This window comes from Rhodoferax sp. TH121, assembly GCF_002251855.1.
GTDB lineage: Bacteria > Pseudomonadota > Gammaproteobacteria > Burkholderiales > Burkholderiaceae_C > Allorhodoferax.
Window position 1 is genome coordinate 1 of record NZ_NOXW01000013.1, and the last position, 55,823, is coordinate 55,823.

The 55,823-nt window shown below is 63.0% G+C and carries 54 protein-coding genes (1 of these 54 running past the window's edge); 23 read left to right on the forward strand and 31 right to left on the reverse strand.

Features of this window, described 5'->3' with window-relative positions; genetic code table 11:
* The 7 genes from CHU94_RS00815 to CHU94_RS00845 all read right to left on the reverse strand — a co-directional run.
* Positions 1–255: tripartite tricarboxylate transporter TctB family protein (locus CHU94_RS00815; protein ID WP_141211348.1), on the reverse strand; the 255-nt coding region annotated here is incomplete at its 3' end.
* A 70-nt stretch (positions 256–325) separates the two neighbouring features.
* Positions 326–2,116, reverse strand: a complete 1,791-nt coding sequence (locus CHU94_RS00820; RefSeq protein WP_094475770.1) for a GspE/PulE family protein — start codon at positions 2,114–2,116, stop codon at positions 326–328.
* Positions 2,113–2,871, reverse strand: a complete 759-nt coding sequence (locus CHU94_RS00825; protein WP_094475772.1) for a spermidine synthase — start codon at positions 2,869–2,871, stop codon at positions 2,113–2,115. The genes CHU94_RS00820 and CHU94_RS00825 overlap by 4 nt, the downstream gene beginning before the upstream one ends.
* A gap of 6 nt (positions 2,872–2,877) precedes the next feature.
* Positions 2,878–3,723 carry a TatD family hydrolase gene (locus CHU94_RS00830; RefSeq protein ID WP_094475774.1) on the reverse strand — a complete coding sequence of 282 codons (846 nt, stop codon included), beginning with the start codon at positions 3,721–3,723 and terminating at the stop codon, positions 2,878–2,880.
* Positions 3,724–3,743: 20 nt separating this feature from the next.
* Positions 3,744–4,940 carry an ABC transporter substrate-binding protein gene (locus CHU94_RS00835; protein ID WP_094475776.1) on the reverse strand — a complete coding sequence of 399 codons (1,197 nt, stop codon included), beginning with the start codon at positions 4,938–4,940 and terminating at the stop codon, positions 3,744–3,746.
* A 129-nt stretch (positions 4,941–5,069) separates the two neighbouring features.
* The gene (lolD, locus tag CHU94_RS00840) at positions 5,070–5,771 is read right to left on the reverse strand and encodes a lipoprotein-releasing ABC transporter ATP-binding protein LolD (RefSeq protein WP_255033721.1); all 702 of its coding nucleotides are present in this window, start codon (positions 5,769–5,771) and stop codon (positions 5,070–5,072) included.
* Positions 5,772–5,829: 58 nt separating this feature from the next.
* On the reverse strand, positions 5,830–7,086 hold the full coding sequence (locus CHU94_RS00845) for a lipoprotein-releasing ABC transporter permease subunit (protein ID WP_094475780.1): 1,257 nt from the start codon (positions 7,084–7,086) through the stop codon (positions 5,830–5,832).
* Positions 7,087–7,145: 59 nt separating this feature from the next.
* On the opposite strand from CHU94_RS00845, the gene CHU94_RS00850 reads away from it, so the two are divergent.
* Entirely contained in the window at positions 7,146–8,093 is a 948-nt protein-coding gene (locus CHU94_RS00850; RefSeq protein ID WP_094475782.1) for a hypothetical protein, read from the forward strand.
* Positions 8,090–9,799, forward strand: a complete 1,710-nt coding sequence (recJ, locus tag CHU94_RS00855) for a single-stranded-DNA-specific exonuclease RecJ (protein WP_094475784.1) — start codon at positions 8,090–8,092, stop codon at positions 9,797–9,799. Before CHU94_RS00850 ends, recJ begins: the two co-directional genes overlap by 4 nt.
* Positions 9,800–9,855: 56 nt before the next feature.
* On the opposite strand, the gene CHU94_RS00860 is transcribed toward recJ, so the two are convergent.
* Both CHU94_RS00860 and CHU94_RS00865 read right to left on the reverse strand, forming a co-directional pair.
* Complete coding sequence (locus tag CHU94_RS00860) at positions 9,856–10,158, reverse strand: hypothetical protein (protein WP_094475786.1); 303 nt, start codon at positions 10,156–10,158, stop codon at positions 9,856–9,858.
* Between the two features lie 3 nt (positions 10,159–10,161).
* Positions 10,162–10,575: an ABC transporter substrate-binding protein gene (locus tag CHU94_RS00865; protein WP_176451886.1), complete on the reverse strand. Its 414-nt coding sequence runs from the start codon at positions 10,573–10,575 to the stop codon at positions 10,162–10,164.
* Between the two features lie 341 nt (positions 10,576–10,916).
* On the opposite strand from CHU94_RS00865, the gene CHU94_RS00870 reads away from it, so the two are divergent.
* The 3 genes from CHU94_RS00870 to CHU94_RS00880 all read left to right on the forward strand — a co-directional run bounded on the left by CHU94_RS00870 (position 10,917) and on the right by CHU94_RS00880 (position 13,491).
* Positions 10,917–11,654, forward strand: a complete 738-nt coding sequence (locus CHU94_RS00870; protein ID WP_176451887.1) for an NUDIX hydrolase family protein — start codon at positions 10,917–10,919, stop codon at positions 11,652–11,654.
* A complete protein-coding gene (locus CHU94_RS00875; protein ID WP_094475790.1) occupies positions 11,651–12,670 on the forward strand; it encodes a transporter in 1,020 nt (339 codons plus the stop codon). The genes CHU94_RS00870 and CHU94_RS00875 overlap by 4 nt, the downstream gene beginning before the upstream one ends.
* A gap of 68 nt (positions 12,671–12,738) precedes the next feature.
* Positions 12,739–13,491, forward strand: a complete 753-nt coding sequence (locus tag CHU94_RS00880; RefSeq protein ID WP_094475792.1) for an SDR family NAD(P)-dependent oxidoreductase — start codon at positions 12,739–12,741, stop codon at positions 13,489–13,491.
* A 412-nt stretch (positions 13,492–13,903) separates the two neighbouring features.
* On the opposite strand, the gene ppk2 is transcribed toward CHU94_RS00880, so the two are convergent.
* A complete protein-coding gene (gene ppk2, locus CHU94_RS00885) occupies positions 13,904–14,770 on the reverse strand; it encodes a polyphosphate kinase 2 (protein ID WP_094475899.1) in 867 nt (288 codons plus the stop codon).
* 177 nt (positions 14,771–14,947) lie between these two features.
* On the opposite strand from ppk2, the gene bktB reads away from it, so the two are divergent.
* A complete protein-coding gene (gene bktB, locus CHU94_RS00890; RefSeq protein ID WP_094475794.1) occupies positions 14,948–16,135 on the forward strand; it encodes a beta-ketothiolase BktB in 1,188 nt (395 codons plus the stop codon).
* Between the two features lie 21 nt (positions 16,136–16,156).
* Here bktB and CHU94_RS00895 read toward each other — a convergent pair whose 3' ends face one another.
* Positions 16,157–17,194 carry a GGDEF domain-containing protein gene (locus CHU94_RS00895; protein WP_094475796.1) on the reverse strand — a complete coding sequence of 346 codons (1,038 nt, stop codon included), beginning with the start codon at positions 17,192–17,194 and terminating at the stop codon, positions 16,157–16,159.
* A gap of 221 nt (positions 17,195–17,415) precedes the next feature.
* Here CHU94_RS00895 and CHU94_RS00900 point away from each other — a divergent pair, with 221 nt between their 5' ends.
* On the forward strand, positions 17,416–18,567 hold the full coding sequence (locus tag CHU94_RS00900; protein ID WP_255033722.1) for a nitronate monooxygenase family protein: 1,152 nt from the start codon (positions 17,416–17,418) through the stop codon (positions 18,565–18,567).
* A gap of 88 nt (positions 18,568–18,655) precedes the next feature.
* Here CHU94_RS00900 and CHU94_RS00905 read toward each other — a convergent pair whose 3' ends face one another.
* Both CHU94_RS00905 and CHU94_RS00910 read right to left on the reverse strand, forming a co-directional pair.
* A complete protein-coding gene (locus tag CHU94_RS00905; protein ID WP_217901275.1) occupies positions 18,656–20,290 on the reverse strand; it encodes a diguanylate cyclase in 1,635 nt (544 codons plus the stop codon).
* A 17-nt stretch (positions 20,291–20,307) separates the two neighbouring features.
* The gene (locus tag CHU94_RS00910; protein ID WP_094475801.1) at positions 20,308–21,054 is read right to left on the reverse strand and encodes a 2OG-Fe dioxygenase family protein; all 747 of its coding nucleotides are present in this window, start codon (positions 21,052–21,054) and stop codon (positions 20,308–20,310) included.
* A gap of 165 nt (positions 21,055–21,219) precedes the next feature.
* Here CHU94_RS00910 and CHU94_RS00915 point away from each other — a divergent pair, with 165 nt between their 5' ends.
* From CHU94_RS00915 to CHU94_RS19620, 4 genes are all read left to right on the forward strand, one after another.
* Complete coding sequence (locus CHU94_RS00915; RefSeq protein ID WP_094475803.1) at positions 21,220–21,723, forward strand: hemerythrin domain-containing protein; 504 nt, start codon at positions 21,220–21,222, stop codon at positions 21,721–21,723.
* Between the two features lie 13 nt (positions 21,724–21,736).
* Positions 21,737–22,351: a YitT family protein gene (locus CHU94_RS00920; RefSeq protein WP_094475805.1), complete on the forward strand. Its 615-nt coding sequence runs from the start codon at positions 21,737–21,739 to the stop codon at positions 22,349–22,351.
* Positions 22,352–22,479: 128 nt separating this feature from the next.
* Positions 22,480–23,520 carry an NADP-dependent oxidoreductase gene (locus CHU94_RS00925; RefSeq protein WP_094475807.1) on the forward strand — a complete coding sequence of 347 codons (1,041 nt, stop codon included), beginning with the start codon at positions 22,480–22,482 and terminating at the stop codon, positions 23,518–23,520.
* Between the two features lie 130 nt (positions 23,521–23,650).
* Positions 23,651–24,169: a type II secretion system protein gene (locus CHU94_RS19620; protein WP_094475809.1), complete on the forward strand. Its 519-nt coding sequence runs from the start codon at positions 23,651–23,653 to the stop codon at positions 24,167–24,169.
* Positions 24,170–24,189: 20 nt separating this feature from the next.
* Here CHU94_RS19620 and CHU94_RS00935 read toward each other — a convergent pair whose 3' ends face one another.
* Genes CHU94_RS00935 through CHU94_RS00945 form a run of 3 tightly spaced genes read right to left on the reverse strand, consistent with a single transcriptional unit; the run spans position 24,190 to position 27,328 of the window.
* On the reverse strand, positions 24,190–25,392 hold the full coding sequence (locus CHU94_RS00935; protein ID WP_094475811.1) for a serine hydrolase: 1,203 nt from the start codon (positions 25,390–25,392) through the stop codon (positions 24,190–24,192).
* Positions 25,389–26,432 (reverse strand): methionine synthase, encoded by a 1,044-nt coding sequence (locus CHU94_RS00940; protein ID WP_094475813.1) that lies wholly within the window; start codon positions 26,430–26,432, stop codon positions 25,389–25,391. The genes CHU94_RS00935 and CHU94_RS00940 overlap by 4 nt, the downstream gene beginning before the upstream one ends.
* 32 nt (positions 26,433–26,464) lie before the next feature.
* Positions 26,465–27,328 (reverse strand): ion transporter, encoded by an 864-nt coding sequence (locus CHU94_RS00945; RefSeq protein ID WP_094475903.1) that lies wholly within the window; start codon positions 27,326–27,328, stop codon positions 26,465–26,467.
* A gap of 298 nt (positions 27,329–27,626) precedes the next feature.
* Between CHU94_RS00945 and CHU94_RS00950 the strand changes: the two genes are divergently transcribed.
* From CHU94_RS00950 to CHU94_RS00970, 5 genes are all read left to right on the forward strand, one after another.
* Entirely contained in the window at positions 27,627–28,661 is a 1,035-nt protein-coding gene (locus CHU94_RS00950; protein WP_094475815.1) for an amino acid ABC transporter substrate-binding protein, read from the forward strand.
* Between the two features lie 117 nt (positions 28,662–28,778).
* Positions 28,779–29,954 (forward strand): amino acid ABC transporter permease, encoded by a 1,176-nt coding sequence (locus CHU94_RS00955; protein ID WP_094475817.1) that lies wholly within the window; start codon positions 28,779–28,781, stop codon positions 29,952–29,954.
* A gap of 9 nt (positions 29,955–29,963) precedes the next feature.
* On the forward strand, positions 29,964–31,067 hold the full coding sequence (locus CHU94_RS00960; RefSeq protein WP_094475819.1) for an amino acid ABC transporter permease: 1,104 nt from the start codon (positions 29,964–29,966) through the stop codon (positions 31,065–31,067).
* Between the two features lie 9 nt (positions 31,068–31,076).
* Entirely contained in the window at positions 31,077–31,820 is a 744-nt protein-coding gene (locus CHU94_RS00965) for an amino acid ABC transporter ATP-binding protein (protein ID WP_094475821.1), read from the forward strand.
* A 6-nt stretch (positions 31,821–31,826) separates the two neighbouring features.
* Positions 31,827–32,114, forward strand: a complete 288-nt coding sequence (locus CHU94_RS00970) for a hypothetical protein (protein WP_094475823.1) — start codon at positions 31,827–31,829, stop codon at positions 32,112–32,114.
* A 3-nt stretch (positions 32,115–32,117) separates the two neighbouring features.
* Here the strand turns inward: CHU94_RS00970 and CHU94_RS00975 are convergent, their stop codons facing one another.
* Both CHU94_RS00975 and CHU94_RS00980 read right to left on the reverse strand, forming a co-directional pair.
* On the reverse strand, positions 32,118–33,572 hold the full coding sequence (locus CHU94_RS00975; RefSeq protein WP_094475825.1) for an NAD(P)/FAD-dependent oxidoreductase: 1,455 nt from the start codon (positions 33,570–33,572) through the stop codon (positions 32,118–32,120).
* A gap of 8 nt (positions 33,573–33,580) precedes the next feature.
* A complete protein-coding gene (locus CHU94_RS00980; RefSeq protein WP_255033714.1) occupies positions 33,581–34,288 on the reverse strand; it encodes a M14 family murein peptide amidase A in 708 nt (235 codons plus the stop codon).
* Between the two features lie 219 nt (positions 34,289–34,507).
* On the opposite strand from CHU94_RS00980, the gene CHU94_RS00985 reads away from it, so the two are divergent.
* The gene (locus CHU94_RS00985; RefSeq protein ID WP_094475827.1) at positions 34,508–35,026 is read left to right on the forward strand and encodes a flavin reductase family protein; all 519 of its coding nucleotides are present in this window, start codon (positions 34,508–34,510) and stop codon (positions 35,024–35,026) included.
* 9 nt (positions 35,027–35,035) lie between these two features.
* Positions 35,036–36,382 (forward strand): TAXI family TRAP transporter solute-binding subunit, encoded by a 1,347-nt coding sequence (locus CHU94_RS00990; RefSeq protein ID WP_255033715.1) that lies wholly within the window; start codon positions 35,036–35,038, stop codon positions 36,380–36,382.
* Here the strand turns inward: CHU94_RS00990 and CHU94_RS00995 are convergent.
* From CHU94_RS00995 to CHU94_RS01005, 3 genes are all read right to left on the reverse strand, one after another.
* A complete protein-coding gene (locus tag CHU94_RS00995) occupies positions 36,372–38,714 on the reverse strand; it encodes a DUF1631 family protein (protein WP_094475829.1) in 2,343 nt (780 codons plus the stop codon). The two genes, CHU94_RS00990 and CHU94_RS00995, sit on opposite strands and share 11 nt — an antisense overlap.
* 37 nt (positions 38,715–38,751) lie before the next feature.
* Positions 38,752–40,413, reverse strand: coding sequence for an energy-dependent translational throttle protein EttA (gene ettA / locus CHU94_RS01000; RefSeq protein WP_094475831.1), 1,662 nt, complete (start codon positions 40,411–40,413; stop codon positions 38,752–38,754).
* Positions 40,414–40,489: 76 nt separating this feature from the next.
* Positions 40,490–42,709: a DUF1631 family protein gene (locus CHU94_RS01005; protein WP_176451888.1), complete on the reverse strand. Its 2,220-nt coding sequence runs from the start codon at positions 42,707–42,709 to the stop codon at positions 40,490–40,492.
* A 293-nt stretch (positions 42,710–43,002) separates the two neighbouring features.
* Between CHU94_RS01005 and CHU94_RS01010 the strand changes: the two genes are divergently transcribed.
* Both CHU94_RS01010 and CHU94_RS01015 read left to right on the forward strand, forming a co-directional pair.
* Entirely contained in the window at positions 43,003–44,754 is a 1,752-nt protein-coding gene (locus CHU94_RS01010) for a DEAD/DEAH box helicase (protein WP_094475835.1), read from the forward strand.
* Entirely contained in the window at positions 44,717–45,337 is a 621-nt protein-coding gene (locus CHU94_RS01015; RefSeq protein WP_255033716.1) for a nucleoside-diphosphate sugar epimerase, read from the forward strand. Before CHU94_RS01010 ends, CHU94_RS01015 begins: the two co-directional genes overlap by 38 nt.
* Before the next feature lie 6 nt (positions 45,338–45,343).
* Here the strand turns inward: CHU94_RS01015 and CHU94_RS01020 are convergent, their stop codons facing one another.
* On the reverse strand, positions 45,344–45,724 hold the full coding sequence (locus CHU94_RS01020) for a hypothetical protein (protein ID WP_094475909.1): 381 nt from the start codon (positions 45,722–45,724) through the stop codon (positions 45,344–45,346).
* 174 nt (positions 45,725–45,898) lie between these two features.
* Here CHU94_RS01020 and gloA point away from each other — a divergent pair, with 174 nt between their 5' ends.
* Positions 45,899–46,312: a lactoylglutathione lyase gene (gene gloA, locus CHU94_RS01025; RefSeq protein WP_094475839.1), complete on the forward strand. Its 414-nt coding sequence runs from the start codon at positions 45,899–45,901 to the stop codon at positions 46,310–46,312.
* A 66-nt stretch (positions 46,313–46,378) separates the two neighbouring features.
* Here gloA and CHU94_RS01030 read toward each other — a convergent pair whose 3' ends face one another.
* Entirely contained in the window at positions 46,379–47,347 is a 969-nt protein-coding gene (locus CHU94_RS01030) for a YafY family protein (RefSeq protein WP_094475911.1), read from the reverse strand.
* 90 nt (positions 47,348–47,437) lie between these two features.
* On the opposite strand from CHU94_RS01030, the gene CHU94_RS01035 reads away from it, so the two are divergent.
* Positions 47,438–48,064 carry a LysE family translocator gene (locus CHU94_RS01035; protein WP_094475913.1) on the forward strand — a complete coding sequence of 209 codons (627 nt, stop codon included), beginning with the start codon at positions 47,438–47,440 and terminating at the stop codon, positions 48,062–48,064.
* A gap of 14 nt (positions 48,065–48,078) precedes the next feature.
* On the opposite strand, the gene CHU94_RS01040 is transcribed toward CHU94_RS01035, so the two are convergent.
* From CHU94_RS01040 to CHU94_RS01070, 7 genes are all read right to left on the reverse strand, one after another.
* Positions 48,079–48,516 carry an SRPBCC domain-containing protein gene (locus CHU94_RS01040; protein ID WP_094475841.1) on the reverse strand — a complete coding sequence of 146 codons (438 nt, stop codon included), beginning with the start codon at positions 48,514–48,516 and terminating at the stop codon, positions 48,079–48,081.
* A 10-nt stretch (positions 48,517–48,526) separates the two neighbouring features.
* Positions 48,527–49,006 (reverse strand): VOC family protein, encoded by a 480-nt coding sequence (locus CHU94_RS01045; RefSeq protein ID WP_094475843.1) that lies wholly within the window; start codon positions 49,004–49,006, stop codon positions 48,527–48,529.
* A 31-nt stretch (positions 49,007–49,037) separates the two neighbouring features.
* The gene (locus tag CHU94_RS01050; RefSeq protein ID WP_094475845.1) at positions 49,038–49,688 is read right to left on the reverse strand and encodes a dihydrofolate reductase family protein; all 651 of its coding nucleotides are present in this window, start codon (positions 49,686–49,688) and stop codon (positions 49,038–49,040) included.
* 99 nt (positions 49,689–49,787) lie between these two features.
* The gene (locus tag CHU94_RS01055) at positions 49,788–50,213 is read right to left on the reverse strand and encodes a hypothetical protein (protein WP_141211349.1); all 426 of its coding nucleotides are present in this window, start codon (positions 50,211–50,213) and stop codon (positions 49,788–49,790) included.
* Positions 50,214–50,446: 233 nt separating this feature from the next.
* The gene (gene eda / locus CHU94_RS01060; RefSeq protein ID WP_094475849.1) at positions 50,447–51,088 is read right to left on the reverse strand and encodes a bifunctional 4-hydroxy-2-oxoglutarate aldolase/2-dehydro-3-deoxy-phosphogluconate aldolase; all 642 of its coding nucleotides are present in this window, start codon (positions 51,086–51,088) and stop codon (positions 50,447–50,449) included.
* Between the two features lie 37 nt (positions 51,089–51,125).
* A complete protein-coding gene (gene edd, locus CHU94_RS01065; protein ID WP_094475851.1) occupies positions 51,126–52,994 on the reverse strand; it encodes a phosphogluconate dehydratase in 1,869 nt (622 codons plus the stop codon).
* 251 nt (positions 52,995–53,245) lie between these two features.
* Entirely contained in the window at positions 53,246–53,797 is a 552-nt protein-coding gene (locus tag CHU94_RS01070; protein ID WP_094475853.1) for an NTP transferase domain-containing protein, read from the reverse strand.
* An 83-nt stretch (positions 53,798–53,880) separates the two neighbouring features.
* On the opposite strand from CHU94_RS01070, the gene pdxH reads away from it, so the two are divergent.
* On the forward strand, positions 53,881–54,519 hold the full coding sequence (gene pdxH / locus CHU94_RS01075) for a pyridoxamine 5'-phosphate oxidase (protein WP_094475855.1): 639 nt from the start codon (positions 53,881–53,883) through the stop codon (positions 54,517–54,519).
* A gap of 405 nt (positions 54,520–54,924) precedes the next feature.
* On the opposite strand, the gene CHU94_RS01080 is transcribed toward pdxH, so the two are convergent.
* A protein-coding gene (locus CHU94_RS01080; protein WP_094475915.1) for an AEC family transporter crosses the window boundary here: on the reverse strand, positions 54,925–55,823 show its 3' portion. Its footprint extends 52 nt past the window's final position; only the last 899 of its 951 coding nucleotides appear in the window; the start codon falls outside the window, past its right edge — the gene reads right to left on this strand; it ends in the stop codon at positions 54,925–54,927.

Below are 55,823 nucleotides of genomic sequence, written 5' to 3' on the forward strand. Positions count from 1 at the left end.
CAGGATGATGAAGAACAGGGGCTTCCAGGCGATCTTGCCGACCTTGTCGCCGTCAGCGGTTTCCACCACCAGGGCTTTGAAGGTGATGATGCTGCCCAGGAAGGCCAGCAGCACGCCCAGGGCCAGTGGGAAGTACCCAGGACCCATGCGGGCTCCGTCTCCCAGTGTGTAGCCCGTCGCGCCCCAGGCAAAGGCTACGCCTACGCCCATGAACATCAGTCCTGAGAAAAAATCTTTTTGGCTTTTTATGTTCACTGTCTGTCTCCTGCTATCAAACGGTCACGCATTCTGCCTGCATTTTTAGGGGCTTTGTTTTCGGCCTGGCTCATCCGTGCAGCGGGGGCGTTGAGGTCAGCACCTCTTCCATGACGGTCTGGCCCTCGGCCACCCGCAAGGCACCTGCCAGTCGCAGCGGGCGCATGCCGTCGGTCACAGCCTGGCGGCGCAATGCATCGATGCTGGGGTCGGCACTGACACGCGACTTGAAACCTTCGGTGACCACCAAGAGCTCATACAAGCCCATGCGCCCCATAAAACCAGTCATGCGGCAGTCCACACAGCCCACCGGCTTGAAAGGTTTGTAGCCACCATTGATCTGCCAGGGCTTCACCATCTCACTCAGGGCTTCACGGCTGGCCTCGTCGTCACGCACCTTGCATTGTTTGCACAAAGTGCGCACCAGGCGCTGCGCCAACACGCCCAACAGGGTGGCATTGATCAGATACGGTGGAATGCCCAACTCCATTAGGCGTGTCACTGCAGACGGGGCGTCGTTGGTGTGCAGGGTGGAGAACACCAAATGGCCGGTGAGCGCCGCCTGCACCGCCATCTCGGCGGTCTCCAGATCGCGAATTTCACCGACCATGATGATGTCCGGGTCCTGCCGCATGAGGGCACGCAGCCCCTGCGGAAAGCCGAAGTCCAGCTGCGGCTGCACCTGGGTCTGGTTGAAGGACGGCTCAATCATTTCGATCGGGTCTTCCACCGTGCTCACGTTCACCTCTTCGGTAGCCACCCGTTTGAGCGTGGAGTACAGCGTGGTGGTCTTGCCCGAACCCGTAGGCCCGGTCACCAAAATGATGCCGTGGGGCCGCAGCACCAGCTGCTCCCAGCGCGTGGCGTCGTGGCTGCTGAAGCCCAAGGCATCCAGGTCTTTGACCGCGTTGTCGGGGTCAAAAATACGCATCACCATCTTCTCGCCAAACGCAGTGGGCAAGGTGGAAATACGCATTTCAATTTCATCACCACGCGGGTTGCGCGTCTTGATGCGGCCGTCTTGCGGGCGGCGCTTTTCGATCACGTCCATACGACCCAGCAGCTTGATGCGGGCCGTCATGGCGTTGAGCACGCCCATGGGCATCTGGTACACCGGGTGCAACACACCATCAATGCGGAAGCGGATCACACCCTGCTCGCGGCGCGGCTCCAGGTGGATATCGCTGGCGCGCTGGTCGAAGGCGTATTGCCACAACCAGTCCACCACCTGCACCACGCCTTGGTCGTTGGCATCGAGCTGTTTGTTGCTTTTGCCAAGCTCCACCAGTTGCTCAAAGCTGGCACCGTTGTTGGCGCCACTTTTGCTGGCAGCGCGCACACTTTTGGCCAGGGCATAAAACTCGGCGGTGTAGCGGGTAATTTCTTGCGGGCTGGCCACCACGCGCTTGACGCTGCGCCGACTCTGGCGCTCGACTTCGGCCACCCAATCGGTAATAAAGGGCTCGGCCGTGGCCACCGTGATTTCACTGGGTGTGACCACCACCGGCAGGATGCGGTGCCGTTCGGCATAAGCGGCACCCATGGCATCGGCCACCTTGCCCACATCCACCTTGAGCGGGTCAATGCGCAGGTAATCCAGCCCGGCGCGCAATGCCAGCCATTGGGTCAGCATTTCAATGTCGAGCGGCTTTTGGTCCGCAGCGCGGCGCATGGACACGCTGGCCAGACGCACCAGCGGGTGCTGTGCACTCTCGGCCTGGGCACAGCGCGCAATGGTGCGCTGGGCCTCTTCGTCGGCAATCACCTTGTCGGCCTGCAGCCACTCTACCAAGCGGCGCCAGTCCAGCGGGCCCGTGTACAGAGGTGCGCCTTGCCCATGTTTTTTGGATGGAACGCTCATGCATGCACCGGCTTGAAGACACGGACCCATTTGTCCGCAGGCAGCCCCCAATGGGACTGGATAAATTCAGCCCGCTCCAGCAGCACGCTGCGTTTGGGGCGGCTGGGTGTGCGCTGGGCCATGACCACGGTGTTGCCTTCGCGCGTGGCCTTGAAGGCCCACAAGGCTTCGTCGCCAAAGGCCTGGGCCATCTTGTCCACACTGGCCTGGAAGCTGGAGCTGCGGCCAAACAGGTTGACGGTCATGCAGCCTTCTTCGGTCAGCGCGGCGCGGCAGTCGGCGTAGAAGTCGGCGCTGTCGAGCACAGGGGCTGCCGCTTCCTCGTCATACAGATCCACCTGCAGCGCGTCAACCGCGCCTATCCATTGGTCTTTCTTGATTTCCTCGGACGCATCGCCCAACACCACCTGCATGCGGCTGTTGTCCGCCGGCAGCTTGAACCAGCCACGGCAGGCGTGCAGTACCTGCGGGTTGAGTTCAATAGCCGTGGTCTTCATCTTGAGCTCCTTGTGGCAGAACTTCGTGAGCGACGCAGCTCCCAGACCCAGCTGCAGCGCCTGGCGCTTGGGCACGGTGGCGGGGTCGACAAACAGCAGCCAGGCCATCATGCGCTGGATGTACTCGTGCACCAGCACGGTGGGCGCCTCCACCAGCATGGAGCCTTGGATCCATTCGCTGCCCAGGTGCAGGTGACGGATGGGGCCTTCTTCGGAAAAATTGACTTCGGGGAGAACGGGGGATGCTTTTCGGACCATGGGGATTTATACCAGCAGCGCAGCCAGCCTCGGCAAGGCCTGGCAAGCGTTGTGCGTGCTGGCTTGAGCCAGGTCTTGCAGCGCCATACCACGCAGCTGGGCCACGGTGTGGGCAATGCGCGGCAGCTCGGCCGGTGTGTTGCGCCCCTGCGGTGCGCCGGCCTCGCGCTCGGCCGCCGTGGTGTAGAGCCAGTGCGGCGGGATGTCGGGGGCGTCGGTCTCCAGCACTAGGGCGTCCAGCGGCAGGGTTTGGGCCAGGCGGCGCAACTGGTGGGCGCGCTCAAAGGTCACCGCGCCACCAAAGCCCAGCTTGAAACCGAGTTTGAGGAACTCCTGTGCCTGTACCTCGCTGCCGTTAAACGCATGGGCGATGCCTTGCCAGCGTCCACCGGGGCCAGCCACCTCGCGCAGGTGCTTGAGCAGGCGGTCTGCCGAACGCCGCACATGCAGCACCACGGGCAAACCGTACTGGCGCGCCAACTTGAGTTGCGCGCGGTAGATGGCCTCTTGCCTTTCACGCCACGGGCTTTGGGTGAGCTGGGGTACGAAGTAATCCAAGCCAATCTCGCCCACCGCCACCAGCCTGGGGTCGGCATGGTGGGCTTGCAGCGCTTGGGCCAGCACCGCCAGCGCGTCATCTTGCGCGGTGGGCACATACAGAGGGTGAATACCCAGACAGTAGCTGTAGTTCTGCCGGTGGGCCAGGTCGCGCACCACGTGCAGATTGGCCACCTCCACCGCTGGAATGACACAGTGCACCACCCCCGCTTGCCGGGCAGCGAGGCAGACTGCGCCCACCTGCCGGTCTGCCTCGAAGGCGTCCAAATGGCAGTGGGTGTCTATCCAGCGCATGGTGGTGTGGGGTAGTGGCGTCAGCGTTTGCGTTGCACGAACAGGTTGCGGGTGCGGTCTTCGGGGTAGGCGAAGGTTACCGCACCATTCTTCACCAGGCCCATGACCAGCATATTGCTGGTCATGGCGTCTTTGTCGTCCTTGCTGAAGGGGCGCTCGTGGGTGGCGGTCACGCCGTAGTAGACACGTGGCATGGTCTCCAGCGCGTTTTTGACGGACGGACCAGAAAGGTTGCCGTCCCGGATGGAGAGGATGGCGTAGGTGAGCAGATACACCGTGTCATAGGCTTGGGCCGCAGCCATCGGCACCGTGATCTTCTTGGTGTTGAACTTGCGGGCGTAGGCGCTGAGGAAGGAAATGCGGCGTTCGTTGCTGGGCTCGGCAATGAAGGTTTGCGCCATGAGGGCGCCCTCGGCCGCCTCCTTGGCCCCGTCCATGAAAAACGGAAAGGACAGCGGCCAGGCGCCCACCTGAGGCACGGCCCACTTGAGGGCCTGGCGCCCCTTGGCGATGACGGCGTTCTCCGGCCCCACGGTGTAGCTGAACACCACGTTGGCACCGGCTGCCTGCGCGGCTTTCAGCTCGGCCTGCAGGTCCTTCACACCCAGCTCAAAACGGGCCACGTACACCGGCTGCAGGTTTTTGGCGGCCAGTGCCTTGACCACATCGTTCATGCCGCCTTCGCCATAGGGCGTCTTGTCGGCAAAGATGGCGACCTTGGTCCAGCCGCGGCTGACGATGTCGTCCACCACAAAGGGGGCCTGGATGGCATCACGGGCCGAGGTGCGGAAGATGTAGCTCTCGGGGGCCGGGTATTTGGCGGTGATGGGCGTACCGGTGGCGCAGGGCACGATGAGCGGGGCTTTGGCCGACTGGAACGTTTCCAGTGACCTCATGGCGACACCGGTGTTGCAAAAGCCGATGGTGCCCACCACATCTTCCTTCAGCATGTCCTGCGAATTCTTCAGGCCCACGTCGGGGTTGGCGGTGTCATCTTTCACGACCAGCTCCAACGGCCGGCCCAGGTAGCCGCCCGCGGCATTGATCTCGTCCACTGCAAGCTTGGCCCCGTTGAGCATGGGGATGCCAAAGTCGGCAGACGGGCCCGTGAAAGGGCCAATTAGGCCGATGCGCAGAGGTTTGGCGTTTTGGGCCAAGGCGACTGACGCGCAGGCCAACAACAAGACCCCGCAGGGCAACCAACGACGACGGTTCATGGCGAACTCTCTGGGAAGTGGCAATGGCGCGCAGCTTAGGCCGCAGCGCGCTTGCCCTCATCCGCAACAACCCTTGGCTCGCGCCTGCCCGTCAGCAAAGCGCAAGCCTGCCGCCAGCCCGGCGGACCTTCAGACCAAGCGGCCCGACACCAGCTTGAGCTGGCGGCTGCAGCGCGCGGCCAACCCGCCGTCGTGCGTTACCAACACAAAGGCCGTGCCCTGCTCGCGCGCAAGAGTCAGCATCAGCTCAAACACGCCGTCGGCCGTGCTGCGGTCCAGATTGCCTGTGGGCTCGTCGGCCAGCACACAGTCGGGCTTTGTCACCAGCGCACGGGCAATGGCCACGCGCTGGCGCTCGCCGCCTGAGAGCTCGGCCGGGCGATGGTGCATGCGGTGCTCCAGCCCCACCAACGCTAGCATTTTCATAGCTGCTTGCGCAGATTCTGCGGGGTCTACACGCCGAATTGTCAGTGGCATGGCCACGTTGTCCAGCGCGCTGAACTCCGGCAACAGGTGGTGAAACTGGTAAACAAAGCCGAGGTGCTGGTTTCGCAGGCGACCTTGTGCCGCAGGGGGCAGCTCGGCCAGCTTGTGGCCCAGCAGGTCCACGCTGCCGCTGGTGGGTGCATCCAGTCCGCCCATGAGGTGCAGCAAGGTGCTCTTGCCCGAGCCCGACGCACCCACGATGGCCAGGGTCTCGCCCCGGTGCACCTGCAGGTCCACGCCCTGCAACACGGTCACGTCCAATCGCCCCTCCTGAAACCGCTTGGTCAGACCACGCACTTGCAGCACCACTTCACCGGTGGGCTGCGGCTCGGACGTGTGGGCCATATCAGCCACTTGCTGGTACTGGGCGGCGGCCAAGGCCTGATCGACGGGGGACAGGGTCTTACTCATAACGCAGCGCCTCGGCAGGGTTCACTTGGCTGGCGCGCCAGCTGGGGTACAGGGTGGCCACAAAGGCCATGAGCAGCGCAATCACAGCCACGGGCACGATGTCGCTTTGCTGCGGGTCGCTGGGCATGCGGCTGATGAGATAAATATCTTGCGGCAAAAAGCTCGCACCCAAAAGGCGTTCCAAGGCAGGCACGATGACGTCGATATTGAACGCCACGCCCAGGCCCAGCAGCAGGCCGGCAAGCGTACCAATCACGCCGACCATGGCACCCTGCACCACAAAGATGCCCATGATGCTGCCCGGGCTGGCGCCCAGGGTGCGCAAGATGGCGATGTCGGCACGCTTGTCGGTCACCGTCATGACCAGCGTGGACACCAGATTGAAGGCGGCCACCGCGACGATGAGGGTGAGGATGATGAACATCATGCGTTTTTCCACCTGCACTGCGGCAAACCAAGTTCGGTTCTGGCGCGTCCAATCGCGCAGCAGCAAGTCTCCGCTCATAGAGCGGCTTAGCTCCTGGGCGACCTCGCGGGCCTGGTGCAGGTCTTTGAGCTTGAGGCGCACGCCCGTGGGGCCTTCCAGGCGGAAGATCTTGGCCGCGTCTTCCCAGTGGATGAAGACCAGCGCAGAGTCGTATTCGTAGTGGCCCGAGTCAAAAGTGCCCACCACGGTCATTTGCTTGAGGCGCGGCACCACGCCCGCCGGCGTTACCTGCCCGCTGGGGGCAATCAGGGTCACGCGGTCCCCCTTGGCCACGCCCATGCTGCGGGCCAGCTCACCACCCAGCACCACACCAAATTCACCGGGCACCAGCTGCGCCAAGACAGCCGCCTGCGCACCGGTGGCCACGTCCGACACCTCGGGCTCGCGCGCCGGGTCGATACCGCGCACCATGGCCCCTTTCATATCTTCACCGCGTGCCACCAGTGCCTGCGCCGCCACAAAGGGGGCCGCGCCTATGACCTGCGGGTTGGCCTTGGCCTCGCGCAGGGTGCGATCCACATCTGGCAGCGCTTGGCCACCTGGGGCAAACACCTCGATATGGGACACCACGCCCAACATGCGGTCACGCACCTCTTTCTGGAAGCCGTTCATCACACTCAGCACGATGATCAGCGCCGCCACCCCCAGCGCAATGCCCAACATGGACACACCAGAGATGAAGGAGATAAAGCCGTTGCGCCGCGTGGCCCGGCCTGCGCGCGTGTAGCGCCAGCCGATGGTGAGCTCGTAGGGAAGTCGCATCAAAGGTTACAAAGTGCAGAGGTGGGCGGATTGTGGCATCCATGCGGGACAATTCAGGGATGCACACCGTTATTCCTTACGCGGCACCGGCCGGCCTGCACTGCCAGGCCGCCATCGCCGAGCTCTCGCTGCCCAATCTGGCCCAACTGCTCAGCCTGTTGAACCCTACCCCCCCTTTGCTGGGCTCGGCCGAGTCGCTGACCCCGCTGAGCGAGCGTGTGCATGCCAAAAGCCTGGGCCTGCAGGGGGCCGACGGTCTGGTCCCGTGGGCCGCACTGGATGCAGAGCACCTGGGCCTGACCAAACTGCATGGCAGCAGTGGCTGGGCCTGGATCACGCCCTGCCACTGGCGCATCAATGCCGACCATGTGGCCATGGACGACCCACACAAGCTCGCGCTGAGCGCCCACGAATCGGACGCCCTGCGCGCCGCCATGCAGCCCTACTTTGCCGAAGATGGCATTACGCTGCACCCGCTCAACCACACCACCTGGCTGGCGCAGGGTGCTGTGTTGGCAGACCTGCCCACCGCCTCGCTGGCACGCACGCGCAGCGCCCGGGTGGACGGCTGGATGCCGCGCCAGCCCCAGGCCCAGCCACTGCGCCGCCTGCAGAACGAGATGCAGATGCTGCTCTACACCCACCCGGTCAACGATGCACGCAAGGCGCGCTTCCTGGCCCCGGTCAACTCCTTCTGGATCAGCGGTACCGGCACCCTGCCAGCCGCCCCGCGTCCAGCGCCTGCCCAGCGCGTGGTGATGGACAACAGCCTGACCGAAGCCGCCTTGCGCGATGATGCACCGGCTTGGGCCAAAGCCTGGCAGGCGCTCGACGCTGGCCTGATCGCCAAGCTGCTCACCCGCGCCAAAGCCAACGAAGCCATGGAAATTACCTTGTGCGGCGAACGCCTGGCTCCCACTTTCGTGCTGCAAAGCAGCCCCTGGTGGAACCGCCTGCAGCGCCGCTTCACCGCGCCTCCCCCCCACGAATTGCTGCTGACCCTATGAACATCGTCCCCCGCGAGATCCCTCCCCGCTCGGTCTGGGCTCTGGAGCAAGCCGGCATCCACCCCCTGCTGGCCCGCCTGTACGCCGCCCGCGGCGTGAACGGCCCCGAGGAGCTGGACGACGCCCTCGCCAAACTGTTGCCCCCCAGCGCGCTGCTGGGCGCAGACCGCGCTGCCGCCTTGCTGGCCGAAGCCATCGCCCAAGACAAAAAGCTCTGCGTGGTGGCCGACTACGACTGCGATGGCGCCACCGCCTGCGCCGTGGCCGTGCGCGGCCTGCGCCTGCTGGGTGCGCGCCATGTGGACTACCTGGTGCCCGACCGCGTGGTGGACGGCTATGGGCTGACCGCGCCCATCAGCGAACGCGTGAAAAAGTCCGGCGCCGAGGTGTTGATCACAGTAGACAACGGCATTGCCAGCGTGGACGGCGTGGCCCGTGCCAAGGCCCTGGGCCTGCAGGTGCTGGTGACCGACCACCACTTGCCCGCGGCCGTGTTGCCGGACGCCGATGTGATCGTCAACCCCAACCAGCCCGGCTGCACGTTTGAGAGCAAGTCCATCGCCGGCGTGGGCGTGATGTTCTACACCCTGCTGGCGCTGCGCTCCGAGCTGCGCGCGCGCGGCGTCTTTGATGCTGCGACACAGCCAAAGCTCGATGTGTTGCTGCCGCTGGTGGCGCTAGGGACTGTGGCCGACGTTGTGAAGCTCGATGCGAACAACCGCCGCCTCGTGGCCCAAGGCCTCAAGCGGGTTCGAGCCCTCGCCATGCCTGCGGGACTAGCTAGCCTTTTCGTAGCAGCCGGGCGCAAAGCCGAGGTGGCCACCACCTTCGACTTTGGCTTCGCCCTGGGCCCGCGCATCAACGCGGCCGGACGGCTTTCTGACATGACGCTGGGCATCGAATGCCTGCTGACCGACGACCCCGGCCGCGCCGACGAGCTGGCCAAGACGCTGGATGGCATCAACCGCGAGCGTCGCGAGATTGAGGGCGATATGCGCGAGCAGGCGCTGATGATTGCCGAGAGCCTGTTTGACGAGGGTGATGAGCCCCCGCCCGCCATTTGCGTGTTCGACCCCGACTTCCACGAAGGCGTGGTCGGCATTGTGGCCAGCCGCATCAAGGACAAACTGCACCGCCCCACGTTTGTGTTTGCCCCTAGCGCGGCCGAGGGCAAGGAACACGAACTCAAGGGCTCAGGCCGCAGCATTCCCGGCTTCCACCTGCGCGACGCGCTGGACCTGGTGGCCAAGCGCTACCCGCAGGCCATCTTGCGCTTTGGCGGCCATGCCATGGCCGCAGGCTGCACCGTGGCGGAGGAGTTTTTCGACGAGTTTGAGAACGGCCTGAATGAGGTCGCCCAGGAATGGCTGGACGCCGCCACGCTGACGCGCCGCCTGGAGACCGATGGCCCCCTCAACCCCGAGTACCGCCGCGTGGACCTGGTGGACGCGCTGCACAAAGAGGTGTGGGGCCAGGGCTTTGCAGCCCCCACCTTCAGCGAAGAGGTGGAGGTGGTGTCTCAGCGACTGGTGGGTGAAAAGCACCTTGCCCTCAAACTCAAGCACCAGGGCCAGCCAGTGGACGGCATCTGGTTCGGCCACACCGAGCCGCTGCCGCCCAAAGTGACCCTGGCCTTCCGGCTTGATGCCGATGAATGGCAAGGTGTGCGGCGCGTTCGCTTTCTGGTCGAAGGCGCTGAGATTTGAAGGCTTTTAGCCTTTAGCCCTCATAGATATTGCGCAAGCAGCTACAAAAACAATAGCTACTTTCGCAGCTTGCGTTCTAGGGCGTCCAGCCTGCGACTGCGCTGCAGCTCGCGGTAGCCCGCATCAAAGGCGTCCATGATGGCTTGGGCGTTGTCCACTTTCTTGGACACCACAAAGTGAATGGGAACCGTCCAGAAGCTCTTGCTCTGGACCTGCAACTGCGGCGCCTCACCAGGGTCGAGCTTGTTGGCAATCAAGTAGCGCGCCGCCGACTCTTCCAGCGGAAACAGATCGATGCGCTTGTAGACCAGCTTCTTGAGGTTGTTCACATCGTCCACCGCCTCATCCACCGCCAACACCCCTTAGGCCTGCAGGTCGGCAAACGGCTGGGAGTAAAAGTTGCCCCGGGTCACGCCCACGCGCCACTGCCCCAGGTCGGAGAGGCTGGCCCAGTCCCGCGACTCGCCTGCCCGCTGCACAAACACCATGCGGTAGCTGTGGATCGGGCGGCTGGAGAAGAGCAGCGACTCCTCACGCTCGGCGCTGCGCGCCCAGCCAAAGCTGCCGTCGTAGCGGCCGGACATGACGCCGGCAATGGCCCGGTTGTTGGGCACCCACTCAACGCTGGAGCGCACGCCCGCGGCCTTGAAGGCCTCCACCACGATCTCTGTGAGCGGCCCGCCACCGGGCTCGGCCTCCACCTTGAAGGGCGGGTACTCGCCGATGCCCAGCCGTACCGTCTCTGGCGGAGCCGCATGCGCCCACGGCCATGGCATGGCCAGCGCCAGCATCGCAACGACTCGCCATGTCCTTCTACGTGGAATGTGCATGGGCGCATGGTACGCCGCCAGCCACCGCAAGACCAGTCACCACAGTGCGGCCAAGGTTTCCCAGTTCGTCACCGGTGTGTCGTACCTTTGTCATCCGGCTGCCGCACAATGCGGCAACTTGTGGCTCTGCGTACCATGGAGGGCCGCATTCACCGAGGTCGCCCCTGAACCCGCAACGCCCCCTCCCCGCCAGTGCCCAAGTCTTCCATGATGCGCTGGGTCATGCTGGCCGTGCTTGGCTCGCCGAACTGCGCGCTGGCTGCGCCCTGCCCCCTCCCGCAGGCTGGGTGCCCTGGCGCACGCCGCAGCAGGCCTTAGGCTGGCAACGGCCGGAGCGCGCCGCCCTGCTAATGAATGGGCTGGCCGACTGCCGACTAGACGGCGACGCGCTGGTATGGGACTGCACCACCGGGAGCAGCGCAGAACGCAGCGCCCAACTGCAGGGCTTTCTGCAAAACTGCCAAGCCCAAGGCCTGCTGCCGGGCTGGCGCCATGAGGCCTTTGCCTTCTGGTTTGACGGCTGCACCGAGCCCCTGATGGAACAGCCACCGCTGCTGGCCGTGGAACGTGCAGGTTTCCGCTTTCTGGGGCTGATGAGCCATGCGGTGCATATCAACGGCTTCACGCCCGAAGGCGCCTTGTGGTGCGGACGGCGCAGCGCCCGCAAAGCCACCGACCCCGGCATGCTGGACAACGTCACCGCCGGCGGCCTGCCGGCCGGTGAATCCCCGCTGGGCTGTGCCCGGCGCGAGCTGTGGGAGGAAGCCGGCCTGCACTGGCCCGATGAGGGCCAGGTTCACTCCGCTGGCTGGGTACGCACCCGGCGCGCCGAGCCCGAAGGCTGGCACGATGAGAGCCTGCTGGTGCTCAACCTGACGCTGCAGGCCACGCAAGTCCCGCACAACCAGGACGGCGAGGTGCAGGAATTCCTGTGCCTCACAGCGCCCGAAGTGCTACAGCGCCTGCAGGCCGGTGAATTTACACGGGATGCTGCGACGTCCCTGGCCCAGGGGCTGGCGCTATGAACGCACCCAACCTCTACGGTGCCGACAGCGCCGGCCTGATCTGCGGCTTCCTTTTCGGGGCTGATGGCCAAGCCAGCCCGCTGGATACGCCCGACGCCCTGCGCTGGCTGCAGGAACAAGCCAGCCCAGCCACGCCGGAGCCAGGCTTTGTATGGCTGCACTTCAACCTCTCGCAGGCCGCCACTGGTAAATGGCTGCGTGAGAACCTGCAGCTGTCCGATCTGTTTTACGAATCCCTGCAGGACGGCTCGCGTTCCACCCGCGTGGAGCTGGATGACGACACCCTGATTGCCGTGGTGAACGATGTGCACTACGACTTTGCGTTTGAGCCCTCGGACATTTCCACGCTGTGGCTGTCGGTCGCGCCGCGCCTGGTGGTGAGTGCGCGGCTGCAACCGCTGCGCTCCATCGACCGGCTGCGCGACGCCGTACGCCGCGGCGAGCGCCTGGCCTCGTCAGTGGCGCTGCTGGTGCACCTGATGCAGGACCAGGGTGATGTGCTGATCAACATCGTGCGCAATACCACGGCGCGCGTGGACGACATCGAGGACAAGCTGCTGGCCGGCCGGCTAGAAACCAAGCGCGCCGATCTCGGGGCACTGCGCCGCCTGCTGGTGCGCCTGCAGCGTCTGCTGGCGCCCGAACCTGCCGCCCTGTTCCGCCTGCTGCGCAAGCCGCCGGACTGGGTGGGTGAAGACGACCTGCAGGACTTGCGCCAATCTACCGAAGAATTCAACGTGGCGCTGAGCGACATGGCGGCGCTGCAGGAACGCATCAAGCTCCTGCAGGAAGAGATAGCCGCACGCGTAGCCGAGGCCAACAACCGCAGCCTGTTCGTGCTGACCATCGTGACCGTGCTGGCCCTGCCCATCAACATCATTGCCGGTCTGCTGGGCATGAATGTGGGCGGCATCCCGCTGGCGGACCACCCGCATGGCTTCTGGGTGGTGGTCGCGCTCATCGTCAGCATCACGGCCATCGCAGGCTGGATCGCGCTGCGCCGCCCGCGCGACTGATTTCTGATATTTTTAGCCATAGCCCTCGTTGATAGTGTGCGAGCAGCTATCAATACAATAGCAAACCTATGCAACATCTCACCATCCTCACCGGCGCTTCGCGCGGCATGGGCCTGGCCATGGCAGAACAGCTGCTGGCCCCCGATGCGCTCTTGCTCTGCATCTCGCGCCGCACCAATGCCGCCCTGGCCGAGCAGGCACAGCGCGTAGGCGCCACACTGCTGCAATGGCCCTTGGACCTGAGCGACGGCGCCAGCGCCGCGGCACGAATGCGCGAGTGGCTAGCGCAGCAAACCTCGGCCGCCTTGGCCAGCGCCACCCTCATCAACAACGCTGGCGTGATTCCCGCGCTGGTGCCCCTCTCCGAATCCGACCCTGCAGCCTTGGCCCAGGCCCTGCGCGTCGGGCTGGAAGCCCCCATGCAACTCACCGCGGCCTTTCTGGGCGCCACACGCGCCTGGACGGTGCCGCGCAAGGTACTCAATATTTCCTCCGGCCTCGGCCGGCGCGCCATGGCCTCGCAGTCCGCGTACTGCGCGGCCAAGGCTGGCATGGACCACTTCACGCGCTGCGTGGCACTGGACGAGGCGCTGCTGGCCAACGGGGCCAAGGTGTGTTCGCTGGCGCCGGGGGTGATTGATACCGACATGCAGCTGCAGTTGCGCAGTGCCGATTCGGCGCGATTTCCGGACATGGGGAGCTTTGCGGGGCTGCATGCGCAGGGGCAGCTGACCAGTCCTGGGGATGCGGCGCGTCGGGTGTTGGCTTACCTGGCGCGGGAGGATTTTGGGTCGCAGCCAGTGGGGGATGTGCGGGGCTAGGCTTCTTTTTTAACACCCACTCCCCCCAGCCCCCTCGCCCCGTCGGCGAGGGGGAGCCTTTAACAGCCGATTTGGCTGCTGTGCTCCGAATACGCCCTTACCAGGGAACAGTTACCAACGTATGGGTTCGCCACGGCCCATGCCTGCGGTTGTGGCAAATACAAACGCCCTAGCGCGGAGCCACTGGCGGGCGCAGCCGCCAGCGTTGGCAGACCGACATCTCCGAGGCATCCACAACCGCAGGCGCAGGCCGTGGTGTGAAACAACGGTGGCAACTTCACCCCAGTAGCCGCGCAGCCGGAGTGACGCAACAAGATATGGCTGTTAAAAGCTCCCCTCGCCGACGGGGCGAGGGGCTGGGGGAGTGGGTGTTAAAAAAAGCGGTGCAGGCCTGAAATAACCAAAAAAGAACTTAGTAAACCTCAGGCACCATGATGTCCAAAGGCACCGGCCGCCGCTCATAGTCCTCATGCCGCACCCGCTGCGGCAACGTCACCGGCGGATGCTCCGTCTCTTCATACGGCATCTGCTGCAACAAGTGGTGAATGCAATTGAGGCGCGCCTTCTTCTTGTCCACCGCCTGCACCACCCACCACGGCGCCTCAGGGATGTGGGTGCGTTCCAGCATCACCTCCTTGGCACGCGTGTAGTCCTCCCAGCGGCTGCGCGATTCCAGGTCCATGGGGCTGAGCTTCCATTGCTTGAGCGGGTCGTGGATGCGGCCCAGAAAGCGGCTGTGCTGCTCTTCGTCGGAGATGGAGAACCAGTACTTGATGACCTGGATGCCCGAGCGCACCAGCATCTTCTCGAACTCCGGCACGCTGCGGAAGAACTCTTCGAGCTGGTCGTCAGTGCAAAAGCCCATGACGCGCTCCACACCGGCGCGGTTGTACCAACTGCGGTCAAACAAGACGATCTCGCCGGCCGCCGGCAAATGGCTCACGTAGCGCTGGAAGTACCATTGCGTGCGCTCGCGGTCGTTGGGGGCGGGCAGCGCTGCCACGCGGCAAACACGCGGGTTCAGGCGCTGGGTGATGCGCTTGATGGCGCCGCCCTTGCCGGCTGCGTCACGCCCTTCAAAGATCACCACCACCTTGTGGCCCGTGGCGACCACCCAATCCTGCAGCTTGACGAGTTCGCCCTGCATGCGGAACAGTTCCTTGAAGTACAGGCGACGCGCGGCGCGGGCATCGGCATCAGGCGCCTGCCCACCGGCCAAACGTTCCAGATGTTGGTCGTCCAGCTCCATCTCCAGCTCTTCGTCATAGCTGTCGAGCATGTCGTTCTGGATACGGCGGATCAATTCGTCTTCGCTGGCGCTCACGGAGAATTCCTCGGTTTGGGTGTGGCTCTCTAGCCTAGGGAAGTGTTGTGACAAATTGATGAAGAATGGGTGACATCCGGCCGCCGTAAGATGGCCGCATTCCCCGTTTCAACCATTTGCAGGAGTATTTCCATGAGCCGTGAAGTCGTCGTCGTCAGCGCAGTGCGCACCGCCATTGGCACCTTTGGCGGCAGCCTCAAGGACATCCCCCCTACCGAACTGGCAGCGCAGGTAGTGCGTGAATCGCTGTCACGGGCCAGCGTGGATGGCAAGGATGTGGGCCATGTGGTCTTCGGTCACGTGGTCAACACCGAACCGAAAGACATGTATCTGAGCCGCGTGGCGGCCATCAATGGCGGTTGCTCCGAAGGTACACCGGCCTACAACGTGAACCGCCTGTGCGGCTCGGGCCTGCAGGCCATCGTCAACGCCGCGCAGACCATCGCCCTGGGCGATGCCGACATTGCCATTGGCGGCGGTGCCGAGAACATGAGCCGCGCGCCCTTTGCCAGCCTCAACATGCGCTGGGGCGCACGCATGGGCGACACCAAGATGGTGGACATGATGATTGGTGCGCTGCACGACCCCTTCCACACCATCCACATGGGCGTGACGGCCGAGAACATCGCCGCCAAGTGGGGCATCAGCCGCGAAGAGCAGGACGCGATTGCCGTGGAAAGCCACAACCGCGCACAAAAGGCCACTGAAGCAGGCTACTTCAAGAGCCAGATCCTGCCCATCATGCTCAAGAGCAAAAAAGGCGATGTGGCCTACGCCACCGACGAGCATTTCCGTGCCAACGCCAGCCTGGCCGATATGGCCAAGCTCAAGCCCGCCTTCCTGAAGGAAAACGGCACGGTGACCGCCGGTAACGCATCCGGCATCAATGACGCGGCCGCGGCCGTGGTGCTGATGGATGCAGCCACCGCCAAGGCGCGTGGCCTGCAGCCCTTGGCGCGCCTGGTCGCCTACGCCCACGCAGGCGTGGACCCCAAGTACATGGGCATTGGCCCGGTGCCCGCCACGCAAGCTGCGCTGAAGAAGGCGGGCCTGACGGTGCAGGACCTGGATGTGATCGAAGCCAACGAGGCCTTTGCCGCGCAGGCCTGCGCCGTCACGCGCGACCTGGGTCTGGACCCGGCCAAGGTCAACCCCAATGGCTCTGGCATCTCGCTGGGCCACCCTATCGGTGCGACGGGCGCGCTGATTACCGTGAAGGCGCTCTACGAGCTGGAGCGCATCAACGGCCGCTACGCGCTGGTGACCATGTGCATTGGCGGCGGCCAGGGCATCGCCGCCATTTTTGAGCGCGCACGTTAAAGCGGCGCGCCGTGGGCCTGGCTAGAACAGGTCCACGTCCATGCCTTCGGCAACCTGGTCCACCAGCTCACCCGACGCCACCAGCGCCTGGTAACTGCAGACTTGGTTGCGGCCATGTTCCTTGGCGTGGTAAACCGCCTTGTCGGCTCGGCCAAAGGCACCGCTGGGCGTATCGTGCGGCAGCAGTACCGAGAAACCGATGCTCACGGTGATGCTGCCCACCTGCGGGAAGGCATAGGCCTGCACCTTCTCGCGCAGGCGCTCCAGCGCCGCATGGGCATGTTCCACGCTGTCGCAGCGCATCAGCACCACAAATTCCTCGCCCCCAAATCGGTAGAGCTGGTCGTTGAAGCGAAAGCTGCTGCGCATCAGCCGCGCCAACAGGAGCAGCACTTCGTCACCGATCAGGTGGCCGTAGGTGTCGTTCACGCGCTTGAAATGGTCAATATCCAGTACCGCCAGCCACACACCAGCGTCGGGATGGGTGTGGCGACGCTCGCCGCCCTCGGGCAATTCGTCGCCATGCTGCTCGGCCGTGGCCTTGAAGAAGGCGCCGTCAAAGGTCTTGCGGTTGAGCAGCTCCGTCAGCGCATCTTTTTCGCCGTAGTCCAGCAGGCCCAGCAAGTTGTTGTAAGTCAGCAGAATGCCTTCCACCAGATCCAGCAGGCGCGCAGGCAGGGGCTGGCTGGAGTCAATTTCCAGCAAACCCCAGGTGCCTTGCGGCGTGAGCAGGGGCATAGCGGCTGCATGCGGCGCGCTGTCGCTGTGGACCGCGCGGGCCCGCTCCACCGCCAATTGGCGCAAGGGGAAGTCAGACACATGGGGCAAGGTGGTCCAGTCAATCCAGAGCAGATCGCGGCTGACTTGGGTGTGGCCAGCCTCCACTCGGGCCTGCACCAGGCAGCGCCTGTCGTCACCCTCGCCCACGATACGCACCAAGGTGGCACTGTGGACGGCACCTTCGCTGCTGTCGATCACCAGACGCACCAGCGCGGCATCCAGGGCATCGCGGTCCCGCAGGCCGCTCATGGCCGCCAGACTTTGCACAAGCGCGTTCATTCTTGGGGTTTACCTTTTTGTGTCATGCACCGGGAGTGCTGCCCAACTGCGCAGCAAGTTGACCCACCTCAAAGCCAGACCGCAAGGCTCGCCCTAAGCTGTGCGATTGTCCAACGCCCGTTATCTTAGAGCACACCATGACCGAAGCAAGTACCAAATGGCCGTTTTTAGCGACTGAATCCGGCGATTGGCTACGCCAGAGCGGTCTGGGCGCCCTGCGCATGGCCGGGCGAACGCTGCTGCCCATTGTGCAAGGCGGTATGGGCATCGGGATTTCTGGCAACCGCCTGGCCGGCAGCGTGGCCGCATTGGGCGGGGTGGGCACGCTCTCCAGTGTGGACCTGCGCCGACACCACCCCGACCTGATGGAGCAAACCCGCGAGCTGGCGCCGGGCGACGTGGCCAAGGAAGGCATTAACCGCGCCAACCTGATTGCGATTGACCGCGAGATCGCGGCAGCCCGCGCCCGCACCGGGGGCAAAGGCCTGCTGGCCATCAATGTGATGCGCGCCGTGAGCGAATACGCCGCCAACGTAACTCGGGCCCTGGAAGCCGGCATTGACGCCGTGGTGGTGGGCGCCGGCCTGCCCTTGGACCTGCCCGACCTGGCCAAAGACCACCCCAAGGCAGCGCTGATCCCCATCTTGTCGGACGCACGCGGCGTGCAGTTGTTGGTCAAGAAATGGGAACGCAAAAAGCGCTTGCCCGACGCCATCGTGATCGAACACCCCCGCCTGGCCGGTGGCCACTTGGGTGCGGCCAAGATTGCCGACCTGCAAAACAGCCGCTTTGACTTTGAGAACGTGATTCCGCAAGTACGCCAGTTCTTCAAGGACGCAGGCTACGAGCAACACATCCCGCTGATTGCCGCAGGCGGAGTGCGCAGCTTTGAAGACATTGCCCGCCTGCAGGCGCTGGGGGCCGATGCGGTGCAGCTGGGCACCGCTTTTGCCGTGACCGAGGAAAGCGACGCCCACGCCGAGTTCAAGCGCGTCCTGGCCGAGGCACGCGAGGAAGACATGGTGGAATTCACCAGCGTGGCCGGCCTGCCCGCACGCGCCGTGGGCACGCCGTGGCTGCGCGCCTACATGAAGATCGAACCCAAGCTGCAGGCCGTGGCCCACGTGAAGGCGCGCTGCACCAAGAGTTTTGACTGCCTGGCCCAGTGTGGGCTGCGCGATGGACTACCGGGCTGGGGCCAGTTCTGCATCGACAACCAGTTGGCCGCCGCCCTTCGGGGCGACACCAAAAAAGGCCTGTTCTTCCGCGGGGCGGGCGAGCTGCCCTTTGGCAGCCAGATCAAGACGGTGCGCGAGCTGGTGCAACGCCTGCTGACCCCCGGCATGGCGCCCGCAGGCGTGGCAGTGGCGTGAATCGCCGCGCAACACACTATCAAATCAGGAGCTGCTTGCGCAGTATCTACGGAGCCTAGAGGCCGATTTGACCTAAAAGTGGTGGCTGTCAGCCAGGCTGCAGCACCTGCACTTGGTTGCGCCCCGCACGTTTGGCCCGGTACAGCGCCTCGTCAGCCCGCTTGAGCAGGGCCTCGGAGTCCAGATCGGCGTTCCACTGCGCAATACCCCCGGAGAAGCTGGAGCTAAACCAGCCGTCGTCCACCGGGTGGCGGATGCGCGAGAAGTCGCCCCGGATGCGGTCCAGCACGGTGTGCGCCTGGTCAGCGGTCGAGCCGGGCAGGACCACCACAAACTCCTCGCCACCGTAGCGCCCGACCGCATCGCTCTTGCGCACGCGCTGCTTGAGCAGCCAGGCCATGCTGCGGATCACGTGGTCGCCCATGGGGTGGCCATAGGTGTCGTTGACCGACTTGAAGTGGTCAATGTCCACCATGGCCACACACAAGCCGCTCCCGTCCAGGCGCGCGGCATTGATGGCGCTTTGCAGCTGCTGCTTGGAGGTGGTGTGATTGAGCAGACCGGTCAGGCTGTCGTGCAACATGGTGCGGCGCAGCGTGCGGTAGCGGTCGATCTTGCTCTTCACCACGGCGTTCAGGATCACCGGGTTGAAAGGTTTGGTGAGGAAGTGATCGCCCCCCAGACGCAGTGCGTCCACCTGCAGCGCAACATTGCTGTCGCCCGACAGATAGACCACAGGCGTGGACAAAAACTCGGCGTGCTGGCGGATCACCCGCGTTACCTCCACACCGGTGCAGCCAGGCATGTACATGTCCATCAGCACCAGGTCGGGCTGGTAGGCGGCCAGCGCGGTCAGCACATCCTGTGGACGGGTGATGGCCAGCGAATCCATACCTGCCTCCGACAGCGTGCGGCGTATCAACGCACCCGCGGTCTTGGAGTCCTCTACCACGAGGACCTTGTAAGGCGCCTCCTCTTCATTGCTGCACAACTTGACGATGCGCGCCATGATGGCAGCATACTGTGCACCGGTGGCAAAACAGGCGTCGCAGCCCGCACTCAATGCTCGCTGCTGGCTCTCGAAGTCGATGCCCACATTCAGGCCCACAATGTGGCTGGCCGAGAACTGGCCGCGCAGCGTCTGCACCTGAGCCACAAAGGCGCCCAGCGGCCGCTGGGCGGCGTCCACCAGCACCATGGCCGGCTCAGGCACTGACGGCAGGTTGTGCGCGGTACCCACCAGCTCCACCTGCACATGGAAGAAGCCGACCTGGGCCACCAGGTCTTTCCAGGCGACGGGGGTGTCTGTCACAAAAACAATTTTTTTGGGCGGCACCAAGGTGCTGAGGGGCGCCGCGTCTGGGGCGGTGTCCGGCGTATGGCGGCGCTCGGTCAGGTGGGACGAGTGGCCTTGGATAAAGGCCTGCGCACGGGCTCCAAACTCCTGCACCTGCACGCCCAACAAGGCGCTGGCACCAGCCGGAAGCGTGCCACCGGCGGAGGGGTCCATCAGCTGGTCCATCAGCGAGAGCACTTTTTGCTCCAGCGAATGCGCGCTCTGGTGCAGGCCAGAGAGGCCGTGGCTCTCCAGAAACGCGGTCAGGCTGGACACCGATACGGCGAACTCGACAAAACTGTCGATCCCGCCCTGCTGCGTGCAGGTCTGCCACTTGGCAGCCAGCTCCAGGCAGCGCTTGTTCAGATCTTCGGGGCTACAGGACATGGGGAATGGCCCTGCGTTCAGCGCGCGGGCTCACCCTGGAAATTGCCCGCCCGCAGGGTCACCACCAGCGTGTCGCGGTGGCCGCCCTCGGCCACGGGCTGGATGGGGGTGGACTCATGGATCACCCGCGGATCGTCCAACAGCAGCAGAGACCAGGGTTCGGTCAGCGTGAAGCGCTGGCCATTCGGGCCGGTGGCATCAAACACACGGGTTTCGCCACCCTTCACACCCTCACGGCCCACCAGAAACACGGCCACCAGGTCCACACCGTCCCGGTGTGCTCCCTCGGGTGTGGGGCGACCGATGCCGTCGGTGGTATCGATGCGGAACTGGTGTGCCTCGGTGTACCAAGGCTGAGCACCTTTGAGCTGGCTGCACACCTGGCCCAACCAAGCCAGCAACTGCTGCCAGGCGGCTTGTGCCACCAGGGCCGCCTGCATAGGCTCGAAGTGACGCTGCATGCCGCCGTGCAGCGCGTTGTATTCCACAGGCTGCCAGTGCGGGCGGTGGGGCGCCAGCATCACGGTAGCGCCATCCACCACAAAGCAGGCATGGCGCCGACGGCGGTAGCGACCGCCATCGCGCAGGTAGTTGTCGGGCGGCAGGTCGTTCCACAGGGGGCGCCAGGCCAACAAGGCCGCCAGGTCCAGACCGGCCAGCGCGGCCACTTGCTGCGGTGTCACCACGGCATACCCCTGGTTACGCAGGGTGCGGTCCAAGTCCTGGGGGGCGGCAATGGCCGGGGGCGCGAAAGTAAGGGTCATGTCGGGCGTAAAGCGGGATGAAGGCCGGGAACAAGGCACCAAAGTGCAGCCACGCGGGGCGTGCGCGGCATTATCAACCCAGAAGAGTGAGCGCCGCCTGATGTGGGTCAAGACGCCCCGCAGTCTGCTTGGCTAATCTGGCGTCCACTTTTTGGAGATGCCCGCATGACCCCCACCGCACTGCCCACCGATACCTTGCAATGGAGCGACGCCCTCGCCCTGGACATGCCGGTGATGGACGAAACCCACCAAGAGTTTGTGGCGCTGCTGGCCGAGGTGGTGCAGGCCGCCGACGCCGACCTGCTGCCGCGTTGGTCGACCCTGATTGCCCACACGCAGGACCACTTCGACCGTGAAGACCAGTGGATGCAGGCTACTGGCTTCGCGGCCGGCAACTGCCATGCCACCCAGCACAAGATCATCCTGCAGGTGATGCGTGAGGGCGAGGCGCGCGGCCATGGCGGCGAGCTGGCCGTGGTGCGCCAGATGGCACGCGAGCTCGGCCTGTGGTTTCCCCAGCATGCGCAGAGCATGGATGCCTCCCTGGCATTGCACTTGCGTTCGGCGGGCTACGACCCCCGCACCGGCACCCTGAGCCAGCCCGAGCGCCTGCCCACGCAGGCCATTCACGGCTGTGGCGGCAGTTGCGGGGATACGGCCACTGCCTGACCCAGACCCACCCATGCCCGACACCACGCACCCCGATCTGCGCCACCGCCCCTTTGAAGACATCCTGGCCCTGCTGACGGGCACCACTTTTGTGGCGCTGGGGGTGCTCATGTTCAAGCCGCTGGGCCTGCTCACGGGTGGCACCGCGGGCGTGGCCTTCTGGCTGCACTACGCCACGGGCTGGAACTTCGGCCTGGTGTTTTTTGCCATCAATCTGCCCTTTTACGCCCTGGCCTGGAAGCGCATGGGCCGGGCTTTCACGGTCAAAACCTTTGCTGCAGTAGCCCTCCTCACGCTGCTGACCAATCTGCTGCCGCAGTGGATCGGCTTTGCCCACCTGCAACCTCTGGTGGCCGCCCTGGTGGGCGGCTCACTCATGGGCACCGGCATGCTCATCCTGTTTCGCCACCGCGCCAGCCTGGGCGGCTTCAATGTGCTGGCGCTGTACCTGCAAGAAAGCCGCGGTTGGCGAGCTGGGCGCATCCAGATGGCGCTGGACGCCACCATCGTGCTGCTGGCCTTTGCCGTGACCGACTGGCAGCACATCGCCCTGAGCGTGCTCGGTGCCGTGGTGCTCAACCAGACGCTGGCTACTAACCACCGTACCGGGCGCTACGTTGCGCATTAGGGAGTAGAAGGCCCCCAACGCTCCGCAGCTTGTCACCTAAGCTACCCCTGCGAGTGGGGCTCGGCGCTACCATGCGCTCCCCGGCTGGCGCCCCATGTTTGCGCCGCCCCCATTTTCAGGAGTCTGCCATGTCCCTCGCCCACCTCGTCAACCACCAAATCCGCCTGGCTGCCCGCCCCGTGGGCATGCCCAAAGCCACGGACTGGAGCCACACCACCGAGCCGGTGGCGGAGCCCGCTGAGGGCGGCGTCACGCTCAAGACCCTGGCACTGAGCCTGGACCCGGCCATGCGCGGCTGGATGAACGAAGGCAAGAGCTACATCCCGCCCGTGGGCATTGGCGAAGTCATGCGCGCTGGCGGCGTGGGCGTAGTGGTGGCCAGCAAGAGCGACAAGTTCGCAGTGGGTGACTATGTAAGCGCCGGTTTTGGCGTGCAGGAGTACATCACCCTGGCCGCTGCCGACTTCAAGCGTGCGGGCTTGGTCAAGATTGACCTGCGTGCGGGCAGCCTCACGCAATGGCTCAACGTGCTGGGCATGCCCGGCATGACCGGCTACTTCGGCCTGATGGACGTGGGCCAGCCCAAGGCGGGCGAGACCATCGTGATTTCTGGTGCCGCTGGTGCGGTGGGCCAGACGGTCGGCCAGGTTGCCAAGATTCTGGGCTTGCGCGTGGTCGGCATTGCAGGCGGCCCCGCAAAATGCGACTGGGTGGTGAAGGAGCTGGGCTTTGACGCCTGCATCGACTACAAAGCCGGCCCCGGCGCCGTGCGCGCGGGCCTGAAGGAACATTGCCCCAGCGGCGTGGACATCTACTTCGACAACGTGGGCGGCGAGATCCTGGACGATGTGCTGGCCCGCATCAACCGCAAGGCCCGCATCATCATCTGCGGCGCCATCAGCCAGTACAACAACACCACCGCCGTGCAAGGCCCCAAGAACTACCTGAGCCTGCTGGTGAACCGCGCGCGCATGGAAGGCATCGTCGTCTTCGACTACGCCGACCGCTACCACCTGGCCGTGGCCGAGATGGCGGGCTACCTGAAGGATGGCCGCATGAAGAGCAAGGAAGACGTGGTGGTTGGCCTGCAGACCTTCCCCGACACACTGCTCAAGCTCTTCAATGGCGAGAACTTCGGGAAGCTGGTGCTGGAAGTCGCAAAGGCCTGAGACCAGTCGGAAACACCACATACCACCCAATCTGCCGGCAAAGCCCCTATTCGCTATGGTTTCTATAGCTGCTCGCGCAGATGCAGCGGGGGCTAACTGCCTAAAATGCTCTTAATTGCACAGGAGCACTATGCGGGCGAGCCGGGGTTTTACGTTGATCGAGTTGGTGATGGTGGTGGTCATCCTCGGGGTGCTGGCGGCGTTTGCCCTGCCCCAGTTTGTCAACCTGGGCAGTGACGCCCGGGTGGCGGCACTCAACGGGCTGCTGGGCTCGGTGCGCACCACCATGGAGACGGTGAAAGTGACCACGGCCTTGCGTGGCAGCGCCGCCAGTGCCAACCCCCAGCTCAATTTTCTGAACATGCAGGGCAGCACCATCCGCCTGTGGAACGGCTACCCTGACCGCTGGTGGGACGGCATTGGCATGACGCTGCAGGGCGCCCCCGCCATTGCAGGGGGCGGCTATTTGTCCACCACACCCATTGTGTTCAACCGGTTTACCTTTTACGGCTACAGCAACAGCACGCTGCCCGGCGGCGATGCGGGCTGGGTGCTGGCGGATGCCCCCACCCCTGCCAACTGCTCGCTGGCCTACAACTACGGCGGGACTGGCGAGCCCCAGTTGATCTTGCGCACCACCGGCTGCTGAGGCTGCTGCCCAGTGGCCGCTCAATCGTTGAGGGCGGCGTAGACCAGGTTGCGAAACAGGGGGCGGTAGTAGTCGCGCTGGTTGGGCGCCTGGACCATGAGGATGGCAAAGAAGTCTTTGGCGGGGTCCACAAAAAACGTGGTGCCCGCAATACCCCCCCAGTAATACAGGCCCTTGCTGCCGCTAACGGGCGAGATCCCGTCTTGCAACCGCACCGCAAAGCCGAGGCCAAAGCCGTGGCCGGGGGGCAGCAGCTCGCCGGAGCGGCCTGCGCGGTAGGGGGCGATGTCGCCCAGGTGGTCGGCCGTCATGCTGCGCACGGTGGCGGGGCTGATCAGGCGGGCGTTGCCCAAAGCGCCACCATCCAGCAGGGCCTGCAAAAACAGCGCGTAGTCGGCTGCGGTCGACACCAGACCGGCGCCACCGGCCTCCATGACCGGGGGCTGGCGCGGGTCCAGCAGGCGCATGGGGATGGCGCCATCGGGGTCTTTCTCAAAGGGTTCGGCAATGCGGCCGTGGTGCTCGGGGGGCACAGCAAAACCGGTGTCCACCATGCCCAGCGGGCTGATGATGTTGTCGTGCAAAAACGTGCCCAAGGTTTGGCCGCTGACCACCTCGACCAGCGCGCCCAGCAAGTCGGTGGCACGGCTGTATTCCCACACGGTACCGGGCTCGAAGCGATAGGGAATGCGCGCCAGCGTTTGCGCAAAGGCGCGGTTGGGCATGTCGCGTGCACCCAGGCGGGCCTTGGCGTACTGCAGCTGGATGGGGTCGTTGCCCAGGATTTCGTAAGTCAGGCCCGAGGTGTGGCGCAGCAGGTCGTGCACGGTGGGTTCGCGCAGTGGCGGTTGCAGCGCCATGGTGCCAAACACATCGTGCGCCACAGGCACGCCCGCAAACTCGGGCAGGTGTTTAGACACCGGGTCGCTGAGCAAGAGTTTGCCGCGCTCCATGAGCTGCAGCACCGCCACCGAGACCATGGGCTTGGTCATGGAGTAGATGCGGAAAATGGAGTCGCGCGCCATGGGCACGCCGCGCTGCGGGTCCTGCTGGCCAAAGGCGCTGTGCAGCAGCACCTGGCCTGCGCGCGCCACCAGCGCCACACCGCCGGGCAAGCGCTGGCGGGCCACTTCGGCCTGCAACACGCCGATGATGGCCTTGGTCGCATCAGGCGCAAAGCCCAGGTCCTGCGGGCGCCCCTCAGGCAGGGTGCGCGGGGTCATGGGGCGGCGCCGCCCACCATCTGGCCATAACGCTGCCGCGCCAACGCCGCGCCCTGGGCCAGGGCTTCAAGCTTTTTGACTGCCACCTCGCGGCTCATGGGGGCCAAGCCGCAGTTGGTGCAGGGGAAGATGCGGTGTTTGGGCACATGCTGCAGGGCGATGCCAATGGTGTCGGCCACCTGCTCAGGCGTTTCGATCACATCGCTGGCCACGTCGATCACACCGACCATCACATCCTTGTCTTTGAGCAGTGCCATCAGGTCCGGCGGCACATGCGAGTGGTAGCACTCCAGGCTCACCTGCTGGATGCTGCTGGCAGCCAGCGCGGGGAACACCTGCGCGTACTGGCGCCACTCCTGGCCCAGGGTTTCTTTCCAGTCGTTGTTGGCCTTGATGCCGTAGCCGTAGCAGATGTGCACGGCGGTGGTGCAGGTCAGGCCCTTGGCCGCAATCTCCAGCGCCTGCACGCCCCAGTCCACTGCGTCTTGCATGTAGACATTGAAGCCCGGCTCGTCGAACTGGATGATGTCCACACCATCCGCCTGCAAGGCCAGGGCCTCCTGGTTCAGCAGCTCAGCAAAGGCAAAGGCCATCTTCTTTTTGTCACCATAGAAGCGGTCGGCCACGGTGTCCACAATGGTCAGAGGGCCGGGCAAGGTGAACTTGAGTTTCTTCTTGGTGTGGGCGCGGGCCAGCTGGGCCTCAAACGCATGGACGCGGCCCTTGAGGCGCAGCGCGGCGATGACCTGGGGAACCTGCGCGTCGTAGCGGTTGTTGCGGATGCCCATGGTGACCTTGTTCTCAAAGTCGATGCCATCCACCTGTTCCAGAAAGCCGTGCACAAAGTGCTGGCGGCTTTGCTCGCCGTCGCCCACCACGTCCAGCCCCGCGTCTTCCTGGGCCTTGATCCACAAGAGCGTGGCGTCGGCCTTGGCCTGTTGCAGCTCGGGGCCGGCCAGCTTCCACTGGGGCCAGAGTTTTTCGGTTTCAGACAACCAGGCGGGTTTGGGCAGGCTGCCGGCGATGGCGGTTTCGAACATGGGGGTATCTCCTTCTTATATATAGATGTCGCTCAGGAATTTTCGCGCTGGTAAGCGGGCAAATGGGCGCCGCAGTGCAGACAGTAGCGGGCCTCGGGCAGGTGGCCCTCGGTCAGGCATTCGTGGCAGGTACGGGTAGTGGGCGGTTCCGCAGCACGGCGGGCGGTCATCTCCGCGGTAACGATGCCGGTGGGCACGGCCAGCGTACCCCAGCCCAGCAGCATCATGCAGGAGGATATGAAACGACCAAGGTCGGTCTTGGGCGTGATGTCGCCAAAGCCTACCGTGGTCATGGTGGTGACCGCCCAATACACGGCGGTGGGAATGCTGGTGAAGCCGTTGGCAGGCCCTTCCACCACGTACATCAGCGTGCCCATGACCAAAACAATCATCAGCACGGCCGAGAGAAACACCATGATCTTGCGCCGACTGGCCGCCAGCGCGCGCCCCAGCGACTGGTATTCGGACACATAGGCCGCGAGCTTGAAGACGCGGAACACCCGCAGCAGACGCAGGATGCGCACATCAATCAGGGCGTGCACCTCGGGCACCAGCAAGGCCACATAGGTGGGTAACAAAGCCAGCAGGTCAATGACGCCGTAGAAACTCAGTGCGTATCGCATGGGGTGGCGCACGCAGGCCAGGCGGGCCAGGTATTCCAGCGTGAAAGCCACCGTGAACAACCATTCCAATGCCGTCAACCATCCGTGGTAGCGCACATCCACGGCCTGTACGCTGCTGATGACGACCACCGCCACACTGATGAGGATGATGGCAATCAGCCACTGGTCGAACAGACGGCCGGCACGCGTATCGGCTTCAAAAATGATGGTGTAGAGGCGCAGGCGCCAGCCTTGCAGGGGCTTGCCGAGGGACAGATCTTCAGTGGTGCGCATGGACTGGATTCTGCCCTGTGCGGCGCGCACACCACAGCTACATCACAAAGCGCATAACCTTATGCGAAAGAACCATGGCCGAGCGCCAAAAGTGGGCGTTCGTGGCATGGTTTCTGCTATCCATATGTCACGGAGAGTATGGATGCCCAAGAATCAGGTTATGACTTTTTTGCATCTGCCTCGATGGTAAACCCGGATGAGGGCACTTGCCCACCGGCGCTACAGTTCAGCGTCAGAATCGGGTGGCAGACACCAATGTGGTGCACCCTGCTGATTCATTTATTTGGAGAAACTATTTATGAGCATCAACAAACTGAAAACCCTGGCCACCGTGGTCGCCGCGTTGGGCGCCGTATGGGCCGCTCCTGCATTCGCTGGGAAAACCCTCGACGCTGTCAAGGCGCGTGGCCAAGTGGTTTGCGGTGTGAACACAGGTCTGGCCGGTTTCAGTGCAGCTGATTCCAACGGCAAGTGGACGGGTCTGGACGTGGACGTGTGCCGCGCTGTGGCCGCCGCAGTGCTCGGCGATGGCGAGAAGGTCAAGTACGTTCCCCTGAACGCACAAGCCCGTTTCACCGCTCTGCAGTCTGGCGAAGTGGACATCCTGTCCCGCAACACCACCTTCACTTTGACCCGTGATGCATCCTTGGGCCTGTCCCAAACCGCCGTGACCTACTACGACGGCCAAGGCTTCATGGTGCCCGTGAAGAGCAAGCTCAAGAGCGCCAAGCAGCTCAAGGGCCAGACCGTGTGCGTGCAATCTGGCACCACCACCGAAAAGAACCTGACCGACTACTCCAAAGCCAACGGCCTGAACATCAAGCCCATCGTGTTTGAAAAGCTGGAAGCTGCTGAAGGTGCTTACTTCTCCGGCCGTTGCGTGGCTTACACCACCGATGCTTCCGGCCTGGCTTCTACCCGTAACAAGGTTGCCAAGAACCCCGCTGACCACATGATCTTGCCCGAGCTGATTTCCAAGGAGCCATTGGGCCCCATGGTTCGCCGTGGTGACGACGAGTGGACGGCCATCGTGAAGTGGACGGTGTACGGATTGCTGGAAGCTGAAGAAGCTGGCGTGACCGCAGCCAACGTGGACGACCTGAAGACCAGCAGCCAAGACCCCGTGATTGGCCGCTTGCTGGGCTCCAAGGAAGACACCGGCAAGTTGTTGGGTCTGGACAAGGAATGGCTGGCTCGTGCCGTGAAGACCACCGGTAACTACGGTGAAATCTTCGAGCGCAACGTGGGCCCCAAGTCCGCCCTGCAACTGCCACGTGGTTTGAACAACCTGTGGAACAAGGGCGGCGTGCAATACGCTCCCCCAGTCCGTTAATAGCGGTTAGCGTGGCGCTGTAACCCGGCGTTGCGCACAAAAAAAAGGGCAGCCGCACATACCATGCGCTGCCCTTTTCAGTTAATGCGCGTTTTTCAAGTGAACCCAAGGGCTGATATGTCCACACCCTCTTCTCCTCCCAAAAAGTCGTGGTCCTGGCGCAGCCAGGCATTCCGCGGGCTGCTGTACCAGGCCATCGCCATCATCGTGGTGCTTGCAACGGTCCTCTACCTCGCCCACAACACCACCACCAACATGAAGTTGCGCGGTATCCAGAGTGGTTTTGACTTTTTGTCCAACCCTGCTGGGTTTGATATTGGCGAGAGTCTTTTTGCCTTTGACTCTGGTGAGTCGTACTGGCGGGCCTACCTCGTTGGATTCGTCAACACCCTGCGCGTTGCCGTGGTTGGCATCATCCTCACCACGATTTTGGGTACCTTGATCGGTGTGGGCCGTTTCTCACGCAACGCCCTGATCCGCGGGATTTGCGCGGCGTATGTAGAGTTCTTCCGCAACATTCCGGTACTGCTGCAGTTGCTGATGTGGTACTTGATGTTTACCGAGGTGCTACCAGCGTCCAACGAGCCTTGGGTGCTGGGCCCCTTCTTCTTGAGCAAGGGTGGCATCAACTTCCCGATCCCCGAATGGGCGTCTGGACATGTGTGGGGCGCCTGGGGACTGTTGGCAGGTGTTGTCGCAGCATGGGCCTATCGCGTTTATGCCCAAAAGGCTTTTGAACAAACCGGCAAGGCCCGGAGCATGGTGCTGGCTCCTCTAGGCATTGTGATTGGAACGGGCGTGCTGGGCTGGCTGCTGGGTGGCGCACCTACCGCGCTGAACATACCAGTGCAAGGCGAATTTGCCATCGAGAACGGTGGCGCATTGACTCCCGAGTACCTGTCAGTGCTGCTGGGGCTGACCATTTACACAGCAGCCTTCGTCTCTGAGGTGGTGCGTGGCGGTATCCAATCTGTGGCCCTGGGCCAGTCTGAAGCAGCTGCCGCCCTGGGTTTGAGCCGGGGCCATACCATGCGTCTGGTGATGCTGCCGCAAGCGCTGCGCGTGATCATCCCGCCGGTGACCAACCAGTACCTCAACCTGACCAAAAATTCGTCCTTGGCCGTGGCCATTGGTTACCCCGATGTGGTGTCGATTGCCAATACGGCCATCAACCAGACCGGCCGCGCCGTGGAATGTATTGCCATCATCATGCTGGTATACCTGAGTACATCGCTGTTCACGTCCATCACCATGAATTGGTACAACACCCGCTCCGCCATCAAAGAACGTTAAAGACCGACCATGAGCGCAACTACTTTTGAACCTATCGCTGCGCGCCCCGCCCCCGTGAAAACGGAGGGTGCCGTGGCCTGGATTCGCACCAATCTGTTCGGCAGCTGGCAAACCACCATCAGTACGCTGATCGTGGGTGCCATCCTGCTGTATATCGTGCCGCCCTTGTTTGGCTGGGCCCTGCTGGACGCCAAATGGGCCGCCAACTCCGAGGCCTGCCATGCAGACCGTGCCGGTGCCTGTTGGGGTGTGGTGACAGAAAAATTTCGCATCATCATTTTTGGCCGCTACCCTTTTGAAGAACAGTGGCGCCCGCTGGTCTCTACCGTGTTGCTGTGTGCCCTGCTAGTCGCAAGCTGCATGCGCATGTTCTGGAAGGCATGGTTGGGTCTGGCCTGGGTGCTGGTGTTAGGCTTTTTCTTTATGGTGATGTACGGTGGCAAATTTGGCCTGTCCGTGGTGGAAACCGACCGCTGGGGTGGCCTGCCATTGACCTTGCTGCTGTCTTCGCTGTCCATGGCCATGGCCTTCCCCTTGGCCTTGCTGATCGCCCTGGGGCGCCGCTCCAAGCTGCCAGCCATCAAGACCTTTTGCACCATTTATGTGGAACTGATCCGTGGCGTGCCTTTGATCTCGGTGCTGTTCATGGCGTCCTTCATGTTCCCGCTGCTGATGCCGCAGGGTTTCAATATTGACGTGCTGGTCCGTGTGCTGGCCGGTATCACTCTGTTCGCAGCCGCCTACATGGCCGAAGTGATTCGCGGTGGCCTACAAGCGGTGCCCAAGGGGCAGATTGAAGCGGCTGCGACCCTGGGCCTGAGCTACTGGCAAACCCAGCGCAAGATTGTGTTGCCACAAGCCCTGGCCATGGTCGTTCCAGGCATCATGAACAACTTCATCTCCACCTTCAAGGACACCTCACTGGTGACCATCGTGAGCTTGTACGAGCTCACCGGCGCCATGAGCCTGGCCCTGAACTCGGACTCCGACTGGCGCCCCTTCAAGATTGAAGGCTATATCTTCATCGCACTTATCTACTTTGTGTTTTGCTTCTCCATGTCGCGCTATAGCCTCTGGATCGAAAAGCAAGTCAACAAAAGCAAACTCCGCTAAGGAACAAATATGTCTGAACCCATCATTACCTTCAACAAAGTCAACAAGTGGTATGGCAACAACTTCCACGTACTGCGCGATATTGACCTGACCGTCACCAAAGGCGAACGCATCGTGGTTTGCGGCCCCTCCGGGTCCGGCAAGTCCACCATGATCCGCTGCATCAACCGCTTGGAAGAGCACCAGCAAGGCAACCTGATCGTGGACGGCGTGGAACTCACCGACGACGTGAAAGCCATTGACGACGTTCGCAAAAAGGTTGGCATGGTGTTCCAGCAGTTCAACCTGTTTCCGCATCTCACCGTGCTGGAGAACCTGACACTCTCCCCCATGTGGGTCGGCAAGATGCCGAAAAAGGAGGCCGAAGAAAAGGCCATGATTCAGTTGGAGCGTGTGCGTATCGCCAACCAGGCCAACAAGTACCCACTGCAGCTCTCTGGCGGCCAGCAGCAGCGCGTGGCCATTGCCCGCGCGCTGTGCCTCAAGCCCAAGATCATGCTGTTTGACGAGCCCACCTCGGCACTGGACCCTGAGATGATCAAGGAAGTGTTGGACGTGATGATCGAAATGGCCAACCAGGGCATCACCATGATTTGCGTGACCCACGAAATGGGCTTTGCCAAGGCCGTGGCCGACCGCGTGATCTTCATGGACCAGGGCCAGATCGTGGAACAAAACACGCCGCACGAGTTCTTCAACAATCCGCAGAGCGAGCGCAGCAAGGACTTCTTGTCCAAGATCCTGGGCCACTAAGCAGCCATGTCATCCACTGCGCTCATGCAATGGCAGGCCTTGCAGGCGGGATTGACCCAGTTGCGTTCCGGCGCACTGGGCGCCCATGGTTTGTCAGAACTGGCGCGCAGCCAAGAGGCCTTGCTGGAAGCTCTGGGACCGCGCTACCGCGAGGTCCTGTTGCAGCTGCTGGACCGGCTGGAGTCCAGTGCCCTGTTCAATGAAGAGAGTTGCTCGTTCAGCCAGCAGGGGCTGCTGGACAACCTGCAAATCTGGCTGGACAAGGCGCAGGGCCAGCTAGAGCCTGTCTCCTGAAACTCACTGGTAATCGCTGGCCTTGAAGCGGCGGGTCTGCAGCCAGTATTGCCACGTGTAGCCCGGCCACAAGGTATCAATCTGCCCCAGCGCATTTTGGTACCAGCTGTGGCAACCCGAAGCCCACACGGTTCCCTGCATCTTGTCTTGCACCTTGCGGTAATCAGTATCTGCCACCGCAGCACGCAGGCGCAACACCTGCTGCCCGGAGCGACGCAGGTGCAGCAGAGCCTGCACGATGTAGTCCATCTGGCACTCGATCATAAAAATCAGCGAGTTGTGCCCCAGACCGGTGTTGGGCCCCACCAGCAGGTACAAGTTGGGAAAGCCCGCCACCGTAATACCCAGTTTGGTCGCTGCTGGTGCCGTACGCCATTGGGCACTCAACTCGGGTACGTGCCCATCCTGCGGTTCACCAAACACCTGCATCGGCGCCACAAATTCGGTGGCCTTGAAACCGGTGCCCCACAGAATCACGTCGCAGGGCGTGAGCTCTCCGTCTGCCCCCACCAGACCCTCCGGGGTTACCCGCGCGACGGCCTGGGTGTGCAGTTGCACATGCGGTCTCTGCAGTGCCGGAAACCAGGTATTGGAGATCAGCAAACGTTTGCAGCCTGGGTTGAACGTGGGCGTGAGAGCAGCCTGCATGGCAGGCGAAGGCACTTGCCGTGTCAGGTGGTGCAAGGCCAGCTTGCGCAGCAGCCCTTGCATGAACCGTGAGCCCATGAATCCCATCCCCACGAGCTCATTGAACCAGTAGACCCGCCATCGGCTGAGCCGCTGCAAACCTGGTACCCAGCGGTAGGCCCAACGCCGGAACGGGCCATAGGGCGTGTCCCAACGCGGCAGCACCCAGGCAGCCGTGCGCTGAAACACGTGCACCTGCGCTGCCACTTTGGCAACCTCCGGCACAAATTGCACCGCACTGGCGCCCGTGCCCACCACGGCCACACGCCGGCCCCGCAGGTCCACATCGTGACGCCACTGGTTCGAATGAAAGGCCACACCGGCAAAGTCTTGTATGCCCGGTAGGTCGGGCACCAATGGTTTGTTCAAAGGGCCAGTGGCCAGCACCACATGGCGGGCCTGCAATAACTCGCCGCCGAACACCTCGACCTGCCAGCAGGCCGAGTCTGCCTGCCAACGCAGGGCCAGCACTTCCGCACCAAACCGGATCAAGGGACGCAGCTGGTACTTGTCTGTGACGCGCAGAATGTAATCTTGAATCTCAGCCTGCTGCGGGTAAGGGCGTGTCCACGCGGTGTTGGGCTCGAAAGAGAAGGAGTACATGTGCGAAGGCACATCGCAGGCACAGCCCGGGTACACATTGTCCCGCCAGGTACCGCCCACCTCCTGCGCACGCTCCAGGATCTGCAAAGACTGCACCCCGCTGGAGCGCAGGCGAATCGCCGCTGCCAGACCGCCCAAACCTGCACCAATGATGAGGACGTCTAGCATGGCAGGGCTCAGGGTGTTTTGGCCACCTGGGCGGGCCCCAGGCGCTCAGAGGTCCAGCGCAACAAATCCATCCACATCTGCCGAGTCTCGGCATCTTGCGTCATGCGCGATGCACTGGGTAGCTCAATGGTGACGACGGGAACCCGTTTGTGAATACCACCATAGTTGCCCAAAGAGCCAGGAAAGATTCCCACCTGGTCCAGGTACAGGCGCCCGAGTTTGCTGGGCGGAACCGAAGGCCCGTCAAAATCCAGCACACCATAGGGTGCGTGCACACTCACGATCAGGTTGGGCTTGAAACTGTCCATTTGTTCCAGCATAAAGCGCGACTCTGGCTCCGACAAGGGCTTGTTGCCGGGCCAGCGCCGCGGATCGCGTTTGGTCCGCGACTCCCAGTAGACGCGCGCGTCGCGCGCCCAGTTGGGCGTGGGGAAATTGCGGTTCAGGTCCACCCCATTGGCATTGGTGCGACGGGATGGCTTGGCAAACAAGCCATCCGGATTCAAGGACGGAATGAACCGCCAGTGGATAGACAAGGACATGTCCGCTGGCGGGTTGTGCGCCAACCCGATCCAATGGAACACCAGGGAGCTGGAAGACATCTCATCGCCATGGATACCGCCGACCACCAAAACCCGGAAATTGGCATCCGCGGGCTGAATATCCGTGCCCCACAGGGTGCGTCCCCGGACGGATCGGCCTTGCATATCGCGCATGCCTGCGGCCTCACACAGCGCCGGTGTCACACTTGGAATTTTCGAAGCATAATCGACGCAAGCCTTTGTTGTACTTGCGTAGACAGCTACAGAAAACATAGCAAATACCAGGGATAAACAGGTTTGAAATCGCATGCCCGCATTGTAGGTTGCCAGCCACGCCACACATTTGGGCGGCGCATGTACTGCTTGCAGTCCAAAACCAGTTAAATTGCAGGCATGCGCTCCCCTACTACCTCGCCGCAAGCGCGCGCACCAGATTTCTCAACGCCGCAGTTTCGCCAGGCTTTGGGCATGTTCGCCACCGGCGTGACCATCGTGACGGCACGTACACCCGCAGGGGAGTTGGTAGGATTGACCGCCAACTCATTCAACTCTGTGTCGCTGGCACCACCGTTGGTGCTGTGGAGTCTTGCCCGCAGGGCGGGCTCCATGGCGGCATTCAGTGCCGGTTCGCACTACGCCATCAATATTTTGAGTGCCGACCAGCAGGATCTGGCCCGACAGTTTGCCGCCAAAGATGTAGACCGGTATCAGGGTGTGGCCTTCGCGCTGGGTGCCAGTGGTGCCCCCCTGCTGGAAGGCGCTGCCGCCACATTCGAATGCTTCAACCGCAGCCGCTACGAAGAGGGTGACCACGTCATTTTTGTGGGAGAGGTGGAACGATGCGCACATCGCATTGGCGCAGCGCCGCTGCTCTTTCATGGCGGCCGTTTTTACACCGAACACCCGCTCTGACCCCTTGCCATGACGCTGCCACCACTGCCCAAGTCCGTGCGTTATGTGCTGCTGTCGCTGCGCGACTTGCTGACCTCTGCCAGCCCCTTTGTGATTGCCGCTGCGGGCCTGTTGTGGCTCGCCTACTGGTGGCTGGATCCGATGCCACCCAAAACCATCACGCTCGCCACGGGCCCTGCACAAAGTGCTTATGCGGAGTTCGGCCAGCGTTACGCCAAGGCTTTGCAAGCCAGCGGCATTGAGGTGGTGTTGCTGCCCACCGATGGCTCATCCGCCAATCTGGAGCTGCTACGCAGCGGCAAGGCAGACGCGGGCTTTGTGCAAGGCGGAACAGCGCCCATCGCGACAAATGAACAGCAGGACGCCGAGGCGCTAGTGACCTTGGGCAACCTGTTTGTGGAGCCGATTTGGTTGTTTTATCGCGGCGCATCTGCCCAGGCAGTCTCGCCCAGTGGCCAACTCAGTTCGCTGACGCAGCTGGCCCATATGCGGGTGAATGTGGGTGCATCTGGCAGCGGTGTGCCGACATTGATGCAAACCCTGCTGGACATGAACCGCGTCGCGCCAAGGAGCATCACGCTGTCGCAGCTGGACCAAACCCCTGCGACCGTAAAGCTGCTGCAAGGCCAGCTGGACGCCGTGGTGTTTGCCTCCGCACCCGAGGCCCCCATCGTGCAGATGCTGCTGCAAACACCGGGCATCCGGCTGATGGACTTTCACCAGAACGAGGCCTATGCCCGGCGATTGCCTTTTGTCACACCGGCCACCCTTCCCAGCGGCATTGTCGATCTGGCTCGCAAACTACCGAATCAAGACGTGCACCTGATCGCTACCACCACCAGCATGTTGGCCCGCGAAGATGTACACCCCGCCTTGCGCCAGCTATTGGCACAAGCTGCCATGCAGATCCATGGCCAGGCTGGCTGGTTCAACCGGGCGCGTGAGTTCCCCAATGCGGACAACGCAGAGTACCCGCTAGCCCCTGAGGCGGAACGCACCATGCGCACGGGGGTGCCCTCCCTGCAACGCTACATTCCGTTTACGCTGGCCAACCTGATCGAACGGATGTGGCTGGCGCTGGGGTTGATCATTGCGGTGCTGCTGCCCTTGGGCAAGATTGCGCCACCACTCTACGCCTTCCGGGTGCGCTCGCGGGTGTTCCGCTGGTACGGCCAGCTGCGTGAAATCGAGGAGCGTTTGGAAGCATCCCCCACCAGCGTCCCTGGGCTGCTGGAAGAGCTCAACGCATTGGAGAGCAAGGTCGAGAAGATCATCGTGCCACTCTCATACACCGACGAGCTCTACACATTGCGCAACCACATTGGCATGGTGCGCCAGCGCCTGCTTACAGCGTAGAGTCCAGGCTATTGCGCATGGCCTGCTGAGCCACCGCATCCAGCGCGCCGTCCACCACAGGCTGTCCAGAAATCAATCGCAGCTGGCCCGCAAGCACCAGCTTGTCGTGGGTGCGGCGTGTCATGGACTGGGTGGTGCCGTACACGCTGGTAAACAGGAATAGAGTGCCATGCGGGCTGGCCCACGTGAGTTGGGTTCGCACCCACTCGCCATGGGTTAGCAGTTCGACCCAGGAGCCCAAAGGCAGCACTCCGCCAGACAAGGCCGTCGCAGCCTGCGGCACTGGCTGAGCCGCTACAGGAGCGACGGTTTCCGAGACCTGGGCCTCTTGAGTCTCGGGCAATTCGATGAAGTTGGAGTCACGGGCCTCTTCGGGGGCCACCCAAGGATCACCATCCTCCACCGGACGCAACTTGTTGACATGCGCACTGGCCTCTGCAAGCACGGCTGCAGGAGCGGACGCAGGCTTGGCCGCAGAACGGAATATGTGTTGGTGCAAGCCCATCAAGGCCTCCAGAAACACGCTGGTCTTGGTGGCCGGGTAACGAATGCTGTCCAGCCCTTCCCGCAACGTGCTAATCAGCAGGGGCACCAAGCGGGTCAGTTTGGTGACGTTGGTGCGGGCCAACTCAGGATGAGCGCTCCACAACATGGCAGAAATCAGCGCTTGGTATTTGTCTGCGGCGCTGGAACCTGTCCCGCCCTGCAAGCGGGCGTTGGCCACCACCTGGGCCCAGGGCCCACACAAAAAGGCGATCACAACTTCGGGGACCTGGGCTGCGTCGGGGTGAGAGTCAATTTCACGGGCAATTTTCTCAGCCAGCAGGTTGCGCTGCTCGGCCCTCTGCAAGGCCTTCACAGCTTGGGCGCGCGAAGCCTCCTGGGCCTGGGCTGCAGCATCCCACGAGGCACGCAACTGCGCCAATACCACTTCAAACGGCTCTGGGCCCTGTACTGCCATCTCGGTCAGAGGCGCCACGGCATCCCTGACCTCTTGGTAAAAGCCCACAAACCCGGTGGTCTGCTCGGTCGCGAAGGCCAGGCTGCGGTGTGTAACTTCTTGCACCAGACCACGAGCCGCATGCGTTTTGTCTGTGAATACCCGGGGATCTACCAAGGCCAGACGCATCAGCGCTGGCTCCAGGCTGCGCACCAACTCTTGCACCGGCACCAGCAGGCGTGGGTCACGCGCGATGTTGTCCACCATCAGGTTCACCACCTCCAAGCTCAGGGCCTGGGCCACACCGGAAGCACTGCGGCGAATCGCCTCACAGGCGAGTTGCACCGCGCCAGCCTCCGCCACACGCACCGGCGCACTGCGCCGCTGCTCGAGGCGCTGCACCACGCGGTCGACCTGCTTCATTTCGGTCAAGGCCTCAAAGGCGGCGGGAACGGTGGCGGCAAAGCCGCCGTCCTGTGGAGTTTGAGGGGCCAACAATGCCTCCCCCTCAAATTCACGCGCGAACTGTTGGGCAAAAGCCGCCACGCGGTGGGGCTTACCTTGGCCGTCAAGCTCTCCTGACAACAATTTGCGCAAGCGGTCCAGAGTCAACAGAGCCGGATCGGCTGCACGGCGTGTGGCCAACTCCGCGGCAATATGCGCCTCGCGCTCCGTGCTGCCCGGCATGCCGCCCTGCGGGCTGGAGGGCTGGGCTTTGCCAGCCCCACCACCACCGGGCGTAGGCACCACGGCATAGCCTGCAGCCACCACACCTTCGGCCCGCATACGCTCAGCCAAGCGGGTATATAGCTCACGCAACTCAGCGCCTAGGGCAACGCCCATGGTGGTGAGCCAGTCCAGGCGCACCGCAGCGGGCACTGGCGCACGCTCGACGACCAGCTTCAAGGCCTGCAAGTAGACATCGGGGCGCAAGGGGTTGCGTTCGGGCCGCACCGTCGCAAGCCCCAAGGTGGCACAAATCAGGGTGTTGAGTTCGGTCAGGCTGGCCTCTGCAGCCAGCATGGCCATTTGCTGTGCACGGGCCATGGTCACGCTCTCTTGGACTTGCACCTCATCCATGAGTTCGAGCTGGTCAAACTGCACCTCCGCCATGCTCAACACTGTGGCCTTGGTCGACAGCACCGGGCCACTGAAAGCTGCCAACAAAGCCTGCGGATACTGAACACGCAACTCCGGTTCCTGCGCACTCAGAAGCTTCAGGGACTCTTCATGCACCTCTCGCTCACGGAAGTCACGTGCGGTACCCACACGGGCATGCACGGATTTGCGCACCGCAACCACCAGCTTACCCATGATGGCCGCCCCGCCAGATGCCGCCTCCTCAATGGTGGCCTGGTACAGCGCAGCGTATTGGGGAGAAGGCACGGTCATGGCAGAGGGCCCTGGTTGGACGGTAGAGAACCGTCGTTTATTTCAATGCTTTGTAACGGACACGTTTGGGCTTGGCGCCCTCTTCACCCAGACGTCTCTTCTTGTCGGCCTCGTACTCTTGGTAGTTACCATCAAAGAAGGTCCACTGGCTGTCTCCTTCGGCAGCCAGGATGTGGGTGGCGATACGGTCCAGGAACCAGCGGTCGTGGGAAATCACCAGCATGGTGCCAGCGAATTCCAGCAGCGCGTCTTCCAAAGCACGCAGGGTTTCCACGTCCAAGTCGTTTGATGGTTCGTCAAGCATCAGCACGTTACCACCGGCGATCAGCGTCTTGGCCAAGTGCAAACGGCCGCGTTCACCGCCGGACAACATACCGACCTTTTTTTGCTGGTCTGCGCCGTTGAAGTTGAAGCGGCCGCAGTAGGCGCGGCTGGCCATCTGGAACTTGCCCACGTTGAGGATATCGAGCCCGCCGGACACATCTTCCCACACAGTTTTCTCGTCGGACAGGTTGTCACGGCTTTGGTCCACAAACGCCATCTTGACGGTGGAGCCAATGACGACTTCGCCCGAATCGGGCTTCTCGCGGCCGGCGATCAGCTTGAACAGCGTGGATTTACCCGCACCGTTGGGGCCGATGATGCCGACAATCGCGCCCGCTGGGATATTGAAGCTCAAGTTGTCGATCAACACACGGTCGCCAAAGGACTTGGTGACGTTCTTGAATTCGATCACTTGGCTGCCCAGGCGGTCGGCCACGGGGATGAAGATTTCGTTGGTCTCGTTACGCTTCTGGTACTCGAAGTCGCTCAGTTCCTCGAAGCGGGCCAGACGGGCCTTGCTCTTGGCCTGGCGGGCTTTGGGGTTCTGGCGCGACCATTCAAGTTCCTTCTTCAGGGCCTTGGCGCGGGCTTCTTCCCCCTTTTGCTCGGCCTCCAGGCGGGCGCCCTTTTGGGTCAGCCAGTCGGAGTAATTGCCCTTGTAGGGAATGCCGGAGCCACGGTCCAGTTCCAAAATCCACTCGGCCGCGTTGTCCAGGAAGTAGCGATCGTGGGTAATGGCCACCACGGTGCCGGAATAGCGTTGCAGAAACTGCTCCAACCAGTCCACCGATTCAGCGTCCAAGTGGTTGGTCGGTTCGTCAAGCAGCAGCATGTCGGGTTTACTCAGCAGCAGGCGACACAGCGCGACGCGGCGCTTTTCACCACCGGAAAGCACGCCAATGTTGGCGTCCCAAGGCGGCAGGCGCAGCGCGTCGGCAGCAATTTCGAGCTGGTGCTCGGAATCCGTGCCCGCAGTGGCAATGATGGCTTCCAATTCGGCCTGCTCGGCGGCCAGCGCGTCAAAGTCGGCATCTTCCGCACCGTAGGCGGTGTAGACCTCTTCGAGACGGGCCTTGGCGGCAAACACTTTGCCCATGCCAGATTCAACAGCCTCACGCACCGTCTGCGTGGGGTCCAGCTGGGGCTCCTGGGGCAGGTAGCCAATGTTCAGGCCCGCCATGGGAATCGCTTCGCCTTCGATTTCCTTGTCAATGCCCGCCATGATCTTCAGCAAGGTGGATTTGCCGGAGCCATTGGTACCCAACACGCCAATTTTGGCGCCGGGGAAAAAGGACAGGGAGATGTCTTTGAGGATGTGACGCTTCGGCGGCACGATCTTGCCGACGCGGTTCATGGAAAAAACGTATTGGGCCATTGCGGTCTCTATTCGGGAGGCGTAAAACCGCCATTATCGACTGCCTCGCCTTGGCGCCACCAAGTGCCCCCTGGTTTCAGGCGCTGTTATCCCCGTTTTCCAGATCATTGCGCAAAGCAGTCTGGGCCACGGCATCCAGAGCGTTGTCCATCACGTGGCCATCAGATACCAAGCGAATCAGGCCCATGCCACGCAAACGGTCCATGGTGCGACGGGACATGGAATGTGCCAATCCACCTGCCGAGGTAAACATAAACAAGGTGCGGTGTGGGCTGGCCCAGGTGAGCTGTGCGCGCACCCATACCCCGTCCGAGGCCAAATCCACCCATGAGCCGGTGCCCAAACTCTCTGCTGACCAGCTATCTTGCGGGGCAGGTTCCGTACCCCCCGGAGTTGCAGACACAGGCGGTGGCAGCTCTTCCTCATCGCGCATGAAGCCCGAGTCCGTCACCTCATCGTCGACCATCCACAACGCGTCGTCGGCCAGCGAATTCCCCTCCTTAGCGTCGACCTTAGGCACCAGCGCCGGTGCACTCCCCCCATCGGCTGCCATGCGACCGGCCTCGAAAGCCTGCTCATGGATACTGATCAAACCATCAAAGAAAGGTGGGATGCGGTCTTCCGGGTAATCGATACGCTGCAAGCCCTGACGCAACTTCACCAGCATCTGCGGCACCATGTCCACCAAACGGGCCCGGTTGCGGCTGGTCAGGCGCAACTGCACACTCCAGATCAAATCGTCCACCAGCGCCAAATAGCCATCGGCGTCCTGTGAGCCGTCGGCGCAGCGCAGTTGGGACTCCGCCACCACCTGCGCCCAGGGGCCGCGCAGAAAACTCACGACCAGCTCGGGAACCCGCTTGTTGTCGACCCGTTCCATAAACTCCTCGGAAAGACGCTGGGCGAGCATATTGCGCTGCTCGGCATGCAGCAAACTGCGAGCGGCTTCTTCAGCGCGCTGGCGATGCTGCAACTCTTCCTGCGCCCACCCCTCCTCGAGTTTGCGCAGTAGGCGCAAAAAAGCGTTGGCATCTCCCTCGCCCCCCGCTAACACACTCACGGCGTTGTCCATGGTCTTCTGAAATCTGGCAAACCCTGGCTCGTCTTCAGAAGTAAACGCCAAGCTCCGACTGGTAATCTTGTCCAGAAAATGGCGCGCTGGGTGTTTCTTTTCACTAAAAAAACGGGGGTCTGTATGCGAAAGACGCAGCAAAACCGGCTCCAAGGCCTTGAGATTGAGGCGGATGCCTGGCAACATGCGCCGGTCTTGAGTCAGGTTGTCCAGCATCAGGCGCACCACCTCTTCGCCCAGCTGCTGACCCAGGGCCTTGCTACGCACCGCATCTTTGGCAGCACGTGAGCCCATGGCCAACGGCACCCCTGGGAAACTGACTGGATTTGCCATGCGTGCCCGCTCCGCCAGTCGCTTCATCATGGGTTCGACCAGCTTCATGTCCTCCAACGCCTCAAACGAAGCGGGTACTGTATGGGTGAAGTCCTTGCCCGCCCCGGCGGCGCTCGGATCCAGTTCACCCGACAACAGCCGGCGCAGCTTGTCCAGCGTGAGCAAGGTACGGGTGACTGAGTTTTCAGCACCTTTTACAGGCCCCCCGAACGGCCCGGTGCCGCCCGTCAATGGCAGCACAGCTTCGACCCCTTGAGAGCGCAGCCAATCTACCACCTCGCGGTAGAGCTGTGCTAGTGCGGCACCCAGCAGGCTGGCGGCAGGGCCCATCAAACCGGCTCGGGCTTCGTCAGCTGGAATGCACTGGGCCAGCGACTCGCGCAGTGCATAGACAAAATTCTCTGGTTTGAGCGGATTCAAGTGGGCTTGCACACTGCCCCAGCCCATCAGGCTGCTGACCAAGCCATTCAGAGCCGGCAATACGGCATCCACGGACAGCAGGACCTCCTGCTCGGTCATGGCCAGCTCGATATTGGCGTCGATCTGCTCTTCATCCAGAAACTGGAAGTCATCAAAGCGCACGCGCGCTGGCGCAGTCTTGCGTTGGGTTGCGCCGCCGTACAGTGCTGCCCGCAATGCAGTGGCAAACGACTGGTGGAATTGATCTTTCTGGGATACCAAAGCCGCGACCACGGCGCGGCGCTGCGGGTTTTGGCGGGCGTGCAGGCCTTTGTTGTTGGCTTCGGATGTTGCCAACTGCAAGCCGGCGATGAGATCGTCGACCAGCGCTTCACTCTGCTCCAGCACCACTTCGATACAGGCCTGCAACGAGGGCTTGGTCGCTCCCGGATCATGGGCCACGCCGAGACGCCGCAACAGGTATTTCTTCATCGTACGCCCATTCTCCATAACCCTGACCATTTGCACCAGTAGCGTGACAGATTGTTACGGCACAAGCCCCCTGTTTTTGAGGTGCATGCAACACCCGTATCGAACTTGGGACCAGGCATGCGACAATAGAGCCCATTGCGGCGCTTCAGTTGCCCGCGATACCAGCACCTCGCTGGGGACTGCCCAACCACAGGGCGTCCCACTTTTGAATCCATCTGCCTTTGACTGACTGCCGGCCCCAATACCAGCAGAACGGCCGATTCCCAAGCGTCCCGGACGGACGCATCTATCCGATGAACTTTGAAGATCTGAAACTGGCCCCCGCCATTGTCAAAGCCGTGCGCGAGCAGGGTTACGAAACGCCTACCGCTATCCAGGCCCAGGCCATTCCTCTGGTGCTCGAAGGCCACGACCTGCTGGGCGGCGCCCAGACCGGTACCGGCAAGACCGCCGCCTTCACCCTGCCCCTGCTGCACCGCCTCTCCATGAGCCGCAGCGCCCAGAACAAGTTTGGCGGCACTGGCATACGTGCCTTGGTGCTGACCCCCACCCGCGAACTCGCGGCCCAGGTGGAGGAGTCCGTCCGCGTCTACGGCAAGTACCTGCAACTGAGCTCCACCGTCATTTTTGGCGGCGTGGGCATGAACCCGCAAATCGCCAAGGTCAAAAAGGGCGTGGACATTCTGGTGGCCACCCCCGGCCGTCTGCTGGACCTGTCGCAGCAAGGCATGCTCGACCTGGGCCAGGTGCAGATGCTGGTGCTGGATGAAGCCGACCGCATGCTGGACATGGGCTTCATCCACGACGTGAAAAAGGTGTTGGCCCTGGTGCCCAAGGAAAAGCAGAGCCTGCTGTTCTCCGCCACCTTCAGCGACGAAATCCGCGAGTTGGCCAACGGTCTGCTCAAGAATCCGCAAAGCGTGCAAGTCACCCCGCGCAACACCACGGTGCAGCGCATCACCCAGGTGATCCATCCCGTGGGTCGCGGCAAGAAGAAGGCCCTGTTGGCCCACATCATCAACGAGCAAAACTGGAGCCAGGTGCTGGTGTTCACCCGCACCAAGTTTGGCGCCAACAACGTGGCCGAATTCCTGGAAAAGAACGGCATCACCGCCATGGCGCTGCACGGCAACAAGAGCCAGGCTGCCCGTACCCAGGCCCTGTCCGGCTTCAAGAGCGGCGATGTGCGCGCCCTGGTGGCCACCGACATTGCAGCCCGCGGTATCGACATTGACGACCTCCCGCACGTGGTGAACTACGAGATCCCCAACGTCTGCGAAGACTATGTGCACCGCATCGGCCGTACCGGCCGCGCTGGCGCCGAAGGTGCTGCGGTCAACCTGGTGTGCTTGGACGAAGAAGGCTTCATGCAGGACATCGAGCGCTTTACCAAGCAGAAGATCGAAGTGAAAGTGGTGGAAGGCTTCCAGCCCGAACCCGGTGAAAAGGCAGAGCCCATTGCCATGGGCCGCCAGACCATCTGGGGCGGCGCAGGCAAGCCCCCGAGCCGTGACGTGATGCAGGCCGCTGCCAAGGCGGCCCGTACTGAAATGCTGCAGCGTGTGCGTGACAGCAAGGCCGCCCAGGGCGCCCGTTCTGGCGGCGGCAATGGTGGCAACGGTGGAAACCGTGGCGGTAACGGTGGTGGCAATGGCGGTGGACGTGGTCCGCGCAGCGAACAGCAACCCCGCCCGCAAGGCGCGCGCCCACAGGGCGGTCACAGCCAGGGCCGTGGACGCTCGGGTGGAGGCAATTCCGAGTTCCAGCCGCCAGCCGGCTTTACCCATGAGGGCCGTACGCCCCGCCCCGCATCGGGTGGTGGTCAGCCTGACCCCATGCGCACGAGCGTCGATATGATGGCCGGACGCGGCGGTCGCCGCGGTGGCGGCGGGGGATATGGCGGCGGTGGCCGCAGTGGAGGCGGCAATGGCGGCGGATACGGTGGCGGCGGAGGCTACGGCGGCGGTGGACGCTCGGGTGGCTATGGTGGCGGGGGCAACGGGTCTCGTGGGCCGCGAGGTTCTGGCGGCTCTTCTAGCCGATAAGACCTACAGCGCAGTACACAGTCTGGGGCGGCGCACGCTGCCCCTCACCCACCCCAAACTGACACAACACATCGTCGACTTCGCGGCGCTCCCTGAGCTGCCGCGGACCGACGATGTTTTTATTTGTCTGGGCACCACCATCAAGGTGGCCGGCAGCCAAGCCGCTTTCCGAGCGGTGGACTATGACGCAGTTGTGGCTGTAGCCCGCACGGCTATTGCGCAAGGCGCTACCAAATTAGGAGTTGTCAGTGCCATGGGCGCCAACGCTCAATCAGGCATTTTTTACAACCGCACCAAGGGCGAGATGGAAGCTGCCGTGTCTGCGCTTGGCTACCAAAGTGTTTCCATCGCGCAGCCTTCCATGCTGGCTGGCAATCGCGCCTCCCTGGCCCAGCCCGTGCGCAAAGGCGAACTCTGGGCACTCAAGGTGTCGCGCTGGCTGGGGCCACTGATCCCGACGAACTACCGCTCCATTCAGGTGACAGATGTCGCTGCCGGTCTCATCCAAGCGGTGAAGGCCGGACAGCCCGGTGTGCGACGCATCCTCTCGGGTCAGCTCCAAGGCGCAGCCAGCCGCGGCTAAGCGGAGTTAGCCGCGCACAAACAGGGTGACCAGCGGCTGGTCGCCCACCTGCTGGCTCCAGTGGCCGTGGATGGCCGGATCGAAGGTCGCACCCTCGGGCAACAGATCGGCCGAGTAGAAGTGATCGCCCGCCTTGAAGATGCGCGACTCGCCGTGCACGCCAATCTCCATCTGGCCTTGCAGGATAAAACACCACTGCGTGTGGCCCGAGCAATGGAACTGGCTGCGGAAGCCTACCGGGCTGGTGCGCAGCTGGTAGCCACCCGACGCAAACACCTCGGACAGCATGGACTGCGGTGTGCCGCCGTCCAGGGGAATGCTTTCCTCGCGGAACTGGGCAAAACCGTCGGTGTCGGTGAACAGAATGACTTTGGTGAACGTGGCCATGTGCTTAGAGAATTGGAAGATGATGCGCACCCATTATTCCCGAAGCCCGCCAACCGACAATCTTGCTGAGGCCCTGCCGGGATACCCGTGATTGCATCGAGGGGACGTTGGTGTCCCCCCTCACCGATGCCGAGAGCAGGCTATGCTCACCACCATTTTCTGAAAGACATCTTCATGCGATTTCTCCACACCATGCTGCGCGTCGGCAACCTCCAGCGCTCCATCGATTTCTACACCGGCGTACTGGGCATGCAACTGCTGCGCACCTCCGAGAACCCGGAATACAAGTACAGCCTGGCCTTCCTGGGCTTTGCGGGCGGTAACCCCGGCCAAGCCGAGATCGAGCTGACCTACAACTGGGGTGTGGAAAGCTACGAGCTGGGCACCGCCTATGGCCACATTGCCCTGGGCGTACCCGACGCCTACGCTGCGTGCGAAAAAATCAAGGCCGCCGGCGGCAACGTCACCCGCGAAGCCGGTCCTGTAAAAGGCGGCACCACGGTGATCGCGTTTGTGACGGACCCCGATGGCTACAAGATCGAGTTGATCCAACGGGACGAAGCCGCAGAGGGCGTGGGACTGCGCTGAACCAATTGCTATTGAAACAATAGCTGCTCGCGCGATATGGAAAAGGGCCAGAGGCCGATTTCATTCTCAATCGGCCGCATAACACGCCTGGATCGCAGCCAAGCGCTGAACAATGGTCCGGCGCAGGGCAGCGGGTGACACCACCTCTACATCGGGCGCCATGCGCAGCAGCTGGTAGCTGGCGTTCTCCAGCGTTTCAATCGGTATCTTGATTCGCAGCTTGCCGCCCTCCGGCACAAGGGACATCTGCGCCGCCACGGCCTTGGCCACCGCGCTACTGAGCTGGCGCAGTTGCTTCAGGCCCTGCGCCGTGGCCCGCACCACAGCATGGCCCTGGTACAGCTCGGCCTCAAAGCGCTGGATGGATTCGGCCCAGTAGCCCGGCAGGTTAAAGCGCTTGGGCCGCGTACTCGGCATGTCCAGCAGCTCCGCACTCAGGATGTTGGAGATACGGTAGGTGCGCGGCTTGGCGTCGCTACTGGCCACCAGGTACCAGACCCCGGCCTTGAGCACCAGGCCCAGCGGGTGCACCGTACGCTGCACCTCGGCCTTCCAGCTGTCGTAGCGCAAACTCAACTGCCGGTCTTGCCACACGGCGGCGGCCACCGTGGCCAGGTGCGGCACCGGGTCGGCCTCGCGGTACCAATCGGCCGGATCCAAGTGAAAGCGCGCCTGCACACGCTGCGCATCATCACGCTGGTGCGCGGGCAGCGCGCTCATGAGCTTGAGCTGCGCATCCACCACCTGCTGGCCCAGGCCCAGCTCGGCTGCAGGGCCAGCCAGCCCAGTCATGAACACGGCCTGTGATTCGGATGCGGTAAAGCCGGTGAGCGTGGTCTTCCAGCCCTCCACCAGTTGAAAGCCGCCATTGCGTCCCTGCTCCGCGTAGATGGGAACACCCGCCGCGGTGAGCTGGTCCACATCGCGGTACAGCGTGCGCACGGACACCTCCAGCACCTGGGCCAAGGCCTGCGCGCTCATGCGCCCGCGGGTTTGCAGGAGCATCTGGATGGTCAGGAGGCGGCTGGCACGCATGTCCGCATGGTATCGCCAATAGCTGACATTCGATGGCAGCCATTCCTGCACACACTCCATCCCGTCTTCACACACTGAAAAGGAATGGATATGGAACACCTCTGGCTCTACGCAGTTTTGGTCTTCGGCATCGTGGTGCTGCCTGGCATGGACATGGCCTTTGTGCTGGCCAGCACGCTGGTCGATGGCAAGCGCTCTGGCACGGCGGCCGTGGCAGGCATTGTGCTGGGCGGCATGGTACACACCGCCATGGGCGCATTGGGCGTCGGCCTGCTACTGCAGCATGTGCCCCTGGCCTTCAATGCTTTGCTGCTCGCTGGCAGCCTGTATGTCGCGTGGATGGGCTACGGCCTGTTGCGCAATACGCAGGCGCTCTCGGAAGTGCAGGACCAACCCTCACGCCCGCTGCATCAAACCTTTGTGCGCGCCACCCTCACCTGCCTGATGAACCCCAAGGCCTACATCTTCATGCTGGCTGTGTTCCCGCAATTCATACGGCCCCAGTTGGGCAACATCGCCGCACAGTCTGTGGCACTGGGCGCCATCACCGCCGCGGCGCAAATTGCGGTGTATGGCGGTGTGGTGCTGGCCGCGTCACAGCTACGTGCCTGGCTACGTGGCAGCTCCACCAGCCAGACCGCCTTCAGCCACTGGCTGGGCGGGCTGCTGGTGCTGACGGCGATGTGGACGCTGTGGATGGGGTGGCGGACCGCATAGACCGCTGACAACAACTATTGACCCACCACCTCTGCGGCCAAGCGCTGCAGATTCTGCTCATTGGCACCAGCCACAAACTGGGCAAGCCGTGCGTAGTGCTCCACCGTGTCAAAGGTCTGCTGCCAGTGCACCTGCGTGCCCTGGCCCAAGGCCTGCAGGCGGATGGTGAGAATGAAGTGGTGGCCGCTGAAGTGTTCGATCTCAAACAGCGCATCCGGCACCAGACGGGTGAATCGGCTTTCGTTCGGGTAGTCTGTGCCGTCCGGTCCGTGCATGGTCATCAGCCACTGACCGCCCAGCTGGAAGTCGAAGGTGTGGATGGTGTTGCGAAACCCGTCCGGCCCCCACCAGCGCTCCACCCGCGCAGGGTCGCTCATGGCAGCAAACACCTGCGCCGGAGCGGCGGCAATGAAGAAGCTTCGAATGTCCGAACGCTGTTCTATGGGTTCCATGCAATATCCTTTAGTCGCGGCGAGCAGCTTCAATTGTGGCGATGTCGATTTTTCCCATTTCCATCATGGCCTCGAACACGCGCTTGGCTGCAGCGCGGTCCGGCGCAGCCATCGCGTCCGTCAGCGCGCGCGGCGTGATCTGCCACGACAGGCCCCACTTGTCCTTGCACCAGCCGCATTGACTCGCCTGGCCACCGTTGTCCACGATGGCATTCCACAACCGGTCCGTCTCCTCCTGGTCGTCCGTCGCCACCTGGAACGAGAAGGCTTCGGAATGCTTGAACATCGGCCCGCCATTGAGCCCCAGGCAGGGGATGCCCATCACGGTGAACTCCACCGTCAGCACATTGCCCGCCTTGCCCATGGGGTAGTCACCCGGCGCGTAGTGGGCGGCACCCACCGCGCTATTGGGAAATGTCTTGGCATAAAACTCCGCGGCTTCCAGTGCGCCGCCGTCGTACCAGATGCAGATGGTGCTTTTGGGGGTCATGGTGTGTTTCCTTGGATAGGACTTGCCGCCGTTACTGCTTGGTGAACACCACATGCGTGGCCAGTGGTGAGCTCTCGTGCCGCGTGCAGGCGTAGCCTAAAGCCGGCAGGTTGACACCTTCAAAGAGCCGCTCCCCCGCGCCCAACAAAACCGGCGAGATGGCAATGTGCATTTCATCAATCCACCCCAGGCGCAGGTACTGCTGGATGGAATTCACGCCGCCGCCCACGCGCACATCCTTGCCCCCAGCGGCCTCCCGAGCACGTTGCAGCGCGACCTCGAGGCCTTCAGTCACGAAGTGGAAAGTGGTACCACCCTCCATCACCAGCGGTGCGCGCGCGTGGTTTGTCAGCACAAACACCGGTACGTGGTACACCGGGTTCTCGCCCCACCAGCCGCGCCAGCTCTCGTCCGGCCAGGGGCCGCGCACCGGGCCGAACATATTGCGCCCCAGAATCCAGGCGCCCATGTTCCGGAAGCCGCGCTGGGCAAAGTCATCGTCAATGCCTGTGGCACCGCCGTCACTGTTACCAAACACCTTGGTCTGAAACGTGCGCGTGGACATCGCCCAGCCATGCAGCGCGGTGCCGCCCACACCGAGCGGGTTGGCCAGGTCTTGGTCCGGGCCGGCACCAAAGCCGTCCAGCGAAATGGTGAAACTTTCAACTCGGAGTTTGGACATTGCTACCTCTGCGTGTGGAACTGTTGATTGCATCGCTTCTGCAAAGCTGACCTCGACTCCAGTCCAATCCGAAACGGGGCACATAGTGTGCGGCTGGCATTAGCGATTTGCGGTTCTGGCACATGCCATGTACTCGTCTTGCAGTGTTTGTTCTTCTGCCCGCCGGGTGGTTTGTTCTTGAAATGTGAGCGTTCTTCCTCGGTACCGGGTCGCCACCTCATCCCCACAGCGGCGAACCGACGCCAAACAATCATTGATTCTTGAGACCTCGGCAGGAGACATAGCTGGCCTGCTGGAGCGGATGCACTCTTCATGCCGCTTCGCTACAGTGGCCATTGCCGCATTCAGCTCTTGGGACCAAGCTAGGTACGCCGTTTGATCATGTTTGGACGGCGGATTCACCGAAAACTCACGTACGACCCTGTCCTGCGCGGCCTCTGCATCAGAATCACACTTGTGCTGCGCCAGCGCGCCCAAGGGCTGCAATGCGATTAAAAAAATGATGGTGAAACCGGAGCGATTCAAGGCGATTCTCCTAGTGACTTGCCGGTGGCTCTTTTGAAACTCCATGGGGTTTCAGGCAGCGCACAAACACATCGCGCAATGATGCATGCAAACCAAGTCGGCAGCTAGTGCATGGATGTGACGAAAGGCATGTATTTCCTTGCGAAGGAATAACTCACCACAAAATATGCGACTGTCTGCGCAATAAAAAAGAGGGCCACAGCCCCCTTTTGATAGACCCCCATCGACAACAGTTACTTCCGCAGAGCCTGCGTGTCCTTGGCCAGCTGCGTGATTTTGTCCCACTCGCCCTTGGCCATCGCGTCAGCCGGAACGATCCAGGAGCCGCCCACACACACCACGTTGGGCAGTGCCAGAAACTCAGGCGCGTTTTGCAACGTCACGCCACCGGTGGGGCAGAACTTCACGTCGAAGAAAGGGCCGCCCCAAGCCTTGAGCATGGCGGGGCCGCCAGCTTGCATGGCGGGGAAGAACTTGAGCTGGGTAAAGCCGTCTTCCTGCGCCATCATGATCTCGCTGCCGGTAGCCACGCCGGGCAACAGCGACAGGCCCAGATCACGGCAGGCTTGGCCTACGGCGCTGGTGTAGCCGGGACTCACGGCAAAGCGCGCACCGGCATTGGCGGCGGCTTGTGCATCGGCCTTGCTGCGCACGGTACCGGCGCCGACCACGGCTTCGGGCACATCACGGGCAATGGCTTCCATGCAGGCCAAGGCTTGCGGTGTGCGCAGCGTGACTTCCAGCATGCGCACGCCGCCGGCCACCAGGGCGCGGGCCATGGGCACGGCGTGGGCCACGTCGTTCAGCACGATGACGGGGATAACGGGCGCGTCCTGCATCACTTGCAGGGCGGTAAAGGCGGGGGCTTGAGACATATGAATTCCAGATCGACGTGGTAAGTTGTTGGGTTCTTCAGAACCAGGTGCAGGCGCCCTCTTCGGCGGCAAGTGCGTTACGGCGGAAGTTGGCGAACAGTTCGCGGCCCATGCCGACGCCATTGGCAGCGCGCAGGTCTTCCGGCATGGTGGCCAATGGGCGTGCGGCCCATTCGGCATCGCTCACCAGCACTTGCAGAGTTTCCGCTGCGGCGTCCAGACGGATGATGTCACCATCGCGCACCTTGGCCAGGGGGCCACCGGCGGCGGCTTCGGGCGACACGTGGATGGCAGCGGGCACCTTGCCCGATGCGCCACTCATGCGACCATCGGTCACCAGCGCCACGCGGAAGCCCTTGCCCTGCAGCACGGCCAGCGGAGGTGTTAGCTTGTGCAGCTCGGGCATCCCGTTGGCCTGTGGGCCCTGCCAACGCACCACGCAAATCACATCGTGGTTCAACTCGTTGGCGCTGAAGGCTTTGTGCAGCGCGTCTTGCGAATCGAATACGCGGCATGGTGCCTCGATGATGTGGCGGTCTTCGGGCACGGCGGACACCTTGATGACGCTGCGGCCCAGGTTGCCCTTGAGCAACTTGAGGCCACCGCTGGCACTGAAGGGGCTACTTGCGGGGCGCACCACGCTGTCGTCTTTGCTGACACCGGGGTCTTGCCACTGCAAGCTGCCATCGGCCTTAGCCGAGGGAATGGCGGTGAACTCACGCAGGCCACCACTGCGCACGGTCAGCACATCGGCGTGCATGAAGCCGGCGTCCAGCAGTTCGCGGATCACGTAGCCAGGGCCACCAGCGGCCTGGAACTGGTTCACATCGGCGCTGCCGTTGGGGTACACGCGGCTCAGCAGCGGCACCACGTCCGACAGAGCGGAGAAGTCGTTCCAGTCGATCACGATGCCCGCCGCACGGGCCACGGCGACCCAATGGATCAAATGGTTGGTGGAGCCGCCAGTGGCCAGCAAGGCCACCATGGCGTTGACGATGCAGCGCTCGTCCACCACCTTGCCAATAGGCGCAAAGCGCTTGGCTTTGGTGATGCCCAGCACGGTGCGCACGGCCTCGCGGGTCAGCTCCTGGCGCACACCGTCGCCGGGGTTGATGAAGGCGGTGCCGGGCACATGCAGGCCCATGGCTTCGAGCAGCATCTGGTTGCTGTTGGCCGTGCCATAAAAGGTGCAGGTGCCTTCGCCGTGGTAGGCGGCACTCTCAGCGGCCAGCAGCTCGGGGCGGCCCACCAGGCCTTGGGCGGCTTTCTCGCGGACCTTGGCCTTTTCGTTGTTGGGCAGGCCAGACTTCATGGGGCCGGCGGGCACAAACACCGTGGGCAAATGGCCAAAGTGCAGCGCGCCAATCAACAGACCGGGCACGATCTTGTCGCAGACGCCCAGCATCAGCGCGCAGTCAAACACATCGTGGCTCAGTGACACAGCCGTGGCCATGGCAATGGCGTCGCGGCTGAACAGGCTGAGTTCCATGCCGGGTGTGCCTTGCGTGACGCCGTCGCACATGGCGGGCACGCCGCCGGCCACCTGGGCCGTGGCGCCGTGCTTGCGGGCTTCCACCTTGATGAGGTCGGGGTAGTGCTGCAGCGGCGCGTGGGCCGAGAGCAGGTCGTTGTAGGCGTTGACGATGCCGATGTTGGCGCCCTTCTCTTCCACGATCTTGAGCTTGTCCAGCCCGGTGACGCGGGTCTTGTCTGCTTCGGGCATGGCGGCAAAGGCGTGGGCCACATTGGCACAGCCCATGCGGTCGGCGCCGGGCTTGCGGTTGGCCGCTAGCTCCATTTGGGCCAGGTAGGCGGCACGGCTGGTGGCACTGCGCTCCACGATACGGCGGGTCACGGCCTCAACAACAGGGTGCAAGGCGGCAGGAGAAGAAGTGGTGTCTGGCATGGTGTTCTTGTAACTAAATTACAGATTCTGATAGTAACTGCGAATGCCATGCTTGTGTATGGCCGGAGTTACCAGGCGGGTACGAACTGGCCCCCACGTTCCGCCCACGCACGGCCTCTGGGCCGTGTAGGGCGTATTGCCACAACGTGAGTGCATCTGCGTCCGCAGATGCACGAGCGGGTCGCTGCCCCCCCCAAGGGAGCTGTTTCGCCTTGGGGCGGCCCTGCGGCGAAACTGGCGCCCAGCTCAATCTAGGACCGGATTTGCCACGTGGCGCGGGCCCGCTCCAGGTCATCCACGGTGTCAATGTCAAGCACGCAACCAGCGTCATTCACTACCAATTTGATAGCTTTTCGCGCAGATACTACGGGCGCTGCACCCGTATTTCCCTTCAAATTGGCGAGTGCATCAACGCAGCCTGCAGCAAAGCGCACTGGGTGGCCACGCTGGCCTTCAAAGTACGGCACCAGCACGTCCCCGTCCAGTGGGGCGCGGGCGATGGTCACCAAGGTGTCCGCCCGCACCAGCGGCAGGTCGGCCGGCAGCACCATCCAGCCGCCAACCGCTTCGCGCGTGGCACGCACGGCAGCGGCAATGCTGTCGCCCATACCGGGGTGGCCCCTGTCCTCCAAGTGCCAGCGCAGACCACTGGCGCGCACGGCGTCCAGCGTGCGCTGTAGCACGGTCTTGCCGCACAAGTCGGCCTGCAGTTTGTGGGTGCGGCCGCCCGATGCCAGAAAGCGCTCGCCCCGGCCCGAGGCCAGCACCAGCATCACGGGCAGGCGGTCAGCATCGGGCAGCATGTGGGGGGGTGGGCGGCAACATCGCGGCATGGTAGCTGACCTGCCGCAAGCAGTGGGTATGGCACGCTGCCTATACTGACCGCATGACCTCTATTGCCGACCTCCGCAAAAGCTACGAACGCGCCGAGCTGGACGAAACCGCCTCGCACGCCGACCCCTTGCAACAGTTTGACCAGTGGCTCAAAGAAGCCATTGCCGGCGAGGTGCCCGAGCCCAACGCCATGACCCTGGCCACCGTAGGCAGCAACCTGCGCCCCAGCACCCGCGTGGTGCTGATCAAGGGGTATGACGCGAGCGGCATCGTCTGGTATACCAACTACGCCAGCCGCAAAGGCAACGAGCTGGCCGGCAATCCCTACGCAGCCCTGCAGTTCCACTGGGTGGAGCTGGAGCGCGTGGTGCGCATTGAGGGGGTAGTGGAAAAGGTGAGCAATGAGGAGAGCGATGCCTACTTCCACAGCCGCCCGTTGGATTCGCGGATTGGTGCTTGGGCGTCGCCACAGAGCGAGGTGATTCCGGGGCGGGGTGTGCTGGTCACCAATGCCGCCAAGTACGCCGCGCAGTTTTTGCTGCAGCCGCCGCGACCACCGCACTGGGGGGGCTACCGCTTGAAGCCGGACAGCTGGCAGTTTTGGCAGGGGCGCAGGAGCCGGCTGCATGACCGCTTGCGCTACACCTTGGAAGCGGATGGCAGTTGGAAGCGGGACCGGTTGGCGCCCTGACTCTTCTGCTTTTTTGGGGTGCACCTCTTTTTTGGACACCCACTCCCCCAGCCCCTCGCCCCGTCGGCGAGGGGAGCCCTTGAACAGCCATATTTTGTTGTTGCGCGCCGGCTGCGTGGCTACTGTCGAGAGGTTGCCACTGTCAGCTCGCGCCACGGCCCGCGCCTGCGGTTGTGGATACCTCGGAGATGTCTGTTTGCCAACGCTGGCGGCGGCGCCCGCCAGTGGCTCCGCGCCTGCGTTATTGGCATTCACCACAACCGTCAGCACTGGCCGTAGCGTACCCACCCGTTTGCAACGTTTCCGCTGTAGCACCGTAGCCGAAGTGAAACCACCAAATCGGCTGTTGAAAAGGCTCCCCTCGCCGACGGGGCGAGGGGCTGGGGGAGTGGGTGTTAAAAAAGCTCAGGCAATCAACGGCACCACCGTCATCACCAAGGTCACACTCACCAACGCCACCAGGGTAGAAACGGCAACGCTAGCCGTCACCAAATCCTCCGCCTTCTGGTACCGCTGGGAGAACAAAAACACATTCGCCCCAATCGGCAACGACGCCGCCACCACCAGTACGGTGAGCGACATGCCACGCAGACCACAGACATAACCCACCAGCGCCATCAGTGCAGGGTGCAGCAAGGTCTTGACCGATGAAATGGCCAAAGCCCCCTTGAGGTTGCGGCCAATGGCAGCGTTGGAAAGCGTCACCCCCACCAACACCAGCGCCACCGGACCAAAGGCGTTGCCCAGCAGCTGTAGCGGCCGGTCCACCGCATCGGGCAGGCCCCAGCCGGTCTGGGCATAGAGCAGGCCGGCAATGATGGGCATGGGCACCGGGTGGACCACGGCGTTGCGCACTGCCAGTCCGATGGACTTGAGCGGGTGGCGCGGCGGGGCATCGGCTTGTGCGCTTTGCTCGCGCGCGCTCAGCAACTCCAGCACCACGGTGGCAAAGGTCAGCAGCACCAGCGCATGCAAAGAGATGAGGGTAAAGAGAAGCACCAACGCGTCTTTGCCATAGGCCAGCCCCACCAGGGGAATACCAATCATCACGGTGTTGCTGAAGGTGCCCGACAACGCGATAACAGCGGCGCGGCTGCTGGCGCCCTGCACCAGCAACATGCCAGTGAACAGGGCCGCTGCCACAGCAAAGTAGAGCGAGACGGGGGCAAAGTCCAGGTCCTGCACATGCACGCTGCTCATGGTGCGAAACAGCAGCGCCTGCGTGAGCACCAGGAAGACGAGGTTAGATAAATCGCGCACCGCCTCTTGGCGGATCAGCTTGGCTTTGCCCGTGATGAGGCCCA

What these genes read in the sequence shown, in the direction of transcription:
- CHU94_RS00820 (WP_094475770.1), bottom strand. Translation starts at nt 2,116, where the DNA reads ATGAGCGTTCCATCCAAAAAACATGGGCAAGGCGCACCTCTGTACACG.
- CHU94_RS00825 (WP_094475772.1), bottom strand. Translation starts at nt 2,871, where the DNA reads ATGGTCCGAAAAGCATCCCCCGTTCTCCCCGAAGTCAATTTTTCCGAA.
- CHU94_RS00830 (WP_094475774.1), bottom strand. Translation starts at nt 3,723, where the DNA reads ATGCGCTGGATAGACACCCACTGCCATTTGGACGCCTTCGAGGCAGAC.
- CHU94_RS00835 (WP_094475776.1), bottom strand. Translation starts at nt 4,940, where the DNA reads ATGAACCGTCGTCGTTGGTTGCCCTGCGGGGTCTTGTTGTTGGCCTGC.
- lolD (WP_255033721.1), bottom strand. Translation starts at nt 5,771, where the DNA reads ATGGCCCACACGTCCGAGCCGCAGCCCACCGGTGAAGTGGTGCTGCAA.
- CHU94_RS00845 (WP_094475780.1), bottom strand. Translation starts at nt 7,086, where the DNA reads ATGCGACTTCCCTACGAGCTCACCATCGGCTGGCGCTACACGCGCGCA.
- CHU94_RS00850 (WP_094475782.1), top strand. Translation starts at nt 7,146, where the DNA reads ATGCACACCGTTATTCCTTACGCGGCACCGGCCGGCCTGCACTGCCAG.
- recJ (WP_094475784.1), top strand. Translation starts at nt 8,090, where the DNA reads ATGAACATCGTCCCCCGCGAGATCCCTCCCCGCTCGGTCTGGGCTCTG.
- CHU94_RS00865 (WP_176451886.1), bottom strand. Translation starts at nt 10,575, where the DNA reads ATGCCATGGCCGTGGGCGCATGCGGCTCCGCCAGAGACGGTACGGCTG.
- CHU94_RS00875 (WP_094475790.1), top strand. Translation starts at nt 11,651, where the DNA reads ATGAACGCACCCAACCTCTACGGTGCCGACAGCGCCGGCCTGATCTGC.
- CHU94_RS00880 (WP_094475792.1), top strand. Translation starts at nt 12,739, where the DNA reads ATGCAACATCTCACCATCCTCACCGGCGCTTCGCGCGGCATGGGCCTG.
- ppk2 (WP_094475899.1), bottom strand. Translation starts at nt 14,770, where the DNA reads ATGCTCGACAGCTATGACGAAGAGCTGGAGATGGAGCTGGACGACCAA.
- bktB (WP_094475794.1), top strand. Translation starts at nt 14,948, where the DNA reads ATGAGCCGTGAAGTCGTCGTCGTCAGCGCAGTGCGCACCGCCATTGGC.
- CHU94_RS00895 (WP_094475796.1), bottom strand. Translation starts at nt 17,194, where the DNA reads ATGAACGCGCTTGTGCAAAGTCTGGCGGCCATGAGCGGCCTGCGGGAC.
- CHU94_RS00900 (WP_255033722.1), top strand. Translation starts at nt 17,416, where the DNA reads ATGGCCGGGCGAACGCTGCTGCCCATTGTGCAAGGCGGTATGGGCATC.
- CHU94_RS00905 (WP_217901275.1), bottom strand. Translation starts at nt 20,290, where the DNA reads ATGTCCTGTAGCCCCGAAGATCTGAACAAGCGCTGCCTGGAGCTGGCT.
- CHU94_RS00910 (WP_094475801.1), bottom strand. Translation starts at nt 21,054, where the DNA reads ATGACCCTTACTTTCGCGCCCCCGGCCATTGCCGCCCCCCAGGACTTG.
- CHU94_RS00915 (WP_094475803.1), top strand. Translation starts at nt 21,220, where the DNA reads ATGACCCCCACCGCACTGCCCACCGATACCTTGCAATGGAGCGACGCC.
- CHU94_RS00920 (WP_094475805.1), top strand. Translation starts at nt 21,737, where the DNA reads ATGCCCGACACCACGCACCCCGATCTGCGCCACCGCCCCTTTGAAGAC.
- CHU94_RS00925 (WP_094475807.1), top strand. Translation starts at nt 22,480, where the DNA reads ATGTCCCTCGCCCACCTCGTCAACCACCAAATCCGCCTGGCTGCCCGC.
- CHU94_RS19620 (WP_094475809.1), top strand. Translation starts at nt 23,651, where the DNA reads ATGCGGGCGAGCCGGGGTTTTACGTTGATCGAGTTGGTGATGGTGGTG.
- CHU94_RS00935 (WP_094475811.1), bottom strand. Translation starts at nt 25,392, where the DNA reads ATGACCCCGCGCACCCTGCCTGAGGGGCGCCCGCAGGACCTGGGCTTT.
- CHU94_RS00940 (WP_094475813.1), bottom strand. Translation starts at nt 26,432, where the DNA reads ATGTTCGAAACCGCCATCGCCGGCAGCCTGCCCAAACCCGCCTGGTTG.
- CHU94_RS00945 (WP_094475903.1), bottom strand. Translation starts at nt 27,328, where the DNA reads ATGCGCACCACTGAAGATCTGTCCCTCGGCAAGCCCCTGCAAGGCTGG.
- CHU94_RS00950 (WP_094475815.1), top strand. Translation starts at nt 27,627, where the DNA reads ATGAGCATCAACAAACTGAAAACCCTGGCCACCGTGGTCGCCGCGTTG.
- CHU94_RS00955 (WP_094475817.1), top strand. Translation starts at nt 28,779, where the DNA reads ATGTCCACACCCTCTTCTCCTCCCAAAAAGTCGTGGTCCTGGCGCAGC.
- CHU94_RS00960 (WP_094475819.1), top strand. Translation starts at nt 29,964, where the DNA reads ATGAGCGCAACTACTTTTGAACCTATCGCTGCGCGCCCCGCCCCCGTG.
- CHU94_RS00965 (WP_094475821.1), top strand. Translation starts at nt 31,077, where the DNA reads ATGTCTGAACCCATCATTACCTTCAACAAAGTCAACAAGTGGTATGGC.
- CHU94_RS00970 (WP_094475823.1), top strand. Translation starts at nt 31,827, where the DNA reads ATGTCATCCACTGCGCTCATGCAATGGCAGGCCTTGCAGGCGGGATTG.
- CHU94_RS00975 (WP_094475825.1), bottom strand. Translation starts at nt 33,572, where the DNA reads ATGCTAGACGTCCTCATCATTGGTGCAGGTTTGGGCGGTCTGGCAGCG.
- CHU94_RS00980 (WP_255033714.1), bottom strand. Translation starts at nt 34,288, where the DNA reads ATGCGCGATATGCAAGGCCGATCCGTCCGGGGACGCACCCTGTGGGGC.
- CHU94_RS00985 (WP_094475827.1), top strand. Translation starts at nt 34,508, where the DNA reads ATGCGCTCCCCTACTACCTCGCCGCAAGCGCGCGCACCAGATTTCTCA.
- CHU94_RS00990 (WP_255033715.1), top strand. Translation starts at nt 35,036, where the DNA reads ATGACGCTGCCACCACTGCCCAAGTCCGTGCGTTATGTGCTGCTGTCG.
- CHU94_RS00995 (WP_094475829.1), bottom strand. Translation starts at nt 38,714, where the DNA reads ATGACCGTGCCTTCTCCCCAATACGCTGCGCTGTACCAGGCCACCATT.
- ettA (WP_094475831.1), bottom strand. Translation starts at nt 40,413, where the DNA reads ATGGCCCAATACGTTTTTTCCATGAACCGCGTCGGCAAGATCGTGCCG.
- CHU94_RS01005 (WP_176451888.1), bottom strand. Translation starts at nt 42,709, where the DNA reads ATGAAGAAATACCTGTTGCGGCGTCTCGGCGTGGCCCATGATCCGGGA.
- CHU94_RS01010 (WP_094475835.1), top strand. Translation starts at nt 43,003, where the DNA reads ATGAACTTTGAAGATCTGAAACTGGCCCCCGCCATTGTCAAAGCCGTG.
- CHU94_RS01020 (WP_094475909.1), bottom strand. Translation starts at nt 45,724, where the DNA reads ATGGCCACGTTCACCAAAGTCATTCTGTTCACCGACACCGACGGTTTT.
- gloA (WP_094475839.1), top strand. Translation starts at nt 45,899, where the DNA reads ATGCGATTTCTCCACACCATGCTGCGCGTCGGCAACCTCCAGCGCTCC.
- CHU94_RS01030 (WP_094475911.1), bottom strand. Translation starts at nt 47,347, where the DNA reads ATGCGTGCCAGCCGCCTCCTGACCATCCAGATGCTCCTGCAAACCCGC.
- CHU94_RS01035 (WP_094475913.1), top strand. Translation starts at nt 47,438, where the DNA reads ATGGAACACCTCTGGCTCTACGCAGTTTTGGTCTTCGGCATCGTGGTG.
- CHU94_RS01040 (WP_094475841.1), bottom strand. Translation starts at nt 48,516, where the DNA reads ATGGAACCCATAGAACAGCGTTCGGACATTCGAAGCTTCTTCATTGCC.
- CHU94_RS01045 (WP_094475843.1), bottom strand. Translation starts at nt 49,006, where the DNA reads ATGACCCCCAAAAGCACCATCTGCATCTGGTACGACGGCGGCGCACTG.
- CHU94_RS01050 (WP_094475845.1), bottom strand. Translation starts at nt 49,688, where the DNA reads ATGTCCAAACTCCGAGTTGAAAGTTTCACCATTTCGCTGGACGGCTTT.
- eda (WP_094475849.1), bottom strand. Translation starts at nt 51,088, where the DNA reads ATGTCTCAAGCCCCCGCCTTTACCGCCCTGCAAGTGATGCAGGACGCG.
- edd (WP_094475851.1), bottom strand. Translation starts at nt 52,994, where the DNA reads ATGCCAGACACCACTTCTTCTCCTGCCGCCTTGCACCCTGTTGTTGAG.
- CHU94_RS01070 (WP_094475853.1), bottom strand. Translation starts at nt 53,797, where the DNA reads ATGCTGCCCGATGCTGACCGCCTGCCCGTGATGCTGGTGCTGGCCTCG.
- pdxH (WP_094475855.1), top strand. Translation starts at nt 53,881, where the DNA reads ATGACCTCTATTGCCGACCTCCGCAAAAGCTACGAACGCGCCGAGCTG.